46 protein-coding genes (1 of these 46 running past the window's edge) are annotated in these 57,671 nt (G+C 70.6%); 24 read left to right on the top strand and 22 right to left on the bottom strand.

What is annotated here, in order from left to right; all coding sequences use genetic code 11:
* From ACWEIJ_RS20080 to ACWEIJ_RS20090, 3 genes are all read right to left on the bottom strand, one after another.
* On the bottom strand, nucleotides 1-151 hold the 5' portion of the coding sequence (locus ACWEIJ_RS20080; protein WP_449838686.1) for an alpha/beta fold hydrolase. The gene continues 731 nt to the left of window position 1, outside the view; only the first 151 of its 882 coding nucleotides appear in the window; its start codon is at nucleotides 149-151; the stop codon falls past the left edge of the window.
* Nucleotides 152-279: 128 nt separating this feature from the next.
* The gene (locus ACWEIJ_RS20085) at nucleotides 280-894 is read right to left on the bottom strand and encodes a response regulator (RefSeq protein WP_449838929.1); all 615 of its coding nucleotides are present in this window, start codon (nucleotides 892-894) and stop codon (nucleotides 280-282) included.
* Nucleotides 895-917: 23 nt separating this feature from the next.
* On the bottom strand, nucleotides 918-2,102 hold the full coding sequence (locus tag ACWEIJ_RS20090) for a sensor histidine kinase (protein WP_449838687.1): 1,185 nt from the start codon (nucleotides 2,100-2,102) through the stop codon (nucleotides 918-920).
* Between the two features lie 212 nt (nucleotides 2,103-2,314).
* On the opposite strand from ACWEIJ_RS20090, the gene ACWEIJ_RS20095 reads away from it, so the two are divergent.
* Nucleotides 2,315-3,445: an ABC transporter substrate-binding protein gene (locus tag ACWEIJ_RS20095; protein WP_449838688.1), complete on the top strand. Its 1,131-nt coding sequence runs from the start codon at nucleotides 2,315-2,317 to the stop codon at nucleotides 3,443-3,445.
* 90 nt (nucleotides 3,446-3,535) lie between these two features.
* On the opposite strand, the gene ACWEIJ_RS20100 is transcribed toward ACWEIJ_RS20095, so the two are convergent.
* From ACWEIJ_RS20100 to ACWEIJ_RS20125, 6 genes are all read right to left on the bottom strand, one after another.
* Nucleotides 3,536-6,277, bottom strand: coding sequence for a beta-L-arabinofuranosidase domain-containing protein (locus ACWEIJ_RS20100; protein ID WP_449838689.1), 2,742 nt, complete (start codon nucleotides 6,275-6,277; stop codon nucleotides 3,536-3,538).
* Between the two features lie 75 nt (nucleotides 6,278-6,352).
* A complete protein-coding gene (locus tag ACWEIJ_RS20105) occupies nucleotides 6,353-6,577 on the bottom strand; it encodes a hypothetical protein (protein ID WP_449838690.1) in 225 nt (74 codons plus the stop codon).
* An 83-nt stretch (nucleotides 6,578-6,660) separates the two neighbouring features.
* Nucleotides 6,661-7,473 (bottom strand): carbohydrate ABC transporter permease, encoded by an 813-nt coding sequence (locus tag ACWEIJ_RS20110; protein ID WP_449838691.1) that lies wholly within the window; start codon nucleotides 7,471-7,473, stop codon nucleotides 6,661-6,663.
* On the bottom strand, nucleotides 7,470-8,366 hold the full coding sequence (locus tag ACWEIJ_RS20115; protein ID WP_449838692.1) for a carbohydrate ABC transporter permease: 897 nt from the start codon (nucleotides 8,364-8,366) through the stop codon (nucleotides 7,470-7,472). The genes ACWEIJ_RS20110 and ACWEIJ_RS20115 overlap by 4 nt, the downstream gene beginning before the upstream one ends.
* On the bottom strand, nucleotides 8,363-9,658 hold the full coding sequence (locus ACWEIJ_RS20120) for an ABC transporter substrate-binding protein (protein WP_449838693.1): 1,296 nt from the start codon (nucleotides 9,656-9,658) through the stop codon (nucleotides 8,363-8,365). Before ACWEIJ_RS20120 ends, ACWEIJ_RS20115 begins: the two co-directional genes overlap by 4 nt.
* Nucleotides 9,659-9,816: 158 nt before the next feature.
* Entirely contained in the window at nucleotides 9,817-10,713 is an 897-nt protein-coding gene (locus ACWEIJ_RS20125; RefSeq protein WP_449838694.1) for an SMP-30/gluconolactonase/LRE family protein, read from the bottom strand.
* 321 nt (nucleotides 10,714-11,034) lie between these two features.
* Here ACWEIJ_RS20125 and ACWEIJ_RS20130 point away from each other — a divergent pair, with 321 nt between their 5' ends.
* From ACWEIJ_RS20130 to ACWEIJ_RS20160, 7 genes are all read left to right on the top strand, one after another.
* Complete coding sequence (locus tag ACWEIJ_RS20130; RefSeq protein ID WP_449838695.1) at nucleotides 11,035-12,093, top strand: helix-turn-helix domain-containing protein; 1,059 nt, start codon at nucleotides 11,035-11,037, stop codon at nucleotides 12,091-12,093.
* Between the two features lie 298 nt (nucleotides 12,094-12,391).
* Entirely contained in the window at nucleotides 12,392-14,107 is a 1,716-nt protein-coding gene (locus tag ACWEIJ_RS20135) for a hypothetical protein (protein ID WP_449838696.1), read from the top strand.
* A gap of 100 nt (nucleotides 14,108-14,207) precedes the next feature.
* Nucleotides 14,208-16,838 (top strand): LuxR C-terminal-related transcriptional regulator, encoded by a 2,631-nt coding sequence (locus ACWEIJ_RS20140; RefSeq protein WP_449838697.1) that lies wholly within the window; start codon nucleotides 14,208-14,210, stop codon nucleotides 16,836-16,838.
* Nucleotides 16,839-16,909: 71 nt separating this feature from the next.
* Entirely contained in the window at nucleotides 16,910-17,428 is a 519-nt protein-coding gene (locus ACWEIJ_RS20145) for an AbfB domain-containing protein (protein ID WP_449838698.1), read from the top strand.
* A gap of 113 nt (nucleotides 17,429-17,541) precedes the next feature.
* A complete protein-coding gene (locus ACWEIJ_RS20150) occupies nucleotides 17,542-17,814 on the top strand; it encodes a hypothetical protein (protein WP_449838699.1) in 273 nt (90 codons plus the stop codon).
* A gap of 27 nt (nucleotides 17,815-17,841) precedes the next feature.
* Nucleotides 17,842-18,369, top strand: a complete 528-nt coding sequence (locus tag ACWEIJ_RS20155) for a RipA family octameric membrane protein (protein WP_449838700.1) — start codon at nucleotides 17,842-17,844, stop codon at nucleotides 18,367-18,369.
* A gap of 40 nt (nucleotides 18,370-18,409) precedes the next feature.
* Complete coding sequence (locus tag ACWEIJ_RS20160) at nucleotides 18,410-19,525, top strand: hypothetical protein (protein WP_449838701.1); 1,116 nt, start codon at nucleotides 18,410-18,412, stop codon at nucleotides 19,523-19,525.
* A 172-nt stretch (nucleotides 19,526-19,697) separates the two neighbouring features.
* Here ACWEIJ_RS20160 and ACWEIJ_RS20165 read toward each other — a convergent pair whose 3' ends face one another.
* Nucleotides 19,698-20,321, bottom strand: a complete 624-nt coding sequence (locus ACWEIJ_RS20165; protein WP_449838702.1) for a TetR/AcrR family transcriptional regulator — start codon at nucleotides 20,319-20,321, stop codon at nucleotides 19,698-19,700.
* Nucleotides 20,322-20,400: 79 nt separating this feature from the next.
* On the opposite strand from ACWEIJ_RS20165, the gene ACWEIJ_RS20170 reads away from it, so the two are divergent.
* Nucleotides 20,401-21,030: an NAD(P)-dependent oxidoreductase gene (locus ACWEIJ_RS20170; RefSeq protein WP_449838703.1), complete on the top strand. Its 630-nt coding sequence runs from the start codon at nucleotides 20,401-20,403 to the stop codon at nucleotides 21,028-21,030.
* A 34-nt stretch (nucleotides 21,031-21,064) separates the two neighbouring features.
* On the opposite strand, the gene ACWEIJ_RS20175 is transcribed toward ACWEIJ_RS20170, so the two are convergent.
* A complete protein-coding gene (locus tag ACWEIJ_RS20175) occupies nucleotides 21,065-21,859 on the bottom strand; it encodes an SDR family NAD(P)-dependent oxidoreductase (protein ID WP_449838704.1) in 795 nt (264 codons plus the stop codon).
* Nucleotides 21,860-21,869: 10 nt separating this feature from the next.
* Nucleotides 21,870-22,670: an alpha/beta hydrolase gene (locus tag ACWEIJ_RS20180; RefSeq protein WP_449838705.1), complete on the bottom strand. Its 801-nt coding sequence runs from the start codon at nucleotides 22,668-22,670 to the stop codon at nucleotides 21,870-21,872.
* Between the two features lie 142 nt (nucleotides 22,671-22,812).
* Here ACWEIJ_RS20180 and ACWEIJ_RS20185 point away from each other — a divergent pair, with 142 nt between their 5' ends.
* Together ACWEIJ_RS20185 and ACWEIJ_RS20190 are read left to right on the top strand one after the other, a co-directional pair.
* Nucleotides 22,813-23,784 (top strand): LysR family transcriptional regulator, encoded by a 972-nt coding sequence (locus ACWEIJ_RS20185; RefSeq protein ID WP_449838706.1) that lies wholly within the window; start codon nucleotides 22,813-22,815, stop codon nucleotides 23,782-23,784.
* A 179-nt stretch (nucleotides 23,785-23,963) separates the two neighbouring features.
* Complete coding sequence (locus tag ACWEIJ_RS20190) at nucleotides 23,964-24,206, top strand: hypothetical protein (protein ID WP_449838707.1); 243 nt, start codon at nucleotides 23,964-23,966, stop codon at nucleotides 24,204-24,206.
* A gap of 49 nt (nucleotides 24,207-24,255) precedes the next feature.
* Here the strand turns inward: ACWEIJ_RS20190 and ACWEIJ_RS20195 are convergent, their stop codons facing one another.
* Both ACWEIJ_RS20195 and ACWEIJ_RS20200 read right to left on the bottom strand, forming a co-directional pair.
* Nucleotides 24,256-24,873: a DUF4360 domain-containing protein gene (locus ACWEIJ_RS20195; protein WP_449838708.1), complete on the bottom strand. Its 618-nt coding sequence runs from the start codon at nucleotides 24,871-24,873 to the stop codon at nucleotides 24,256-24,258.
* A 128-nt stretch (nucleotides 24,874-25,001) separates the two neighbouring features.
* Nucleotides 25,002-25,628: a TetR/AcrR family transcriptional regulator gene (locus tag ACWEIJ_RS20200; protein ID WP_449838709.1), complete on the bottom strand. Its 627-nt coding sequence runs from the start codon at nucleotides 25,626-25,628 to the stop codon at nucleotides 25,002-25,004.
* Between the two features lie 80 nt (nucleotides 25,629-25,708).
* On the opposite strand from ACWEIJ_RS20200, the gene ACWEIJ_RS20205 reads away from it, so the two are divergent.
* Nucleotides 25,709-26,998 (top strand): glycosyltransferase, encoded by a 1,290-nt coding sequence (locus tag ACWEIJ_RS20205; protein WP_449838710.1) that lies wholly within the window; start codon nucleotides 25,709-25,711, stop codon nucleotides 26,996-26,998.
* Between the two features lie 323 nt (nucleotides 26,999-27,321).
* A complete protein-coding gene (locus ACWEIJ_RS20210) occupies nucleotides 27,322-28,797 on the top strand; it encodes an RICIN domain-containing protein (protein WP_449838711.1) in 1,476 nt (491 codons plus the stop codon).
* Between the two features lie 97 nt (nucleotides 28,798-28,894).
* On the opposite strand, the gene ACWEIJ_RS20215 is transcribed toward ACWEIJ_RS20210, so the two are convergent.
* Nucleotides 28,895-29,464 (bottom strand): TetR/AcrR family transcriptional regulator, encoded by a 570-nt coding sequence (locus ACWEIJ_RS20215; protein WP_449838712.1) that lies wholly within the window; start codon nucleotides 29,462-29,464, stop codon nucleotides 28,895-28,897.
* A 114-nt stretch (nucleotides 29,465-29,578) separates the two neighbouring features.
* On the opposite strand from ACWEIJ_RS20215, the gene ACWEIJ_RS20220 reads away from it, so the two are divergent.
* Both ACWEIJ_RS20220 and ACWEIJ_RS20225 read left to right on the top strand, forming a co-directional pair.
* Nucleotides 29,579-30,004 (top strand): DUF6069 family protein, encoded by a 426-nt coding sequence (locus ACWEIJ_RS20220; RefSeq protein WP_449838713.1) that lies wholly within the window; start codon nucleotides 29,579-29,581, stop codon nucleotides 30,002-30,004.
* A gap of 124 nt (nucleotides 30,005-30,128) precedes the next feature.
* Nucleotides 30,129-30,392 carry a hypothetical protein gene (locus tag ACWEIJ_RS20225; RefSeq protein WP_449838714.1) on the top strand — a complete coding sequence of 88 codons (264 nt, stop codon included), beginning with the start codon at nucleotides 30,129-30,131 and terminating at the stop codon, nucleotides 30,390-30,392.
* On the opposite strand, the gene ACWEIJ_RS20230 is transcribed toward ACWEIJ_RS20225, so the two are convergent.
* The 7 genes from ACWEIJ_RS20230 to ACWEIJ_RS20260 form a co-directional block, all read right to left on the bottom strand.
* Entirely contained in the window at nucleotides 30,353-30,628 is a 276-nt protein-coding gene (locus tag ACWEIJ_RS20230; RefSeq protein WP_449838715.1) for a hypothetical protein, read from the bottom strand. The genes ACWEIJ_RS20225 and ACWEIJ_RS20230 overlap by 40 nt on opposite strands.
* Before the next feature lie 423 nt (nucleotides 30,629-31,051).
* Nucleotides 31,052-32,230 carry a threonine synthase gene (locus ACWEIJ_RS20235; protein ID WP_449838716.1) on the bottom strand — a complete coding sequence of 393 codons (1,179 nt, stop codon included), beginning with the start codon at nucleotides 32,228-32,230 and terminating at the stop codon, nucleotides 31,052-31,054.
* Nucleotides 32,231-32,324: 94 nt separating this feature from the next.
* Nucleotides 32,325-33,632 carry an L-lysine 6-transaminase gene (gene lat, locus ACWEIJ_RS20240; RefSeq protein WP_449838717.1) on the bottom strand — a complete coding sequence of 436 codons (1,308 nt, stop codon included), beginning with the start codon at nucleotides 33,630-33,632 and terminating at the stop codon, nucleotides 32,325-32,327.
* A 167-nt stretch (nucleotides 33,633-33,799) separates the two neighbouring features.
* Nucleotides 33,800-34,801: a hypothetical protein gene (locus tag ACWEIJ_RS20245; protein WP_449838718.1), complete on the bottom strand. Its 1,002-nt coding sequence runs from the start codon at nucleotides 34,799-34,801 to the stop codon at nucleotides 33,800-33,802.
* A gap of 196 nt (nucleotides 34,802-34,997) precedes the next feature.
* The gene (locus ACWEIJ_RS20250; RefSeq protein WP_449838719.1) at nucleotides 34,998-36,314 is read right to left on the bottom strand and encodes a hypothetical protein; all 1,317 of its coding nucleotides are present in this window, start codon (nucleotides 36,312-36,314) and stop codon (nucleotides 34,998-35,000) included.
* Nucleotides 36,315-36,376: 62 nt separating this feature from the next.
* Complete coding sequence (locus tag ACWEIJ_RS20255) at nucleotides 36,377-37,528, bottom strand: hypothetical protein (protein ID WP_449838720.1); 1,152 nt, start codon at nucleotides 37,526-37,528, stop codon at nucleotides 36,377-36,379.
* Nucleotides 37,529-37,581: 53 nt separating this feature from the next.
* Complete coding sequence (locus ACWEIJ_RS20260; protein WP_449838721.1) at nucleotides 37,582-38,862, bottom strand: MFS transporter; 1,281 nt, start codon at nucleotides 38,860-38,862, stop codon at nucleotides 37,582-37,584.
* Nucleotides 38,863-39,536: 674 nt separating this feature from the next.
* Here ACWEIJ_RS20260 and ACWEIJ_RS20265 point away from each other — a divergent pair.
* Genes ACWEIJ_RS20265 through ACWEIJ_RS20305 form a run of 9 tightly spaced genes read left to right on the top strand, consistent with a single transcriptional unit; the run spans nucleotide 39,537 to nucleotide 57,619 of the window.
* Nucleotides 39,537-40,559, top strand: coding sequence for a TauD/TfdA family dioxygenase (locus tag ACWEIJ_RS20265; protein ID WP_449838722.1), 1,023 nt, complete (start codon nucleotides 39,537-39,539; stop codon nucleotides 40,557-40,559).
* Complete coding sequence (locus ACWEIJ_RS20270) at nucleotides 40,556-43,510, top strand: AMP-binding protein (protein ID WP_449838723.1); 2,955 nt, start codon at nucleotides 40,556-40,558, stop codon at nucleotides 43,508-43,510. The genes ACWEIJ_RS20265 and ACWEIJ_RS20270 overlap by 4 nt, the downstream gene beginning before the upstream one ends.
* Nucleotides 43,511-43,513: 3 nt before the next feature.
* Nucleotides 43,514-44,482: a hypothetical protein gene (locus ACWEIJ_RS20275; protein ID WP_449838724.1), complete on the top strand. Its 969-nt coding sequence runs from the start codon at nucleotides 43,514-43,516 to the stop codon at nucleotides 44,480-44,482.
* Nucleotides 44,483-44,528: 46 nt separating this feature from the next.
* Nucleotides 44,529-45,353, top strand: a complete 825-nt coding sequence (locus ACWEIJ_RS20280; protein WP_449838725.1) for a thioesterase domain-containing protein — start codon at nucleotides 44,529-44,531, stop codon at nucleotides 45,351-45,353.
* On the top strand, nucleotides 45,350-50,764 hold the full coding sequence (locus ACWEIJ_RS20285; protein WP_449838726.1) for a beta-ketoacyl synthase N-terminal-like domain-containing protein: 5,415 nt from the start codon (nucleotides 45,350-45,352) through the stop codon (nucleotides 50,762-50,764). The genes ACWEIJ_RS20280 and ACWEIJ_RS20285 overlap by 4 nt, the downstream gene beginning before the upstream one ends.
* Before the next feature lie 21 nt (nucleotides 50,765-50,785).
* Complete coding sequence (locus ACWEIJ_RS20290) at nucleotides 50,786-51,040, top strand: hypothetical protein (RefSeq protein ID WP_449838727.1); 255 nt, start codon at nucleotides 50,786-50,788, stop codon at nucleotides 51,038-51,040.
* A 17-nt stretch (nucleotides 51,041-51,057) separates the two neighbouring features.
* Nucleotides 51,058-55,974 carry an amino acid adenylation domain-containing protein gene (locus ACWEIJ_RS20295; RefSeq protein WP_449838728.1) on the top strand — a complete coding sequence of 1,639 codons (4,917 nt, stop codon included), beginning with the start codon at nucleotides 51,058-51,060 and terminating at the stop codon, nucleotides 55,972-55,974.
* A gap of 35 nt (nucleotides 55,975-56,009) precedes the next feature.
* Nucleotides 56,010-56,219, top strand: a complete 210-nt coding sequence (locus ACWEIJ_RS20300; protein WP_449838729.1) for a hypothetical protein — start codon at nucleotides 56,010-56,012, stop codon at nucleotides 56,217-56,219.
* A gap of 29 nt (nucleotides 56,220-56,248) precedes the next feature.
* Nucleotides 56,249-57,619, top strand: coding sequence for a hypothetical protein (locus ACWEIJ_RS20305; RefSeq protein WP_449838730.1), 1,371 nt, complete (start codon nucleotides 56,249-56,251; stop codon nucleotides 57,617-57,619).
* Nucleotides 57,620-57,671: the final 52 nt, after the last annotated feature.

Below are 57,671 nucleotides of genomic sequence, written 5' to 3' on the forward strand. Positions count from 1 at the left end.
GGAAGATCACGGGAACGCCGTCGCCGGTCCCGAACTCGCGATAGGCGAACGACACCCCCTCGACCTCGATCGTGCGAGTCGGCACGTCGGCCCATCTCATCGTCTTCAACATCTGCCCTCGTCCCGGTCCGATGCTCCACTGTTCCGCCACGCGGAGCCATTGTATTACGATCGTTAGGCATACGATCGTAATACAATGGTCCCGCGTTGTAAAAGGCGTGGCGGCCACAACCGGTCAGCCCTGAGCGCTCGTGCCGGTCGCCGAGATGCCCGGTCTTCTCACGGGTCGACGAGACCGCGCCGGACGGCTTCGGACACCGCTGCGGCCCGGTTGTCCGCCCCGAGCTTGCGGTACAGCCGAACCAGGTGCGTTTTCACCGTCGCCTCGGTCAGGAAGAGCGACGACGCGATGCCGCGGTTGCTCAGCCCCCGCGCCACCAGCCTGATCACCTCGACCTCGCGCCCGGACAACGCCGGTTGCGGTGCGGTGAGCTGGTTGACCACCTGAGCGGCCACCTGCGCCCCGAGTCCGACGCCACCCGAGGCGGCGGTGCGGACGGCGTGGAACAGTTCGTCCGGCTCACCGGCTTTGAGCACGTAGCCGCGCGCCCCTGCCGTCATCGCCCTCGCCACGTCGGCCTGCGTGCTGTAGCTCGTGAGCACGACGACCGCGGTTTCGGGGACGTCGGCGACGACGCGCCGGGTGGCCTCCACGCCGTCGATGCCGCCGGCGCCGCCCAGCCGCAGGTCCATCAGGACCACGTCGGGGCGCAGGCTCACGGCGAGGCGGTGCGCGTCGGCGCCGTCGCCGGTCTCGGCGACGACCTCCACGTCCGGCTCGCTTTCGAACAACGCTCGCACACCCGCCCGGAACATCGCGTGGTCGTCGACCATCAGCACGCGGATCGGCTGCGGGTTCACCCGGCCATCACCGGTTCGGTGTGCGTCACGGGAACGCGCGCGTGGACGACGGTGCCACGTCTGGGGGCGCTGGTGACGTCCAACTCTCCGCCGTGTGCCCGCACCCGGTCCCGCATCGCGTTGAGCCCGAAGCCTCGCCGGGTGCTCGTCACCGTGGCACCGGGGGTGAAACCCGCGCCGTCGTCGCGGACCTCGACCGCCACCTCGCGATCGCCGTACCGCAGTGCGACCGTGACGTGATGCGCCTTCGCGTGGTCGCGCACGTTCGCCAGCGCGCCCTGCACCACGCGCAGCAGATCCGACGTCGTGTTCGACGGCAACGGCTTCGGGTCGCCGACCGTGACGAAGCCGATCTCGGTGGCCGTGTCGTACGAGCGGGCGCGGGCGCAGAGCTCGGCCAGCGCCGCGCTCAGGTCGTCCGCGTCCAGAGCGGACGGGGTGAGGTCGGCGATCATCCGCCGGGCTTCGACCAGGTTGTCCCCCAGGTACCGCGCCACGGTCCTCACCCGCTCGCGGGCTCGGCCGGGGAAGCGCTCCCATTCGCGGTCCGCCGCCTGCAGCAGGGTGCGGCTCGCCGCCAGTTCCTGGGTGAGGGTGTCGTGCAGGTCACGCGCGATCCGCGACCGTTCGGACAGCGCGCCCGCCTCGCGCTGCCGTGCGGCGAGCTCCGTGCGCGTGCACTGAAGTTCCACGAGAAGTCGTTGCTGGCGGCGGCACATCGCCGCAGCCGCCCCCACGGCGCCGATGGGCAGCAACACCGCCATGGGGTCGAACGGCGGCCCCTTCAACGCGAACACGAGCACCGCGGAGATCCCGGTCAGCGTCAGCCGGGCCGCGACGGGCTTCAACGCCTGGAGCACCAGGCACGCCAGTGGCACCGCGCACCACGCGACGGCGGAGCGCACCACCGGGGCGAGGACCAGGAGCGCGAACCAGGCCACCAGCAGCGCCGAGATCCAGACCGGGCGCCACCGGCCGAGCTGGTCCCACCGGGCGAGGCCCGTGACGTAGGCGGCCGACAACGCGACCATGATCGAGATGAGCTGCGGGCACAGCGGCGCACCGGTGGACAGCAGCTTCACCGCCGCGACGGTGATCACGACGAGGAACAGGCCGTGCAACAGGACGGTGCCGCTGAGATGTCGCCATCGGCTCGCGGCACCGTTGGTCGTGACGCTCACCAAGATCACCCTCCACAACGGCCGGAGCACCGCTCCAGCCTAGTGGCGGTCTGAGGCCGGCGATCCTGTCGGTTTTCCGGATTTGTCCATCGTTCGGTTGAACTTCGGTTCAACCCCTCGCAGCGGCGGTTCAACCCCATTGGCGACGCGGGCCCACGCCATCACCGGGCACATTCACCGGCGGATCTTCAGCGAGCCGGACAGGAGCGGCGATGAGTGATGTGAGCAGGCGGCGACTTCTCGGTGCCGGAGGCGCGGTGCTCGGGGCGGCCACGCTGGGCCTGGCGCTACCGGGTGCGGGCGGCGCCGCGAGCGGCGGACACGTGCAGGAGGAACGCAAGTCGCTCGACGAGCTGCACGCCGACGCGGTGCGGGAGGGCGGGCAGCTGGTGGTGTACGCCGGCGGTGACACGGCCACCCAGCAGGACCGCACGAAGCAGGCGTTCCTGTCCCGGTTCCCCGACATGCGACTCACGATGGTGGTGGACTACAGCAAGTTCCACGACGTCCGCGTCGACCACCAGCTGGCGACCCGCTCTCTCGTACCGGACGTCGTTCAGCTGCAGACGCTGCACGACTTCACCCGGTGGAAGAAGGAGGGTGTGCTGCAGCCGTACAAGCCGGCCGGGTTCTCCAAGCTGCACAAGGGGTTCGCCGACCCGGACGGCGCCTGGACCTCGATCGCCGTGCTCGCGTTCAGCTACATGTACAACGTGGCGGCGGTCGGCGGCAACGCCCCGCGCAGCCCGCTGGACCTCCTCGACCCGCGCTGGAAGAGCGCCATCGCGTCCTCGTACCCGCACGACGACGACGCCGTGTTGTACCTGTATTACCTCTACGCCAAGGCCTACGGCCGCGAGTTCATGGTCGCGCTCGCCGAGCAGAACCCCCAGTTCGCCAGGGGCAGCCACACTCCCGGCGTGGCGGTCGGCGCCGGCCAGAAGGCCATCGGCGTCGGTGGTGCCGGCTCGCTGACCGCCCCGGCGACCGCGCCTGTCCGCTGGGCCGCCCCGGACGGCCACCCGTTCATGGCCTGGGGCCAGCGCGCCGCGATCCTCGCGGGTGCCGCCCACCCGGCAGCCGCGAAGCTCTACCTCAACTGGCAGCTCTCCCAGGAGGTTCAGCAGGCTTCGTTCAACGGCTGGACGGTCCGCACCGACGTCACGCCCGCGGGCGGTCTCAAGCCGATCTGGCAGTACGCCAACGCCAACCTCGACGGGTTCCCGCGCTTCATGGCCGACCGCGCGGAGGTCGAGCGGTGGAAGCAGACCTTCGCCCTCTACTTCGGCGACGTCCAGGGTGCCCCGAGCCCCGGCCTCCTCGGTCTGCACCCCGGCCGTTGAGCGTTCGCGCGGTCCAGGGCGTGGGATGACGCATCGCCCGGCCGGTCGGACGCCGAGGGTCGACCGGCTCGACGCGATCTTCGGTCCGGCCTACCTCATCGGCGCGTTGCGGGCGGTGCGGATCACGCGGTCGTGGTCGGCGACGGACATCAGGCCTTCGCCGACCCACCGCCGCGCCACGGCGGTCACCCGGTCCAGGAACGCGCTCCTGGACGAGAACGGCGACGCCACCCACACCTCGTCGAGGAACGTCGACCCGTCCGCGCGCACCGGGTTCGCGACGCCGGAGTCCACGCCCGCGAACACGATCTTCGGCTCAGCGCGGCGGAAGTAGGAGTGGCAGGCGTCTTCGGTGCCCTCGAAGAACGGTGCCAGCGTCACCTCACCGAGCCGGAAGTGCAGCGGGCTGCCCGCGACCGGCTGGAGGTTGCCGGCGAGGTCGCCGGAGAGCGCCGCGCGCCCGTACAGGCCCAGTTCCAGCAACTCGCGCCGCGCATCGCGCGCCACGAGGTTGATCGGGCCGTACATCAGCGACTGCACGAGAGGCTGGTCCGGCGTGCGCTCGGCCCGCAAGCCGAACGGCATCCGCACGCGCACGACATCCCCGTTGCGCCACGACCGGGACAACGTCACGTAGGTGCCGGGCAGGGCGTTGAGATGTTGCGGGACACCGTTGACCGTCACGGTGAACTCCCCCGCCCACGCGGGAACTCGCAGGCTCAGGTCGAACCGGGCCCTGCCGGTGATCCGCAGCGTCGTGCCCTGCTCGACCGGGAAACCGGTGGTCTGGGTGACGGTGACACCCTTCCACTTCAGCACCGACGGGCTGTAGAGGTTCACGTACAGCCGCGAGTCGTCCGCCGCGCGGAAGTACACCGAGTCCTGGTACTTCGTCGCGCTCTCCATGCCGGTGCCCTCGCAGCACGTCGTGCCCTGCTTGGGGGTGAAGTCGCGAACGCCGCCCGGCGTGAGGTCGACGAAGTACGTCATCAGCGGCAGCTCGGAATCGGCGCGGTCCTGCTTGGACCCCAGAATCTGGTTGTAGAGCGTGCGTTCGTAGTAGTCGAAGTACTTGGGCGACTGTTCGTGCAGGAACAGCCGGCGGCTGAGCTTGAGCAGGTTGTGCGCGCAGCAGGTCTCCGCCGAGGTGTCGCTCAACCCGCCGGCGACGACGTTGCGGGCCCGCCAGAACTCGCCCGTGCTGGTGCCGCCGATGCTGAACATCCGCGGCGGCACGACCATGCCCCAGAAGTTCCTGGCCGCGAGCCAGTACCGCTGCTCACCGGTCGCCTCGTAGAGCCGGAGCAGGCCGGTGAAGATCGGGATGTGCTGGTTGGCGTGCAGACCTTCGAGCACGTCGCGGTTCTCGGCGCACGCGGTGATCAGCGAGTCGAGGTCGAAGAGCCGAGCCAGTTCCAGGTGTTTGCCGGTGATCGTGTGCAGGTCGACGATCGCCTCGACGATGCCGCCGTACTCGCCGCTGGAGAAGATGCCCCACATCCGCTGACGCACTTCGGCGGACAGCTTGCTCAGGCGCGAGAACATCCAGTCGCACAAGCCGTCCGCGAGGTCCAGGGCCCGTGCGTCCTGGGTGTTGTGGTAGGCGTCGACCAGGCCCTTGAGGATCTTGTGCGCGGTGTAGTACGGCGCCCACACCACCTGGTAGTCCGGGCGCGTCATCGTCTCCAGCGTGATGAACTGCGTTTCCGGATACGCGGCCAGGAAACCGGGGTGGCTCGGACCGCCCCACGTGCGGCGCAACGTCGCCTGCCGTCCACGCCCGGACGCGTCGGCGAACGTCCCGCCGGTCGTCTCGTCGAACGCGTAGGAGCTCAGATCTCCCTTGAGAGACGCGGTGACCTCGTCCGCGCTCAACGCGCGGGAGAAGAGGTTCACGTCGTCGAGAGCTCCGGCGAACACCGGGTCACCGCCGAAGTGGGACCGGCCCAGCCAGTGGTGCGCGAGCGAGCCGAGTGCCGCCGGGTTCAACGACATCGCGGTGTTCGTGCCGACCTGGACGCCGTTGACGTACAAGGTGCCGGTGGTGCCCGCGATCGTCACCGCGACGTGGCTCCACTCGTGCAACGGCAGCGGCGCGGTGCCGTTGATCCCCTGTTCGCCGCCCGGACCGTTGGTGGTGATCGCGAACCGCGGCACGCCGCTGCCGTTGCGGGCCGCCAGGTAGAGGTAACGGGTGTTGTCGTTGCCGAAGTCGAAGATCCGCACCCAGTTCGCGTCGTGCGACGGCCGCACCCAGGCTGTGAACGTGAACATCGCTGGCAGCGGCTCGGGCGGCAGCTCGACGTACTGGTACGAGCCGCGCACCTGCTCGACCGCCCGCCCGGACTTCCCCGGCACGCTCAGCACCTGCGGATCGCGGCGCAGCGCGGCCCGGCACTCGACGAACGCCCCCAGCATCGTGCGGATCTTCTCCAGGTACACCGGCTCGCCGGTGCTGCCGTACGCCTGGGCCAGCATCGACAGGAAGTGCCCGGTGAAGTGGCCGCGGAGGTTGCCGTTCGCCTCGCCGTCGAGACCTTCCCAGCCACCAGGTGCGATGGCGCCCAACGTGTCCAGGCCCGCGTTGGCGCGAAACACCTGGAGCAACCGGTTCACGTCGTAGCCACGCGCGTAGGCGAGGACGAGGTCGCGCTTCCTCGAGAAAACGCCCTCGGTCAGCGCCACTTCGGACAACCCGAACGGAAGGAGACCGCTCGGCGCGACGTCTTGCGGCGCCGCCATCGCCTCTCCCGCCGTCACGCTGAGCAGTGGCGTAGCGGCGGTCAAGGAAGCCGCCTTCAGGAAGTCGCGCCGCGCGAACCCGTCCGCCATCCGCCTGCTCCTCGTCATTGAGAAATGTGAGCGCTAACATAGGCGGGGAGCCGACCGGCGTCAACGGTCGGGTGATCACCGGTCCAGCGAGAAGTGGCCAGAGTCGCCGAGGTACGACACCGGGTGGCTCTGCCCGACAGCGGGTCGTCCGCCCCACTGCTCGACGGGAAGGTGGACCGCGACGTCCAGTCCGCCGGCCGCCCGTGCCGAGATGACGAGTTCCCCGCGATGGGCCGCCACCACGGCGTCCACAATAGACAGACCCAGTCCAATGCCGCGGTCGGTGTGGATACGCTGCACCCCAACCATCCGCATCGTCCACCCAGGCGATGACGACGGACCGACCGTCACCGCCACGCTCCCGGCTGCCGCGCAACAGGACCTCACTTGACCGCTCCCGCGGTGACGCCTCGCGTGAGGGTGCGTTGGAAGATCAGGAAGAACACGATGGCGGGGATCACCCCGAGCAGAGCAGAGGCGCTGGTCATCGTGGCGTCCATCAGCCGCTGCCCCTGCAGCACGCCCAGCGCGACCGGAACGGTCTGGGTGTCGTTGGAGATCAGCAGGACCAGCGGCAGGAAGAACTCGTTCCACGTCCAGATGAACGAGAAGACGAACAGCACCCCCAACGCAGGCCTGCTGACCGGCACCACGATCCGGACCAGGACCTGCCACTTGTTCGCACCGTCGATCCTGGCCGCTTCAAGCAGCTCGGGCGGGAACCCGGCGTAGGTGGAGGTCAGCAGGTAGGTGCCGAACGCGGCCTGGATGATCGTGAAGATGATGATCACGCTGAGCTGCGTGTCGTACAGCCCGGTCTCCTTGGCCAGGAAGTACAACGGGTACACCATCGCCTCCTGCGGCAACGTGTTCGCCACCAGGAACGCGATCAGGACCCACAGCCTGCCGCGGATCCGGCCGATGCCCAGCGCGTACGCGTTCAGCACCGACACGACGACCGCCAGCACCGCGACGGATCCGCTGATGACGAGGCTGTTGAGCAGTTTCTGGCCGAAGTCGACCCGGTCCCAGAAGTCGGCGACGCCCTGGAGGGTGATGTCGGTGGGCAACGCCAGCGGGCCGTCGGACGCGTACTGCGCCGGCGTCTTCAGCGCGTTCAACGCCACGATCACGAACGGCGCCAGCATCACGAGCGCGAGCACGATCAGCGACCAGAGCACGGCATGGCGTCTCACCTGCTTTCACCCCGGTTCTGCACCTTCAGGAACACCGCGGTGAGGACGAGGATCAGCAACGTCAGGACGGTCGCGATGGCCGCGCCGTAGCCGACCTGGGTCTTCTCGAAGAAGTTCTGGAACGAGAAGTAGGACGGGACGTTCGTCGCCCCGCCGGGGCCACCCCTGGTCAGGACGTAGATCGGCCCGAACACCTTCAGCGCGGCGATCATGCACGTCAGCAGCACCACGAAGACCTCAGGACGGATCTGCGGCACGGTCACGTGCCAGAACCGGCCCCACCACGACGCTCCGTCCAGCTCGGCGGCCTCGTGCAGCGACGGGTCGGCCCGCTGCAGGCCCGCCATGAAGATCACCACCGGATAGCCGAGCTGGATCCACAGCAGCACCCCCATCACGCTCCACAGCGCGAGGTCCGGGTCGCCCAGCCAGTTCTGCCCCAGCGCGCCCAGTCCGATCACGCCCAGCAACTCGTTCAACGCGCCGTGCGGAGCCAGGATCCAGCTCCACACGATTCCCGCCACCGCCACCGGCAGCACCTGCGGCAGGTAGATGCACGCCCTCAGCACACTTGCCGCCCGCGGTCCGAACCTCTTGCCGATCACGTCGAACAACGCGGCCGCGATCACCAGTCCGGCGGCGGTGGGAAGAATCGCCATCGCCACCACGAGCGCGAGGTTGTGCTGGAACGACGACCAGAACGTGCTGTCGCCGAAGAGCCGCGTGTAGTTGTCGAGTCCGGTCCACTTCGGATCGCCGACGCCCTGCCACCGGGTGAAGCTGATGCCGACGTTCATGACGAACGGCACCAGGACCACCGCGACCAGCAACAGCGCGCCGGGGAGCAGGAACAGCAGGTACGACCCGCGCTCCCGGATTGTCCTCGCGATCATTTGCCGACGTTCGCCAGGTTCTCCTGGTACGGCTTGGCCAGCTCGTCCAGGACCTGCCGCGGCGTGGCCGTGCCGGTGATCAACTTCTGCACCGCGGAGACCTGCACGTCGTAGTAGCCGGGTGCGGGCCAGTCCGGGTAGAAGGCCAGGCGGTCCTGTCCGCTCAAGGTCCGGAAGTTCTCGGCGAGCTCCCTGATCTGCGGTGAGGCCGCCGGTGAGCCGCTGTCCGCGAGGGGCACGCCGCCCGCGTCCCTCAGCTTGTCCTGGATCTGCGGCGACATCGTGATCGCGATGAAGTCGTAGGCCAGGTCCTTGTTCTTGGAACCCTGCGGCACCACCCACATGTTGCCCGCGGATCCGGCGGTCAGCCCCGGCCAGAGGAACGATCCCCACTGGAAGTTCTTGATGCCGGCCGCGAGCCTGCCGTACCACCACGTGCCCGTGATCATGATCGGGTGCTTGCCCTGCATGAACGAAACACCCATGTCCTCGGCCTTCACGCCGGCCGAGTCCTTGCTGACGTAGCCCTTCTTCACCCAGTCGGCGAACGTGGTGGCGCCGTACGTCCACGCCTGGTCGTGGAAGTCCACCGCGCCGGTGTACCGCTGGTACCGGTCCACCCAGTCCTTGTTCGCCTTGGACAGCGCGAGCTGGTACATGATCTGGTGCGCCGGGTATTCGGCGCCGCCGACGGCGAGCGGCGTGATGCCGGCCGCGACGAACTTGTCCATCGCCGCGGTGAGCTCGTCGAGCGTGGTCGGCACCGCGATGCCCTGCTGCGCGAACATGTCCTTGTTGTAGAAGGCCATCACGTACTCGGCGTAGTTCGGCACGCCGAACCACTTGCCCGATCCCATCACGCCGCGCTCGTCATAACGGGCGGTGGTCTGGACGCCCTGGCTCAGCTGCTTGTCCCAGCCGCGCTTCACCGCCTCCTCGGAGAGGTCGGTCAGCAGTCCCTGCCTCGACAGCAGGCCGGCGGTGGCGTTGCCCTTGTTGTACTCCAGGACATCCGGCGCGTCCTTGGAGTTCAGCACCATCGGTGCCGTCTTCTGGATCTGCTCGAAGCCCTTCTCCTCGAACGCCACCTTCACCCCGGGGTGGGCCGATTCGAACTGCTTGATCGCCTCGGCCCACGCGACCCCCATCGCGCTGTCCGGGCCTTCGTAGTGCCAGAGCTTCAACGTCCTCGGCCCGTCGCCGCCCGAGCCCGACCCGCAGCCCGTGATGGCCAGCGCGGCAGCCAGCGTGATCGCCAGAGCGCGCCTGGACCGCCCCCACACCCCTGTCATCGACCCCTCCCCCGGCGACGCGGAACAAAACCCGGTCGAATTCGAATCGAAACGCTTCGATTCATCCCCCTCGGAACGGTATCGAGAAAACCGCTCCAATGGAATGCCGCCGGGATCGACAGGACTGAATCGCGCCACCGAGGGCCGGGTCGCGGGGATCAGCTGTTCACGACCACCACCTCGTACTGGTCGGCCGTGGGCGGGAAGCCGGTGTCGAACTTGGCGTTGACGACCGCCAGCCGGCCACCGAACTTGGCCACGGTGCTGGGCGACTGGAACACCGGGCTGGTGATGACCTTCTCCACGACACCCGCCGTGGTGTCGCGGTTCAGGCAGATGCGGCTGACCTGGTTGTTGTGCACGACCCACATCGTGCGGCCGTCACGAACGATTCCGTCCGCACCGGGAACGCTGACACCCGCGATCGTCTCGCTCGCGCCGGTGCGCGGATCGACCTTGTTGAGCTCGCCGCGGGTGGTGTGGGCCACGATCAACGACCGGGAGTCCGGCGCGGTCGTGATGCCGTTGTTGTTGAACGACCCGCTGGTGTCCCCGGCCGGACCGGTCAACGCCAGCGCCCTGAACTGGCCGAGCCGGCCGGAGTGGCTGATCGGCACGAAGTAGAGCTGTGCTTTCAGCGAGTCGGTGAACCAGGCGCCGTCGGCGGTCAGCGTGACATCGTTGATCATGCCGGCGTTGGCCTCGGCGAACTGGTACACCGCAACGGTTCCGCCGGTCCGCAGGTCGTAGACGTACGCCTGGCCGGTGAATCCGCCCGCGACGAAGAGCAGGTCGTGCCGGAGGTCGGCGGTCATGCCGACCGCCGCGCGGCCTGCCGGTGCGTCGATGAACAACTCGGCGGTGCCACGCCGTACGTCGCCGCGGTAGATGTCGCCGGCGAAGAGGTCTCCGGCGTAGAAAGTCGTTCCCCTGCCTTCGGTGATGCCCTCGGCCGACTTCGCACCGGGTAACACGATGACCTTCTCGGGCGGGGCCGCCACGGCGGGCGCGGCCAGCCCGAGGATCAGCATCAGTGCCAGAACCAATGGACGCATCAGATGAACTCCCGTTCGTCGAAGATCCTCCCGGACATCCAACCGCGCTCACGGGGCCTCGCGGTGAGGAAACAAGAATCCTGCAATGGGTCCAAAATGGACTTTGACCGCACTTGCCTCCTGGTGCGGAATTTCAGGTCCGCGAGCGGGGTTGACCTCGCACGCTAGCCTGTGACCGCTGTAGGTTCTCTTTCGCGGCGAACACCCGAGGCGCTCGAACGTTCCGCGTCCGCATTCGTGCGCTCTCAGTCAAGCCGGGACGGGCCGAACCGGCCGACAATTGGCCGGGTTCCCAGCGGTTTCGAGGTCAGTGGGGCGGCCATGCAGATGCAGGTGCTGTACGACACCAGAAGCGTTCATCCGCTCGACCGGTACGACTACTACCAGGCGGCCTCCGGCACAGAGCTGGCCCCGGTGGCCGTCGACGGGCGGGCACCCGGCCGCCTGCTCGCCGTGATGTCGACGGCCAGGATCGGCGACCTCGAACTCGAACACGTCACCTGGTCAGCCGACGCCCAGCTCGTGACCAGGCGGACCCAGCGCCTCATCCAGGCCCGCGACCCGGAGTGCTACCGGGTGTTCCTGAACGCCGGCGGCGTGATGATCGGCGAGCAGGAAGGCAGGCCGGTGCCGCTCAGAGCAGGCGACATGGCCGTGTTCGACCTGTCCAGCCCCTGCGACAGCACGCACGGCACAGAACCCACGCGGATGCGGGCGGTCATGCTTTCCGTCCCCCGATCCCGGGTGCCCGTTCCTCGCGGCGCAGTCCGTTCCCTGACCAGCGTCCTCGTCCCGAGGGCACTGCCGGGACGAAGCCTGATCGCGCAGTTCCTCCTGGGGCTCGACCCCGCCCTGCCGGCGCCCGATCCCGCACTCGAGGACGTCCTGTGCGAGAGCGTCACCGGTCTGATCCGGGCCTGGCTGGGCCTGCCGAGCGGAATCAGCCCCCGCACGCGCCAGACCCTGTGGATCGCCCACCTCAGCAACCTCATCCGCCGCCGCCTCGGCGATCCCGGCCTGAACGTCGAACAGCTCGCCAGGGCCGCGAACCTGTCACCGAGGGCCCTTCACCTGCTGTTCCGCGACAGCGGCCGCACGCCCATGCGCCTGGTCAAACAACTGCGGCTGAGCGAATGCCACCGCAGCCTCCTCGACCCGGCCACGGCCGGCACCCCCATCAAGGACCTCATCGCCGCACACGGCTATCTGCGACAGGACCAGTTCGCCCGTGACTTCAGGCAGCAGTTCGGCATCTCCGCGAGCAAGTCCGTGCTCGGCACACCCGGTGAGCAGCCATGTGGTCCGTTCTGTTCGGCGGCACCGTCCCCTGGGCGGCCGCCATGGCGACCCTGCTCCTGGTTCTCGCCGCCACGCTGCTGATCATCCACCAGGTCCGCACCAGCGACGGCGACATGTCCGTCCGGCTGCGCTGGCTGGGTCTGCACGTGCAGCGCAGCGCGCCGTCCCGGACACCACAGGCGTCGCCGCGTGCTGCTAATTCCGGCCGTGGCCCACGCGATCACCTTTGCGGCGGTGCTCACCCGCCACCGGGGAGAGGAACGCCAGGAAAACCTCGCGGAGGAACTGGCCGAGCAGAGCCGGCGACACGCGAAGAAGCCTGATGTGTCGCGCTCGATCGAACGCGACGAACCGCACTCGACGGTGCAGGGGGTTTGTGATGTCCCGATTGTTCAGATCAGCGGCAGCAGCGGTGCTGACCGCGGTGCTGTGCCTCGGCACGTCCACCGGGCCCGTGCGGGCCGACGACCAGACGCCGGCCGTCACCACCACGGCGGCGCCCAGCGCGACGCAGGCCTCGCCCACCGAGACCGCGCCCGCCGACACCGCTCCTTCCGAGAGAACCCCGCCGGAAAGCACTCCGGCGAGCCCGGCCGCCACCTCCGCGCCGGCGGCGGACCTGGCGGACCTGCAACTGCGGGTCTGGTTCGAGAAACCTTCGTACCGGTCCGATGAGGTCATCCACGTCCACGCCGCCGTGACGAACGCGGGCACTGCGACCGCGAACCACGTCGTGGTCACTTCAACAGGGAACATGGACAACTACTGGTGGCCTCCGTTCGACATCTCCGGAGTGACCATCGAGCCGGGACGAACCGTCGAAGGAACCTCGTACGGCACGCTGTCCACGGACGAGGAGAACGTGCACCTCGTCGTGACCGTCCGGCAGACCGGCGGTGAACCCGACGCCAACCCCGACGACAACACGGTGACCGCGTCGGTACCGGTCGTCATCCCGCGCGGCGGCTTCCGCGCCACCATCTACGGTGATCGCGACGGCGATCACGTGATGGATCCCGGCGAGGCACTGGCCGGCGTCAGCGTGCACATCTCAGGCGGATCGCCCCACACCGAGCGCACCGCGGCCACGGACGCGAACGGCGTGGTCGACTTCGGAAATCTTCCCGTCGGCATTTACCACACCTTCGTGACCTGGTACGGCTCCGGGTGGTACGTGCCGAGCTCGGACGGAACGGTGAGCGGCGTGGACGACCCCGACGTCCTCCTGCGGGCAACACCGGAGCTGTCGAACGACAGGCTCAAGACGTCGTTGGCCTTCACACAGGCGTCGTATCGGAAAGGCGACACGCCTCGCGCGACCCTCAGTTTGCACAACACGGGCACCGTGCTGCTCACCGATCTGACCGCCGACTGCGGCAGTGCGGACGTCGGAGAGCTGACACCGGGCGGTCCAGGCGCCGTTCTGCGCCCTGGCGAGAAACGCGACTTCACCGTGACGATGGCACCGATCACCGATGAGTTGGCCTCGACGGGCTACGTTCGTCTGCACTGCACGGTCAGTGCCGCGGGCAGCGGTCTCACTCCTGGGCTCACCGCGCTGGCACGCGTGCCGGGCGGCGTGGCCCCCAGAGTGACCGGCACCCTCATCCGGGTGAGGGTCCACAGCCCCATCAGACCACCGTCGGGAGACCCGGTACCCAACGTGAAGGTGTACCTGCGCGACGCGATCAGCGACGCGATCGTCGTCCGGGCCGTCACCGACACCGCCGGGCGCTTCACGTTCTACGACGTGCCGGCAGGCCTCTACAACTCCGGTGTGGTCGGACCATGGCAGGCCTTCGGGGGCACGGAATTCGTCGTACAGGCCGGCGAAGACGGCTCGCCTCTGCACCGGATCTACGTCGAGCCTGGGACCGAGCAGCCAGATCCGGATGCGGTTCCGCCAGGCGGCACACCACCGGGCGGTGGCGCGCCTCCGGACGCCGCCCCACCCAGCGGTACGCCGCACCTGGCCGCGACCGGGACCGATGCCGCACGGCTCGCGCTGGGCGGCCTGCTCACCCTGCTCACCGGCACCGGGCTGGTGCTGCTCGTTCGCCGGCGTCCCAACGGTGCCGGCTCGCGCAGGACCTAGTTCCCTGGCGACGTGCGCAACGTCGGCGGCACCAGATCACCCGATCGGTCCAGAGTCGACCACCCGTTCGGGGGGGAGGTGGCCGCCTACGATTTTCACCATGGGGCGAACCTGGCCGTTGACCGGTCGCGCGGCCGAGTTGCGACTCGTGGAAACCGCCATGCGACGTCGCAGCGGGCCTCGGGGCCTGGTGCTGGCCGGCGCCGCCGGAGTCGGCAAGACCCGGCTGGCACAGGAAGCCCTGCTCGCCGCCGGACACCGGGGTGCGCTCACCCGCTGGGCCGTCGCCACCACCTCCGCCCGTGCCCTGCCGCTCGGCGCGTTCGCCGGACTGCTCGGCGGCGTTGCCGGCGACCCCAGCCGCGCGCTCCGGGACGCGGTGACCGCCCTGGGCACCGGCGGCGGCCGGGCCGGCGTGGTGGTCGGCGTCGACGACGCCCACCTGCTCGACGAGCTGTCCGCGCTGCTGCTGCACCAGCTGGTGCTGACCGGTGCGGCGACCGTGATCGTCACCATTCGCACTGACGAACCCGCGCCGGACGCGGTCACCGCGCTGTGGAAGGACGGGCACCTCGACCGGCTGGAAGTGCGGTCTCTGACCGAAGCCGAGACCGCGGTGCTGCTGGAGGCGGTGCTGGGCGGACCGGTCGCCCCCGGCAGCGCCACCCGTGCCTGGGCGCTCACCAGGGGCAACGCCCTCTACCTGCGGCAGCTGGTGGACAGCGAACTGGAGGCCGGCCGGCTGACGCGCGTCGACGGGATGTGGAGCTGGTCCGGTCAACCCGAGATGTCACCTGGGCTGGTCGCACTGGTCGGCACCCGGATGGGCGAGCTGTCCGACCAGCTCGGCGACGTGGTCGACCTGCTCGCCCTCGGCGAACCCCTCGGCGTGGCCCTGCTCGCCGCGCTGACCAGCCCGGACGCCGTCGAACAGGCCGAGGCACGCGACCTGGTGCAGGTGACGGCGGACGGCCGGCGCTGGAACGCCCGGCTGGCGCACCCGCTGTACGGCGAGGTGCGCCGAGCCAGGATCGGGCAGCTGCGGGCCCGCCGGCTGCGCGGCCGAATCGCCACCGCCCTGGCCGGCACCGGCGCCCGGCGCGCCGAGGACACCCTGCGGCGCGCGGTGCTCGCCGTGGACTCCGACCTCACTCCCGATCCCGAGTCGCTGACCGCCGCGGCCGGGGCCGCGATCCAGCTGCTGGACCTGCCGCTGGCCGAACGGCTGGCGCGGGCCGCGGTGGAGGCCGGCGGCGGGTTCGACGCGCGGCTCACGCTGGGCAACGCGTTGTCGTGGCTGAGCCGGGGCGCCGAGTCGGACCGCGAACTGGCCGCCGTCGTGGACCTCGCCGGCACCGACGTGGAACGCGTCCGGGTCGCGGTGCCCCGAGCCGCGAACAGCTTCTACACCCTGGGCGACCCGGCCGCCGCGCTCGCCGTGCTGGACCAGGCCGAAGCGGCGGTGACCGACCACGCCAGCAGGATGGTGCTGCTCGCCCTGCGCGCCGCGTTCGACCTCCAGCTCGGCCACCCCGAGCCCGCGGTGATCGCCGCGACCGAGGCGCTCGCCGAGCCGGCCCTGCCCGACCTGCTGATCGTGATGGGCTCGTTCGGGCTGGTCGGCGGGCTCGGGCTGCTCGGCCGGGTGGACGACATCGGCGCGGCGGCCACCCGCGCCTACGACGCCGGGGCGCGCTCGTTCGAGGCGGCCGTGCCCAGCTTCGGCCTGGGCTACCTGCACACCGTCGGGCTGCGGCTGGCCGGGTACCTCACCGAGATGAGCGAGGTCGCCGCCCAACTGCGTCGGCGCGGCGCGGACATCCTCGGGCCGCCGCAGTTCTACGGGCTGGCGCTGGCCGGGCACGCCGCGCTGGCGGGCGGACGGCTGCACACCGCCGCGCGCCGGCTGCGGGAGGCCCGCGCGCAGCTCTCGCCGGCCGACACCTCCGGGTTCGAGAGCCACTGCCTGGTCAGCCTGGCGCAGGCGCTGGCGCTGGCCGGCGACGCCGAGGGCAGTGACGCGGCACTCCGCGACGCCGCCGCCACCTGGCACCCCGGCAACGCGTTCATCGCACCCGACCTGGAGGTGGCGCGCGCCTGGGCGACCGCAGCACGCGGAGCGGTGAGCGAGGCGGTGGCGCAGGCGCACCGGGCCGCCGCGCTGGCCGCCGAACGAGGGCAGGTCGCGCACCAGGCGTACGCGCTGCACACCGCGGTGCGGCTGGGTGACCGGACCGTGGCGGACCAGCTCACCGACCTCGCCGCGCGGGTCGCCGGACCGCGCGCCCCGGCGGCGGCTCAACACGCCACCGCGGTGGCCGCCGACGACGGCGAGGCACTGCTGACCGCGTCCCACGCGCTGGAGCGGATCGGCGACCTGACGGCGGCGGCCGACGCGGCCGGGCAGGCCGCAGTCGCGTTCTCCCGGCGCGGGCAGCGGGCTGCCACGCACGCCGCCGCCGCTCGCACCGCACAGCTGGCCGACACCTGCGAAGGCGCGCGCACTCCGGCCGTGGTCGCCGGCGCCACCCCACTGCCGCTGACCGCGCGGGAGCGGGAGATCGCGACGCTGGCGGCGCGCGGACGGTCCAACCGGGAGATCGCCGAGTCTCTGACGGTGTCGGTGCGCACCGTCGAGGGGCACCTCTACCGGGTGAACGCGAAGCTCGGCACGACCACCCGCGCCGAACTCGCGGCCCTCGTGCTCGGGCCGCCGCCGAAATTCGAGTAGCCGACTACTCGCAGCCCCCGCTCGCCCCGCCACCACGCTGATCACAGCCGTTCGAACCAGGGGGCGATCAGATGACCGGACAACGCCTGCCGTCGCTGTCGATCCAGTCCTACAACTTTCCGACGCACTACGTCCGGCACCGCGACTTCGTCGCCGTGCTGACCACGATCACCACCGACCTGGACCGCGCCGACGCCACGTTCGGCTCCGGGCGCGGCGACCGCAACCCCGGCGTCGGCGAGGGCATCGTGTTCCGGGCGTCGAACATCCCGGGATTCCGGTTGCGCCACCAGGACTTCGCGGTGTGGCTGCAACCGGACCTGCTCGTCGTCGACCCGAACCGGCCGCCCAGCTATCTCACCCCCGAGTCCGAGTTGTTCTACGCCGACGCCGCGTTCCGCGTGGTGCCGGGGTTGGCCGACGCCTCGTGGGTGTCGTTCCAGTCGGTGAACTTCCCGGACCGGCACCTGCGGCACCGCGACTTCCGGCTGCACCTGGAACCGGCCGCCGACGACCAGGGGCGCCAGGACGCCACGTTCCGAATCGTCGACGGGTTCAACCCCGGGCCGGTCCACCCGCCCATCAAGTGAAGGAGCCCACGACCCGCCGGGCGCTCCGCAACCCGACCGGCGCGGTGTGGCGACTCACGTTCAACGTCCAGCTGATCGGCCACCGAGCCGGACCACCACGAGGGAGGGTCACGATGACCAATCCGGGATCCATGGGACAGCGTGCCGCGCAGCAGGCGGCCCGATCCTTCAGCACCGCCTCGCAGCAGCACGCCTCCGCCAGCCACCAGCACCTGGTGCGCGGAGCCTCCGACGCCGCCCGCCGCGGCGGCCACCACCCGCGCCGCCGATCCGGCCCGCTCGGCCTGATCGGCCGCCTGATCAGGTTCGTGGTGACGCTGGTGGTGCTCGTGGTGGCGGCGGGAATCGCCCTGCTGGTCCTGCACCAGGCCGCCGTCATCCACTGACCCGTCGCCCGCTCGTGGAGTGATCTCGTGGCTGTGCCGTTCTCGGAGTACTTCCGGACCAGGCCGATCGACGTGCCCGGCGTCCGGGCCGGCCTGTGGACCGCCGGCGTGGCCGCCGACCAGGCCGTCGTCCTGGAGCAGTACAAGATGTGCGTCGAGATGGCGGACCGGGTCAGCGCGCGCCGGGCGCTGGCCAACGGGTTCTTCCTCAGTCTCACCACGGCGACGCTGACGGCGGCCGGGGCGCTGTGGCAGGCGAAGCTGCTGACGTCCTGGCTGCTCGCGCTGGCGCTGCTCCTGCTGCTGGTGCAGAACGGCGCCTGGTTCTGGCTGGTCCGCTCCTACCGCCAGCTCAACGCCGCCAAGTACGTGGTGATCGGGATGCTGGAGGAGAAGCTGCCGGCCTCGCCGTACTGGCAGGCCGAGTGGCGGGCGCTCGGCGAGGGCCTCGATCGGGGCCGGTACTGGCCCCTGACTCGCCTGGAGCAGTGGTTGCCGGTGACCTTCGCCGTGCTGGACGTCGTCGGGTTCGTGCTCGCCGTCGTGCCGCGCTGACCGGTCGTTGAAGGGCCGCCGGGGAGGAAGAGGAGGGGACATGGGGGTGCGAATCGTGCTGGACGGGCCGCGTCCAGCCCCTGGGCGGCTGGGCCGGGCGCTCGCGGTGGCGGTCTCGCTGCCGCTGATCCTGGTCGGCGTGCTCGGGCTGATCATGCTGGCCTACCTGCTCACCTTCGAGGTCACCGGATCGGTCGACGCGGCCGACCGGACCAGTGCCGTGCTGTACACGGCGGGGTGCGCGGTGGCCGCCGTGCTCGGGCTGTGGCTCGGGCTGCGGCTGCTGCGCGGTCGCCGCCGGGTGGTGCTCTTCCTGCGCCGTTTCGGGTACGTCGACGCCACCCGAGCGGTCAGCGCCGCCGCGACCACCGCGCTGGGCGGGGTGTGGCGGCTGGTCACCTTCGACGACGACATGGCGCGTGGCATCGGCGGCTCCACCACCCCGCGCCGCGCCTCGGGCGCCACCCTGGTGCTGCTGGTGGTGGCCGTCGCCGCGCTGGTGTGGTGGTTCGCGGGGATCGGCGGGCAGCAGCTGTTCGAGCACTTCGCGACGACCGGGCGGGTGACGCACTCCAGCGGCGACCAGTACCTGGACCAGATCGGCGGCGCGCTCGGCGCGGGCCTCGGCGTCGCGATGGTCGTGATGTTCGGAGGGGTGTTGCTGCTGGCGCTGCTCGGGGTGTCCGTGCCGCTGCTGCTGATCAGCTATGTCCGGGCACGGCGGTCCGAACGCGCGCTGACCGACCGGATCCGCTCGGGCCGGGAGATCACCGGCCGGGTGTCCGCGATCGCGCGCCGCGCCGGCAAGGTCCTCGCGCCCCGGCTGATCGTGGTGACCGTCGCGCACGCGGTGTGGCGGCAGGCCGTGCTCGCGTTCGCGCACTCGGCGGGCGCGGTGATCATCGATGTCACCGTCCCGTCGGACAGCCTGCGCTGGGAGGTGACCACGCTGCTGCCGGTGCTCGGGCACCGCTGCGTCCTGGTCGGCCGGCTGGACGCGCTGACCCGGACCCTGCCCGACGGCCGCGTGGTGCTCAGCTCCCCGCTGGCCCGGGACGTCGACGGCCTGGAGATCCTCGCCTACCGCACCGACCCGCACGGCCTGCGCCGGTTCGCCCGCGCCCTGCGCGACACCATCGACACCCGCGTCGGGTGATCCGGTGTGCGGCGGCGGCGGAGGAAGCCCCAGAACTGCTCGCCCCTTCTACGAGTGCCACTCCCCACCGACGTCCTGCGCCACACGATCGGCCTTCCCGATCAGTGGTGGGCCGAACTCCGCGCGACGCACCGCTGAGGAAGCTCATCGAGACCTCGTGACGCGAGTCCGGTCAATCGGCTGGTCCGCGGTCGATGGCCTGACGAGGCAGCAAACCGCCGACGAGAGTGGCGACCAGCGACACCGCGAAGCGCCGGTCGGAATCCTCGTCGTCGCGCCGGTCGGTGAAGTAGCTCAGAAACGCGTGCTGGAAACACGCGCCGAGCAGGAGCGCGGCGGCGGCTTGCGGGTCGGCGGCGGGCTCGACCCGGCCGAGGTCCTGTTCCGCGGCGAGGTAGCCGGCCACGGCGTCGACCACGCGAGCGGGTCCGGCGCCGCGCTCGCGCAGCGCCTGGCTGTGCGCGGCCAGCAGCTGGGGTTCGGCGAACAGCGACGCGGCCATGGGGAAGTTGTGGCGGTAGAACGTGATCGCCGCTTGCGCGATGTCCTCCAGGGTCGCCTGCACCGCCACGTGCCCCACTCGTTGGTCCAGCCCGCCGAGCAGGGTGGCGAGGGTGTTGGGCGCGCGTTCGCTCAACACGGCCAGGAACAGGTCCGTCTTGTCCCGGAAGTGCTTGTACAGGGCGGCCTCGGAGTAGCCGGCTTCCTTCGCGATCTGCTTGGTGGTCGCACGGGCGAGCCCGTGGGTGCGCATCACGTGTGCGGCCGCGTCGAGCATCCGGTCGCGAGTGCTCATCGTCGCCTTTCCGGTTGACAGGTAAGTGAGTACTCACCCACCATACCGGTTAGTGAGTACTCACCAACTGGAGGACGTCATGAAGATCGCCTTGTTCGGCGCGAGCGGGCGCACCGGCCGGCAGTTCCTGGAGCAGGCCGGTGCGGCCGGTCACGAGGTCACCGCGATCGTCCGGGGCGCGGCGGACCTGCCCGGACACCCGCGTCTTTCGGTGGTCGCCGCGGACGTCATGGACCCGGACGCGATCGGCCCGCTCCTCGCCGGACAGGACGCCGTCGTCACGGCGATCGGCCCGCGCCAGGCGAGCAAGCCCACCACCGTGCAGACCGACAGCACGGCCAGCATCCTCAGCGCGATGCGGCACCACGGCACGCGGCGACTGGTCGCGGTGAGCAACAGCGGCATGGTCACCACCGGCGACGGACCGATGACCCGGTTCGCCGCCAAGCCGATCCTGCGCAGGCTGCTCCGCCACACCTGGGCCGACATGCGGCGCATGGAAGACCTCGTGCGCGCGAGCGAGCTCGACTGGACGATCCTGCGTCCGCCGATGCTGACCGACGGCAGGCGGACCGGCGCCTACCGCATCGCCCTCGACCGCAACGTCCGAGGCGGCCTGCGACTGTCCCGCGCCGATCTCGCCGACGGCATCCTGCGCTGCCTGGCCGATCCGGAGCTCGTCCACGTCGCGGTCTCCATCGCGAACTGACCCGCCGTAGTCCACAAAGGACCGCTATCGGCAGTCAGTGGGTTTCGGTGGTGAAGCCGCCGTCGATGACGATGTTCGCGCCCGTGACGTTGCCGGCGACGCGATCGCTGGCCAGGAACAGCGCGAGGTCGGCGACCTCCTCCGGCCTGGTGAAACGACCGGTCACCGCCTGGGCCGCGGCTTGGTCGGCGACGGCACCCGGTGTCGCGCCCGCGGTGGCGGCGAGGGTCTCGGCCACGCCGCCGGTGCCCAGCCAGAGGTCGGTCGCGACAGGGCCGGGGCTGATGGAGTTGACCCGGATGCCGTGCGGGCCGAATTCCTTGGACAGCGCCTTGGTGAGGTTGACCAGTGCGGCCTTCGCCGTGCCGTAGTCGATCACGGTGGGGTCCGGCAGGGTGGCGTTGACCGAGGCCGTGTTGACGATGCTGCCCCGGCCGGCGGTCAGCATCGCGGGCAGGGCGGCCCTGGTGGTGCGGACCGCGGCCAGGAAGTTCAGCGTGATCGAGTGCGCCCACTGGTCGTCGGTGACGAGCAGGAACCCGGTGGTCCTCGGCGTGACGAAGCCGACGTTGTTGACCAGGACGTCGAGGCGGCCGCGGGCGGCCAGCGCCGCGTCCACGAGCCGGCCTGGGCCGTCGGGGGTGCCGAGGTCGACGGCGACGGCGACGGCCTTGCCGTTCTCGGTGAGCGCGTCGAGTTCCGGGCTGCTGGACCGGGCGCCGGCGATGACGTGGGCGCCCTCGGCTACGAGGGCCTTGGCGATGGCCAGACCGATGCCCTTGCTGGCACCGGTGACGACGGCGACCTGGCCGTCGAGTCCGAGATCCACGTGTGTCTCCCTAGATGCCGTGGGTGTGCAGCCAGCCGAGGACGGTGTCGGCGACGTCGCGCCAGCCGCTGTCGACCGTGAGGGAGTGGCCGCGGCCTTCGAACTGCTTGAACTCGGTGACCGCGGTGGAGTCCCGGTACTGCTTGAGCGTCGAGCGGGTCACGACGTCGGGCACGGTGTGGTCGGCGGTTCCCGAGATCAGCAGCAGCGGTCCGCGATCGGCGCGGTGGGTGTCGACCTGCGCCTGCGAGTGCAGCACGAAGTTCGCGGCCGCCACCTGGAACAGCGGACGGGCCGGTGCCGGGACCACCCACCGCCGGTAGATGTCCGCCGACTCCTGCTCGGTCAGCGCGTTGCCGAAGCCGAAGCGGAACTCCTTCTCGCTCAACATGACGGCGCGGTGCAGGTTGGCCGGGTTGCCCAGCGCGGGCAGTCCGGAGCGCAACTGGGCGAGCGGGAGCGGGAGGACGCCCTTGATCTGCGCCGGGTCGATCGCGACGCCGGCACGTCCGATGCCCCGGCCGAGCAGCTTCTCCGTGATCAGGCCTCCGAAGGAGTGGCCGATGACGACCGGGGCCTCTCCGAGGCCGGCGATGATCGAGGCGAAGTGCTCGGTGGCCTGGTCGATGGTCGTGTCCGCGACCGCCTCCGGGTGCTCCCTCGCCGCTTCGACGGTGTCGGGCTCGTTGGGCCAGCCGGGCGCGATGGCGGAGTGTCCGGCCGCCTCGAAGTGGTCGATCCAGGGCTGCCAACTGGTCGCGTGCAGCCACAGGCCGTGGATGAACACGACCGGCGGTCTTTGGTCCGGCATGATGATGATCCTCCGTCCGCGTGGGTTTCCGGTGTCAGACAACTCCGGCGACCGGGCGGCGTCCAAGATCCGTTGCACCGCGATCGATAACCGCACCGGCATCGTTGCCGGTCCCGCCCCACGGCCAAGCCGGGAGGACCGGATGGATCTCGACCTCAGGCTGGTGCGCTACTTCGTCACGGTCGCCGAGGAGCTGCACTTCGGCCGGGCGGCGGCCAGGCTGTTCATCAGCCAGCCGGCGTTGTCCAAGCAGATTCGCAAGCTGGAGGACGACCTGGGCGGCCTGCTGCTGGTGCGCGACAGCCGCCACGTCGCACTCACGCCGCGCGGTGAGCACTTCCTGGAGCAGGCGAGGCAGCTGCTGGCCCTCGCGGAGGGCATGCAGCGCGAGCCGGAACCCGATCGCGTCCGCATCGCGCACATCTTCAGCCTGGACAGCGGACGCGTCCTCGCCGACGCCTTTCACGAGCGGTTCCCCGAGGTGCAGGTCGTGGAGAGCTCGATGGACAGCACCCGGCAGCTGGCCGCGCTGCTGGCCCACCAGCTCGACGTCGCGATCATCCGGGTCACCGCGACGATGAGGACCAACCACCCGGCGGGATGGCGGCACGCGTTGCTGCGGCTCGAACCGTTCTGGCTCGTCGGCCGGCCAGGAGATTCGCCTCGCCCCTCCGCGTCACTGCACGAACGCCCCATGGAGGTCTTCGGGGATCCACCGGGCTCCGCCCTCTACAACACGCACGGGCGCTACCTCAGCTCCCTGGAGCAGCACACCGGCCTGGCGTTGCGGTGGCTCGGCAACCCCGGCACCTTCGACCACTGCCACGCGGCACTCGTCCGTGCCCGCACCCTGGCCTATGTGCTCGAATTCGACAGCTATGCCCGCCGGTACCTGGACAAGGGCATACCGATCCATCGACCGGAAGAGCTCCGGCCCGTGTACCCGTGGTCCCTGGCGTGGCGCGACGGCGAACCGTCGGAAGCCGTTCGGCAGTTCCTCCGCCTTGCCCGGGAAACAGCCGAACGCCGCCGCTGGCTGCAGCCCGAGCGGGACGGCGGCCCGCTCTGGGTGCCACCGGAAGACCTCCTCGACGCGGCAGCGCTGACGATCTAGGTGCTCGGGGACCCGGCTCCGATCGCCGTACTGGTCAACGCGTCGGATTGGCCCCGCGGGCACCAACGCCCTGAGATCCGGTCGGTGGTGTTCGCGTGATGATCGCGGTGGGATTCTGCTGGGGAGAATGACGTGATCACCGGACCACGTCAGCGAACCCTGCCGGAAAGGACGCGGTCGTGATCCGTCGCCTGCTGCTCGTTGCCGCCACCGTGTGCGGTGCCGTGGTCATGCCCGTCGGTGAGGCACAAGCGATTCCAGCGTGCAAGAGCGGGTACGCATGCCTGTACCAGTGGTGGGCGGACCGCGATCACACGGTTTTCAACGGGTTCCGGTCCATCGACTGCCAGGGCGGTGTGGTCAGTTCCGGCCGCCTCTCCGGCTTCCTGGAGTTCAACCAGGCGCGCTGCAACAGCTTCTGAGAAGTGGTGGTGGGAAGGCACACGTCCAGGCGTTCCCACCACCACGGGCTCATGGGCAACGCTTCCAGGCGAAGTGGTAGTCCGTGGCGATGTAGGCGTCGGTCGAGTCCATCGCCATGAAGCTCGTCGTCGTCTTCGGGTCCGACGTGCCCGCGTTGACCCGCAACTCGGTGTTGAGGTTGATGTTCCTGCTTCCGCCGCACGGCCGGTAGACGATCATCCAGTCCACGTCGGTGGCCTGCCATTCGTCGCTCACCGGGCCTTGCCATTTGTGGCTCTTGTACTCCGTTTGTGGCGAGCCCTGGAAGTAGTAGGTGGATCTCAAGGAGCTGTTGGCACCGGGTGCGAGCTGGACGAAGCCGCGGTAGTCGACCTCGGAGATGCCGTAGGTGAAGCCCTCCGGCACGTTCACGCGGAGGTTCAGCTGGCAGTTCTTGCGGAAGTCGGTCGGCCCGGCGCCGACGCCGACCAGGGCGATGTAGCTGCTGTAGATCACGTGGAAGGTGGTGTTGTCCGGTGACACCTCCACGCCTGCGGTGCCGTTGGGGCAGCCGGTTCCGTTGACGGTGGCCACGTCGATGGTGACCCTGCCGGGCGGCGGGACGTCGGTCTGCGGGAGGACGGCGGTGGACATCGCCAGGGCGGCGGCGACAATTGCGTTGATCATTGAGCACCTTCCGGCTCGTGCGCTGAGCAGCGGCGGCGACGCGATCAGCGGCTTCCAGAGGTACCCAACCCGATGGCCGGGGCGTGAGCGTTTCCGATCGCCTTGCGATTGCCTGACGATCAGTGCCGTCAGCGGTCGAGCAGTTCCAGGAACCGCTCGAGCAACATGTCCCGGTACGCCTCGTGAGTCCACCCGCAGTCCCGCACCAGCAACGTGTAGGCGCCGTGTTGCGCGGTGACCCAGCACAGGTCGACGGTGCGGTCGACGTCGTCGGGAAGCCGGCAGAGCCCCCACCCCGCCAGCCGGTGGATCAGGCGGCGGCCTTCCTCCCGCATGTCCTCGATCCTCTTGCGGTACGCGACCGCGAGCACCGGGTCGGTGTTCGCGCCCTCCACGAAGGCCGACCACATGCCGGCGCTGCGCCGGTTGGCGTCCGTCAGCGTCGTGGCGACGAGCGCGAGAGCGTCGCGGAGCGTTCCGCCCGGTGGTGGTGCCGCCAGTTCCGGGCGCGCGTAGAGGGCCGTTCCGTCGGTCGTTCCGCTCAGCGCGATCTCCAGCGCCCGGAGGAACACGTCGGCCTTGCCGCCCAACGCGTAGATCGTGTCCATGGAGACACCGGCGACGGTGGCGAGCTGGCGCATCGACGTGGCCGCGTAGCCCTGTTCGGAGAAGAGGGGCTCGGCGGCCAGGCAGATCTGGACTTTCGTCTGCTCAGCCCGTTTCTCTCGCGACGGCGAGCGATAGGTGCGGGCCACGTCTCTCCTTTCGCCCCTTACGAGATAGTCTAGGCGGACATTGACCGGAACACTGTTATGCCCAATTCAGGAGAGCACCCGTGAGTCGTGTTGTCGTGGCCGCCAGTCCGCTGGCGGGCCACACGTTCCCGATGATCCAGATCGCCGGCGAGCTCGTCACCGCCGGACATGACGTCACCTTCGTCGGCGGTGAGCGGTTCGCCGGCCACGTCGCACAGGCAGGCGCCACCCTGCGGCCTCTCACCGGCAAGGCCGCTTACGACGACCGCCGGATGGCCGAGTTCTTCCCGGAGCGGTCCACGCTCTCCCCCGGCCCGGAGATGCTCACCTGGGACGTCTCGCACGTCTTCGGCGACGCCGTTCCCGACCAGCACGCGCTGATCCAGGAGTTACTGGCCGAAGATCCGGACGCGGTGGTCGTCGCCGAGCTGATGTTCCTCGGCGGTCTGCCGTCGCTGCACGGCGCCGGCATCCGGCCGCGTCGGTGGATCGGCGTCGGCATCTCGCCGCTCTACTACCCCAGCGACGACACCACGCCGTTCGGCCCGGCGCCGGTCGCGCCGGGTGCCGACCAGGTGGAGGCGAACCGCGCGATGAACGCCGGGCTCGCCGCCGCGCTGTCCGGTGCGGCCGAGTACCTGCAACGCGTGGTCGAAGGTCTGGGCGCCACCGGGTTCACGATGCCGAACTACTTCGCCACGATGTACACCGAGCCGGACGACGTGCTGCAGCTGACCGTGCCGGAGTTCGAGTTCCCCCGCTCCGACCTGCCGGAGAACCTGGTGCGGTTCGTCGGGCCGCTGCCGCCGGTCGCCCCCGCGGGCTGGACCGAACCCGCCTGGTGGTCCGAATTGGACACCGGCCGCCCGGTCGTCGTGGTGACGCAGGGGACGCTGGCCAACGACGACCTCTCCGAACTCGTCGAGCCGACGCTGGCCGCGTTCGACGGCGAGGACGTCCTGGTGGTGGCAGCGCTGGGACGCCCGGCCACCGCACTGACCGGTCCCGTGCCGGCGAACGCCGTCATCGAGGAGTTCGTGCCGTTCGACCGGCTGCTCCCCCACGCGGACGTGTTCGTCACCAACGGCGGCTACGGCGCCACGCAGCAGGCGCTCGCGGCCGGCGTCCCGGTCGTGGTGGCCGGGCAGACCGAGGACAAACCCGCGATCGCCGCACGGGTCGGGCTGCTCGGCCTCGGCATCGACCTGCGGACCCAGCGTCCGACGCCGGAAGAGGTGGCCGGTGCGGTCCGGCAGGTCCTGGCCGCACCGTCCTTTCGGGACAAGGCGGCCGAGCTTTCCCTGGCGTACGAGAAGGTCGACGGTCCGCGGCTGATCGTGGACGTCGTCGCGGAGGCGTTCCGGAAGTGAGACACCGGCGGGCGAGGCCGCACGGTCTCGCCCGCCGACGGACATGACCCTGTTCTGGTTCACGAAGTTCAGTCCACACTGAAGCGACTGTGGGAACAGTCGCTTTGACGGTGCACCGTGCCTGCCGCCGGGGACCTCTTCGAGTGGCCACAGCGGCTTTCCGTTCGGAAAGCGAAAGCTCGGCCGCCCTTGTGAGCGCTAACAACCCAGTGCCAGACTGCGGTGACCCAGGGTGGGCACGCCGAATGAGAGCGTTCTCAGCCCACCCCGCGATGACATCGAGCCGCCGCCGCAGCACCAGCACTGCACAGGAAAGGATCCCGATGTCGAGCAAGTCGCCTCACCTCGTAGCCGGGCGCTCGCGCACGACTCTCGCGGTACTCGTAGTCCTCATCGCCGGTCTCGCCGGGTTCGTGGCGCCGGCGGGCCGGGCGCAGGCCGCGTCGAACACCTTCACTCTCGGTGCCGTGCGCACGGACACCAGCGGCCGCTCCCTGCAGTTGCACGGACTGGGGATCGTCAAGGTGGGTGCCACCTGGTACGGCTTCGGCGAGGGCAAGATCGGCCAGAACAGCTCCAACACCGCGTTCCAGGAGATCCCCTGCTACTCGTCGACCGACCTGGCGAGCTGGACGCGGCAGGGTGTCGCACTGGCCAGGCAGGGCAGCGGTGACCTCGGCCCCAACCGGATCGTCGAACGGCCCAAGGTCATCTACAACGCGACCACGCGGACGTACGTGATGTACCTCCACATCGACAGCACGAGCTACTCCGACCAGCGGGTCGGCGTGGCCACCAGCACCACCCCGTGCGGTCCTTACAGCTACCGCGGCAGCTTCCAGCCGCTGGGCAACCAGAGCCGCGACATCGGCCTGTTCCAGGACACCGACGGCAGTGCGTACCTGCTCAGCGAGAACGCCGGACGCAGCCTGCGCATCTACCGCCTCTCCGCCGACTACCTCTCGGTGGCGAGCCAGGTGACGTCGCTGCCCAACTACGAGTCACCCGCCGTGATCAAGGCCAACGGTCTGTACTACCTGCTCGTCTCGCACCTGACCGGCTGGAACACCAACGACAACGTCTACGCCACCGCACCGTCGCTCGCCGGGCCGTGGTCGGAGTTCCGGAACTTCGCGGCTCCCGGCACGAACACCTACAACAGCCAGACCGCGAACATCATCACGGTCCAGGGCAGTGCCGCGACCACCTACGTCTACGCGGGTGACCGGTGGAACCTGGGCAACATGGGCGACTCGCCGTTGATCTGGCTGCCGCTCACCATTCGCGGCACCACGGTCAACCTGGGCCAGTACCCGAGCTGGAACCTCGACGCGGAAACCGGTCTGTGGTCACCGAACTCCGGACTGCCCAGCAACGCCGTCCACACCCTGGCCAACCGCAACAGCTCGATGGTGATGGACGCCTCCGGCGCCTCCACCGCCAACGGCGGCAAGATCATCCAGTGGCAGGCCACCGGAGGCACCAACCAGCAGTGGAAGCTCACGAAGGTCGCCGACAACGTCTTCACCGTCGTCAACGTCAACAGCGGCCTGTGCCTGGACGTGCCCGGTCAGTCGACCGCGGCCGGCGTGCAGCTGCAGCAGTGGACGTGTGACGGCCGCCCCGGCCAGCAATGGGCGGCCGACCTGGTCGGCAGCCTCAACGGCAACGACTACGTGCTGGTGAACGTCAACAGCGGCCTGCAGGTCGGCGTGGCGGGCTCGTCCACCGGCGGTGGCGCCCAGGTTCAGCAACTCGCCGGGACGAACGCGAGCAGCCAGGTCTGGCGCGTGTCCTGATCTCTCGGGCGGTGCCGGGTCCCGGACCGTCGAGATGATCAGGAGGGTCCAGGTGGCGGCGCCGCACCGCCTCCTGGACCTCGCCCGGCATCGAGCGTCACGTGGCCTCCGGCCGGTGTCCGCGGAGGAAACGCCGCACGACGACCTCGGGGTCGGCGGGCGGCTGAGTCGCCCGCCGGTCGACCCTCCTCGCGATGGCCCGCATCATCACCGGGCCCACCAGGGCGAAGAACGTCTGCCGAGGCGGTTCCGCGACCAGCGCCCCGCGCCGCTGGTGGTGCAGGACGACCTCGTCCACCCGTTCCAGCAGTGCCTCCGGCTCACCGAGCGCCGCCGCCACCTCCGGGCTGAACTCGGCCTCCCGCATCAGGGTGAGCACCAGCCCTCCGCGCGTCTCGTAGAGCCGCGAGTAGTAGTTCACGATCGTGAGCAGGTCGGCGGCCACGTCGTCGCCCGGTGAGCCGAGGTCGAGCGCGAACTCCGCGAAGCTGCCGCGCACGGCCTGACGCAACAGGTTCCCCTTGGAACCGAACCGGCGGAACAACGTCGCCTCGTTGATCCCGGCGGCATCGGCGATCGCGCGGGTGGTGGCCCGTTCGTAACCCTGTTCGGCGACCACGGTCAGCACCGCGTCGAACACCGTCTCGTCGGACACCCGGCCGGCCAAGCACGCCTCCTCGATCGCCAAATCATGCAAGTGGTCACTTGCATACGTGCGAGCTCCGCCCTACGGTAACTGCAAGTGCCCACTTGCAAATCACTCTACCTAAGGACAGGGCTCATGGCCGACACCAGCGTCCCCGCTCACCCCGCAGGTCTCGCGCCCAGTGCGGGAGAGATCGTCTTCGGCCTGCTCGGCGCCGCGGCCGTCTCGATCGTGGTCAACTTCCTGATCGCGCTCCTCGCGGGCCGGTTCATCCCCGCCGGTGCCCCGCGCACGGGCCTGGCCCTGGCCGAGCACGCGCCCGCCGCGGTGATCGGCATCCTTCTCGGCACGCTGGGCTGGTACCTCGTGCGACGCTCCGCCCGCAGCCCTCGGCGCGTCCTGCGCGTCCTGGTGCCCACCGTCGTCGTGCTCTCGTGGATTCCCGACCTGGGCATCCTCGCGGCAGGCGCCACCGCGGTGAACTCGATCGCGCTGATGGCGATGCACACCGTCGTCGCCGCTGCCGCGGTGCCGGTGCTGACACGGGTGATGCCGATCTGAACCTGCTGACGCCGCACCGGTCCGGCCGCGAGAGTCCCCGTCACGACGTGACTTTGTGCTCTGGGAGGACTGCTCCACACGACGGAGAGTGTGGGCGTTCACCTGGCCCCACAGGAGGCACCCAGTGCAGCAGACCGGCGCGATCCGCACCCCGGTCGCCGTCGCACGATACTTCGACGAGGTGGTCGACCGGCTCACCCGCGAAGGAATCGACGTCGCGCAGATCGTCCTGGAACTCACACCTGCCCGGCCGATGCGCGGCCAGCTGGTCATCGATCGTGGCCGTGTGCTGCGCTGGGGTGAGGACCTCGGCTGGAGCAACGGCTGCCGGACCACCGGCCCGTCCGCTCACCCCCGCGAGGTCGCCGGACTGCTCGAGAACCTGTGAGTCGCGCCGACTGCGATCGACCGCCGTCCCGAACCGCCTCCCCCGCACGGGATCTCCACGGCCAACGCCGCCAGGCGGGCGCCGATCACCGGTGCGAGGATCACGCCGCTGTGCGCCACCGCGTGCAGATAGCCGGGAATCCCCGGCACGGCCCCGATCGACGGCAGCCCGCCGCGCGGCACGACCCGTGACCCGATCCGCACGTCGCTGATCGCCGCCGCCGCCAACGCCGGCACCACCTTCCGCCTCGACGGCACTGGGACGCAGCCCGGTGACCCGGTGCTTCAGCACGAGAGCACCCGAAGCCATCGACCGGGCGAACGGCGGCGCGTCGACCCAGCCCTCCTCGGGCGGCAGCACGGTGTCCTGATCGACCTGAGTCACGGCGTAGCCGAGACGGACGGCCTGTTCGCGATCGGCCGCGGACCCGGTCGGCCGCGTGCCGCACGGGTGGTACCAGGCGCCGGCCAGTCCGGCGTGCGCGCGCATGCCCTCGTGGTTGAGCCTGAAGTACCAGTCCGGGCGTTTTCCCCAAGCGCTGAGCCGCGAGAAACTGCACCCGGTCGTGCCCTCGCCGACGCCCCGTTCGTCGATCAGCACGACCTCGGCCCGTCCCGCCAGGTGATGTGCCGTGGCGGCACCGATGATCGCGACCCGCCTCAGCGCCGCGCCAGTTCGCCGTACCGGTGCACCGTGCGCGGCGCGGTCCACAGAGGACGGTCCGCGCCGGTGAGGTTAACCAGGACCGGTTCGCCGGGAGCGATTAGACCGTCGCGCAGCATCCTCGCCGCACCGGCCAGCGACGCGGCGCTGGCCGCGCACACGGACAGTCCCTCGTCGTCCAGCAAAGCCCGGCGCACAGCCCGAATCTCCTCCTCGGTGACCGCGACGACCCGGCCGCCGCTGTCCCGGCACAGCTGGGCGACGTAGGGGTAGCTGGCAGTCGGATCGCCGCGCAGGATGGCCTCCGCGATGCCCCGCGGTTCGCACACGACGTCGTCCGGCACGATCTCGGCGCGACCCGCGGCCCAAGCGGACGCCATCGGCGCGCACGTGCTCTGTTGCACCGCGACGAAGGACGGCACGCGCGGCAGCAGACCCAGCCGGTGGAACTCGTGTGCGCCCTTGTGACCACCGACGAGCCCCATCCCGCTGCTCACCGCCTGGAAGACGAACCGCGGCGCCACCGGCATCTGTTCGAACGCCTCCAGGTACGCGAGCTTGAGCCCGTCCCGGCGGGCCGGGTTGAAGAACCCGCCCTCGGCCGGCACACCGCTGTCCCGCGCGAACTCGAGCGCCGCCCGCTCGGCGGCACCGAACCCGCCGGACACGACCCAGGTGCGCACCCGCGGATGGTCGGGGTAACTGAGCCGGGACAGGAACTCCTCTCCCACGAAGACATGCACGGTGACGCGGTCGACCATCTGGGCCGCGAGTGCGTACGCGGTGGAACTGTTGCCGGTGGAGGAGACGACGGTCTCGGTGATGCCGAGCTCGATCATCCTGGCCAGTCCCACCGCGGCGATCCGGTCCTTGGTGCTGCGGGACGGGTTCTGGCCCTCCACCTTGAGGAAGAGCGCCTCCGCACCCAGCCTGCGGCCGAGCGCCTCGGCATGCACACAGGGCGTGTCGCCCTCACCGAGCCACGCGGCGTTCTCCGGCTCCTGCAACGGAAGCAGGTCGCCGTAGCGGTGCAGCGAACGCACACCGCGCCGCAGGACGACCCGGTCGAGGTCGTACACGGCGTCGATTCCGCCGGCACAGTGGCGGCAGCGCAGGCAGGTGAGATCGGGCTCGGTCCGGCCGCATCTCAGGCAGGACCACCGGAAGCGCGTCATCGGCACACCATGACGGAGAGGCGGATGGACTTTCGGCTTGTCTCACCACGTGTCTCACGTCGCCTGCGAGTCGGCGCGGCAACGCCGGCCGGGCTCAGCCACGTGCCAGGTCCCCGAGCACGCGGTCCAGGGCGGCGAGGGCGACCCCCAGCTCCTCGCGAGTGATCGTCAGGGCCGGACGCATCCTCACCGAACGCTCGCCCGACGGCAGCATCAGCACGCGCTCACGCTCATGCAGCAACGCGATGATCTCGTCGCGGAGCGCCGCGGACAGCGCGTCGAACGCGCACATCAGTCCACGTCCTCGCACGTTGTCGCCCAAGCCGGGGTGACGTGCCAGCACCGCGCGCAGGCCGTCCAGGAACCAGTGGCCCAGTTCGCCGGCCCGGGCGATGAGGCCTTCCGCCTCCACGGTCTCCAGAAGCCGCCGCGACCGGACCATGTCCACCAGGCCGCCGCCCCAGGTGGAGCTGATGCGCCCGCTGACCGCGAACACGTGGTCGGGGATCGTCAGCACCCGACGTCCGGCCATCACACCACCGACCTGGAACTTCTTGCCGAACGCCACGACGTCCGGGGCCAGGCCGAGGCCCTGGTAGGCCCACGGCGTGCCGGTCACGCCACCGCCGGTCTGCACTTCGTCGAGCACGAACAACGCGTCGTTCGCCGCGCACAACTCCTGGAGGGCATGCAGGAACTCGGCACGCATGTGGTTGTCGCCGCCCTCGCCCTGGACGGGTTCGGCGATGAAGCAGGCGATGTCGTGCTCGTGGCGTTCGAACGCCGCCTCCGCCTGCCGCAGGGCGAGGCGCTCGGCCGCCTCCACCTCGGCCAGGTGTTCTTCGAGCGGAAACCGCACCGCCGGCACCTCGATGCGCGGCCAGTCGAACACGGGGAACCGCTCCGTCTTGTTCGGGTCGGTGTTGGTCAGGGACAGGGTGTATCCGCTGCGCCCGTGGAAGGCCTTGGTCAGGTGCATTGCTTTCGTGCCCAGCGACGCGGGCCTGCCGCGCCACTCGTTGTGCCGGCTCTTCCAGTCGAACGCACATTTCAAAGCGTTCTCGACGGCCATGGCGCCGCCCTCGACGAAGAACAGGTGAGGCAGCTCGGGATCACCGACGACCCTGGTGAACACCGTGACGAAGTCCGCGAGATGGGTGGTGTAGAAGTCGGGGTTGGCCGGTTTGTTCGCGGCCACGCCGACGAGCAGTTCGCGAAACTCCGGATCCGCCACGACGGACGGCGGGTTGAGACCGAGCGGAGCGGAGGCGAAGAAGGAGTACAGGTCCAGATAGCGCTCGCCGGTGTCCGCGGCGACGAGCCAGGAACCGGCGCTGTTCTCCAGGTCGAGCACGAACGGATAGCCGTCCAGCAGCAGGTGCGGCTCCAGCGTCTTTCGCACGTTTTCCGGCGAAGTGCGGGTGAACACCTCTTCCACGACGGTCCCCCTGACAAATCGGTTCGTTTCACCTTGTTCGAGCCGGGAAGTGGTCGTTGTTCAGACGCGGCTGATCCGCGTCGCGGAACCGGGTTCGGCCGGGAAGCGGTACCGGCCGAACCCGGTCGCGTTCAGCTCAGGACGCGCTCGACGTCGCGAACCCAGCCCTTGCCGAGATCCGCCACCCTGGAGAACTCCGTGCTCGCCAGGTGCTCGTACAGCCGCGCGACGTCGTCCAGAACGGACGTACCCGGCAGCTCGATCTCGTCGAGCGTCTTCGTGAAGCGCAGCGTCGCCTCCATGCCTTCGAGCTCCACGGAGAGATCGCGGACCAGCGAGTGCGGGCTGCGCTGCTGCCAGACGTAGGGCTTTCCGTAGTGAACCACCCACCCGTGGTTGCGCATGACGCGTTCGGCCAGGTACGAGCACCAGATGTCGTCGAAGCGGCCGTACGGCGTGAGCATCAGCATCACGGGGAGCAGGTCGCGGACGAAGGCCGTGTTCTGCGAGTTGAACGGGCTGTAGCACTTCGGATCGAGCACGAACCCCGCGTCGGCGACCGGAGAGGACGTCATGGCCGTGGGCTGGTTGACGATCCTCGTCACCGCGTCGATGTCCGGGTCACCGAGCCAGAGCCCGGCCGCCACGCCGATGCGGGCGCCCGTCGTGGAGCGCAGTGCCGGCGGCTCGAACGGGTGCCACAGCTGGTGCGGGAACCCGCGGTGGTGCACCGACGGCTGGAGGAAGTACGCCGCGTCCACCCAGCCGTTCTCGGCGGTGGCCTCAAGGCCGCTGAAGGTGGACCCCACCAGTCGCTCGAAGTGCTGGAAGTAGTTCTCGTCCAACGCGATGTTGTCGTCATCGGCCGTCACGACGACGTCCGCACCGGACCGCACGGCTTCGAGGAAACCGATCGAGCGTCGCCCGGGGTGCCGCCAGTTCAGCAGTTCCGTCGTCTCGTAGCCGAGCCTGCGCTGGTCCTCCGCCGAGTAGTACTCGGCAGAGCCGACGGATCGCAGCATCTGCCGAATTTCGTCATCGGGCGTGTTCTCGTCGCCCACGACGAAGAACGCCATGTCCTGCTCGACTTCCCGGTACAGCCTCAGCACGTGCGGAACATAAATCGTCGGCATCACAAGTGCTAGCACGTTCGCCCCCAACTCACGGACACATTGATCACTCGACACGAACAAACGCTCGCCCAATGGAAGTTACCGCGCACCATCCGGCTCGTCAATGAACGAGAATTTTCTGCTAAAAGACGAAAAACTGCAGCTTGAGGCACCGGCGGCACACCATCGCGCCACCGCCACAATTTTTGAACCGATGTCAGAAAACGACGTTGAACGACGCGCCGTGACCGTAGTTCACCACGCGATCCCCTGCTTTCGGAGCATGTCTTATGCTGCATCCCGAGTTGATTCCGTCCACCACGTACGGGCCGAGGACGTAAGACACGGCCGTGCGCCGCGCCTCGCCCGTCGTCGTGTCGAAGAAGTCCATCTGCAAGGGATCCGCTTCGACGTGTGCTTGCACGACGTGGTCGCGCAGTTCCGCCGCCCGTTCCACTCGTTGCCGCCACGCACCCGGATCGGTGTCGCGGCCGATCAGCACGCCCTGCCCGCCGGCGGAGTTCAGCGGCTTGAGGACGAACTCGTCCGGCCGGCCGGTGATCAGCTCGGTGAGCTCGGACGACCGTCCCCGGTACTCGACCTCCCCGCGCTCGACGCGTCTGGTCCAGGGCACGTGCTCCCGGACGAACTCCCGGTCCCGCTCCGGGAGCGCGACCTCGCCCGAGCTCAGCCAGGCGAGCACCAGCTTGCTGGACAACGACTGGCCCGAGTCGGAGACCATGAACACCGTCTCCGCGTGCGCACGGGCCAGCTCGTCGAGCGAGAAGCCCGACCTGGCCAAGCTGTCGGACTGGAAGTGCTTGAGAGCGATGGAGAATCGTCGTCCGGCCGCCCCGAAGCGGTCGGGTTCGACGAAGACGCTCTCGAACCCGTGCGCCCGCAGGTACTCCGCCTCGCCCTCGAAGTACTCGACGCCGACGAGCGTCTCGTTGCGCGTCGTCCCCACGACGGCCACGGACTGCGGCACGTCTCTTTCGGCGCAGATCTTCCGGTAGAGGGCCAGCCTGCCGGCGAACGGTTCCGGCAGCTCTCCCGGCACGGGGTCCGGCAGCGGCCCGTACAGCTCCCGATAGGCGACCGACAGCGGGTGCAGCGAGATCGGGTCGCCGTTGGCCGCCCCGAAGTTGCACTCCAGGAACACCGGCCTCCCACCGGACAGCACCACGTCCGGCCGCACGTTGCGGCCGGAGTACTCGATCTCGTGCTCGACGCCCCCGGCGCAGAGCAGGGGAAGCCGGCCGGGGGCCAGGCCGACCCGCGACGCCAGCTCCGCCGGATCACCGGTCAGCGACCAGCAGACCCGGTGGATCAGCGCCACGAGGTGCCGAGTCGCCGCGTTGAGGACGGATCTGCGCTCCGGCGCCAGCACGACCGGCCGGACGGGCACCGCCGAGGGATCGGCGGCGAACATCTTTCCCCGCAGCGCCTTGAGGAGGTGGTTCGCGGCACGACGTGGATGCCCGGCGTCCGACATCGCTTCGGCAGCAGCGGGCAGTTCACCCCAGAAGTCCATCGCTCCCCCGTCGTGCGAGTCCGTGATCCGGCCCAGCGGGCGTCACCCCGCCTTGAGCTACGTCAGAACAGGAAGTCGAGCCGTGCGTCGTCCCGCAACGGCGCCAGGTCGACGCCGTGGTCCTCCAGCATCGCGCGGGCCGCCGCCTTGATCTCGTCGGGAGGGATGCCCGCCTCGTCGTTCAGCCGCTTCGTCTGCACGGCGCTCAGCTCCGCGTACGACTCTCCCAGGCCGCGCCGCACCGCGTCGTCGGCCAGCAGGACCTCGAACAGGTCGGTGAGCCGGAAGCGCGCCAGGTAGACCGTGTCGGCGCCCTCCTGCCTCATCCGCTCGCGATAGCTGCTGGCGCCGACGTGGATGATGTCGGTGGAGATCTGGACGTTGTCCGCGACGACGGCCTTGTTCGTCAGGCCGTGCGCCCGCAGGACCACTCCGGCCACCATCGGCGTGTCCACGAGCCACCCGGTGCGCTGCACGTCCGGGCCGAACCAGCCCAGCGCGTCGGCACGACGTGTGCTCGGCACCGTCCGGCCGTTCTCGTAGATGTCGAGGAGCCCGAAGTGCGGACTCAGCTCGCCGTTCTCGTCGACACCGAGCACCTGCTCCAGGTAGCGCTGGTGGCGCTCGGTCACGAGACGCGAGATCGAGTACGGCGACGCCCTGCCCACGTTGGTCGGCAGCGGTGCGTAGCTGTTGAGGGTGGTGCCTTCGGCGACCAGCACGTCCCTCGCCTTCCGGTCCCACACGACGAGCGGTGTCTTCGCGAACCCGAGAGGTTCGTAGGTGAACGCCGCGTGCGACGCCACGTCGTCCGCCATGGGTGCGAGCAGGTCCCGCCAGATCCGGGGGTTGAGCACGAAGCAGTCCGCGTCGACCCAGCCGAACGACCCGGAGGTGCCGTCCATGATCATTTCGTACACCAGCTCGTTGTCGAACCGCTGGTCGAAGTTGAAGACGGGGTGCCCGGTGGCCTCCAGGAACTCGACTTCGTCACGCGTGAGGCTGGTACCGGCGAGGAGCACCGGCTGCCCCGGTGGCACGAACTCCAGCGACTTCGCCGCGAAGTGCACGCCGCCGGTGCGAAAGGTCATCCCGATGACCGTCTGGTCGGTGCCGAGCAGACCGGCGTCGGACAGGAAGGCGGTGAACGCCTCCCGCACCGGTTTCTCGACGACGTCGAGTTCTTCTTCGGACGAGACCCTGGCGATGGGCATGTTCCACTCCCCCGGACGTGCTCGTGTGTGTCTCTGGAAGGTCGGTGTGACTGTCAGTTCTGCCGCACCGGCAGGTCGCGCATCTTGACGACCGGTGAGAACAGCAGGAAAACGGCGGGCAGCATGGTCGCGGCCATGGCCACCCACAAGGCGCCTCGAGGACCGAGCTCGGCACCGAGCACGCCGCCCAGCAGCGCACCGAGGGGTACCGCGCCGTACAGGAGGAACTTCGACGTGGCGGTGACGCGGCCAAGGACCTCCGGAGGGCAGTAGCCCTGACGGAAGGCGCCGGACACGGTGTTGTAGATGGTGACGCCGGTGAGCGGCACGACCGCACCGACGGCGAACAGGACGAGCCCTGGTCCAGGTGTGGTCAGGGGCACCAGCAGGCCGAACGGCGCGGCCACGAGCGACGTCGTGAACAGGGTGCGCGCGGTGCCGAGCCGCTCCGCGACCTGCCGCGCGATCAGCGCTCCGATCAGGCCGCCGACACCCCACAGCGCGATCAGCAGACCCGCCGTCCCCGCGCTCAGGCCGACGGTGCGCACGAGGAAGACGATCACCAGGGCCTCCCCCGCGCTCATGGCGAGGTTCGCGATCGTCGCGTTCAGCGCCAGGACGCGGAGCAGCGCGTCCTTCGCGACGAGCCGGATTCCGTCCCCGATCTCCGTGAGCAGGCTCGTCCGCCGCCCGGCGGCGGGATGACCCGGCCGGCGCCGGACACCGAGCAGGCACAGCGCCGAACAGGCGAAGCCCGCCGTCCCGGCCAGCAGGCCGTTGCCCGGTCCCACCGTGGTCGCGAGCAGTCCGCCGAGACTCGGCCCCAGCACCAGGGCGGCCGCCTCACTCGCCTGCAGCTTGGCGTTGCCCTCGATCAGGTCGGACTTCGACACCAGCGACGGCCAGTACACGGGGCTCGCGGTGCTGGCGAACACCCCCGCGGCACCGACGACCAGCGCGACCGCCAGGAGCAGCGGGACGGAGAGCACGCCTGCCCACACGCTCACGGTCATCAACGCGAGAGCGACCGCGGACACGCAGCTCGCCGCCACGAGCACCGGCCGGGGAGGGAGCCGGTCGACCCAGGCGCCCGCGGGCAGGCCGATGACCAGCCAGGGCGTCCACGTCGCGGCCATCAGCACTCCGACGACAACCGGGCCCGCGTGCAGCGATTCAAGTGCGAACAGCGGCATGAGAACGCCGACCACGGCGGTGCAAAGACGGCTGAACGATTCTCCGGCCCAGAAAAGGGCGTAATCACGCTCGCGCAGAAGCCCGCCGACGGGCCGTCGGCGAAACTCTCTCCCATCGGCTTGGCCAACTATTTCGATCACGCGTCCCCCCTGGGTTCATCCCCGTGGATTGCGGCACCATTGCCGCAGGGTCGCACAAACACCACGCGGACGGCAAAGGAATACGTGGAACGACAGGCCGGACGAACCGGAAACCGGCCTCACGGCCGAACGCCGACCTCACGCCACCGATTCATCTTCCCATGATCGCGAAGGAAGTCCGCGTCGTCCCCGCACCAGGAGACACGTCAGGGCCGATCCACCGGCGTGCCGGCACGGCGTTCGTCACCACGTCGAGACAAACGCTCGTGAGCTGCGAAAACTTGGTCTTCGCCGGACAGCGGCTCCGTCAGGGCCGCACAGGCCGGCGGAGCGATCAGGCCGCACCACGGCGACGCGCACCGCTCGACCACGAAACGTGCAACGAAAAAAAGATCATGGAACCAGACATTTCGACGCCCCCAGTGTCCCATCTTGCGTCTTGCGCCGAAGCTACGCCCGACCCCAGTCAATGTCAACACGAGCCGAGCCCACTGCAATATACGAGCCGCCGCCGACGCACTTATGCGCGTACTCGGGACCATGATCGCGATACACCGATCGGGTGAAATGGACAGCGGCGCGGTTGTGATGATTCCCGCACCACTGCTAGGACGGAACTGCTGCCGGTGACCCGTGGTCAAATCCGGCTAAAATCTGGGGGAAAGGACTGCCTGATGGCGACAGGTAAGTTCGCCAAGCTCGGCTCAAACGAATCCGAGATTCCTTCGGCCGACCTGGTGACACGTACGAGCTACAACTCGGAAAGCATTCCACTGGTGTACGAGCTCGACCCGGACCTCGACGTCGCGGCATGGGTCGAGGACAACCGGGCCGGGCTGTACGAGGCCCTGTACGGCCACGGCGCCCTGCTGCTGAGGTCCGCCCGGAGGCCGGACTTCGACCAGGTCGCGACGACGTTCAACGGCAAGCCGGTGGACTACAAGGGCGGTGCGGCCATCCGCAGCCGGGTCGACAAGACGACCTACACCGCCAGCGAGTACCCCGCGGAGCTCGACATCCGGCAGCACAGCGAGTTCTGCTACGCCCACGACTGGCCCATGCTGCTGTTCTTCCACTGCGACGTCGCTCCCCGCGACCGGGGCCAGACACCTCTGACGGACAACCGGCGCCTCCTGCGCGAGATCCCGGCCGAGATCCGTGCGGAGTTCACCCGGCGAGGGCTCCTCTACGTCCGGGGATACGGCTACAACCGCACCTGGCAACGGTCGTACGAGACCGAGAGCAGGGCCGAGGTCGAAGCCATCTGCGCGGCCGAGGACAGGCGCGTGGAGTGGGTCGGCGACGACCAGCTGCGCACCTACGAGACCCGGCCGGCGATCGCACGACACCCCGTCACCGGCGACGAGGTGTGGTTCAACTACGCGCACGGCTTCCACATCTCGCGGATGGACAGCGGCATCCGCGACGTGTTGTCGACCTCCGACGAGGACACCGACGACCAGCTGTGGCCGAACAACGTCTTCTGGGGTGACGGTGGGGAGATCGACCCGGAGATCATCACCGCGGTCAACGAGGTGGTCGAGCGGTGCACCGTCCAGTTCGACTGGCAGGAAGGCGACACCTTGATCGTCGACAACATGCTGTGCGCACACGGCCGTCGTCCGTACACCGGCCCCCGCCGGATCCTCCTCAAGATCGCGGAGTCGTACGCGGACCTCGTGCGGGAGCGGGTATGACGTCCGAGGCTCAGACGGACGGCACGCGCGAGCTCGGTCCGTTCCAGCGGTCGGCGCTCGGCGCCGGCACCAGGCTTCTCGAAGCGGCCGTCGAGGTCCCCGGCGTCGCACCGGCGGAGCTCGGCCGGGCCGTGGCCGAGAGCCTGTCCGCCGCACCCGTGCTGACGGCTCGGACGGTGCACGTGCCGGGCCTGCTGGTGCCGAGGCAGGAGGCCCGGCACGTGCGGACGACCGAGACCTCCGGGCACGTGAGCCTCACCGCCGGTTCGCTGCGGGCGGCCATCACGGCGACCCCCGGTGGCTCGCACCTCGCGGTCACCTGTGACGTGATGTTCGCCGACACGGCGTCGATCGGTCTGCTGTTCACCGCGGTCGCGGACCGGTTGGCCGGCCGTGCCCGGTCCGGGAACGGGCCGGGCTTCTTCGACGTCGCCGCGGGCCACAGCGCCATGGCCAGGACGGGTGAGCTGGCCGAGGAGACCGCGTTCTGGGCCGACAGCCGGCTGCGGGTGCCCGACGGCGCGTTGTCGCTCGCCGACGCGATCCCGGCCCCTGGTGAGGTGCCCGGCGTCGGCGAGGTGGAGCTGGACGGGACCGGTGCCGGCGCCGTGGCCGCGGAGGCCAGGAGCTCGGTCGAGGACATCGCCCACCTCGCACTGGCCGTGGTCGTGCAACGGATCGGCATGCCCCACCAGGCCGTCGGCATCACCGCGGACGCCCGTGGGCTGATGGGACTGCCGGAGGTGATCGGGCCGCTGACACAGGTGGTTCCCGCGCCGTGGCGCCTCGACCTGGCACAGGACGCGGTGACCGCGTTGCGCGCCGCAGCCGAGGACCGCACCCGCAGGGAGTCCATGGTCGGAGGGCCGGCACTGGCTCAGATCGGAGAACGCCCGAGCATCGTGTTCGACGGCGCCGGCCGTCCCGCTCTGCCGCCCGGCTGGGTCGTGACCCGGTGGTCGTACCCGGTCGACGGCGTGGCCACCCTCGGTCTGCGGCGCAACGGTGACCGGCTGGTCCTGGACGCGGTCTCGGCCGGCGGCGACACGGCCCGCGCGGCGGCTCTGCTGTCCATGTGGGGTGCGGTGCTGGGCGGGCTGCTCCGGTCCCCCGGCACGCCGCTCGCGGACCTGCCCTTGGTGCCGCCGGAGCCCGCGGCCGAACTGGCCGCCCGGCTCGTGCCCCCGGCGTCCCCCGCACCACGCCTGATCGACCGGTTTCGCGAGCACGTCGCCGCGACCCCGGACGCGTCCGCGGTCCGGCACGGCGACGTCACGTGGGACTACGCGCGACTGGCGGCCAGGGTGGGCGACATCGCCGCGGCGGTCGGCGAGATGCCGGTCGGCACGGTCGTCGGGGTGCTCGGCGAACACGAACCCGATGTGCTCGCGGCGACGCTCGCGATGCTGTGGAAGGGCTGCGCGTTCCTCCCGTTGTCCCCCTCCGAGCCGTCCGGCCGGATCCACGACGCGCTGAGCCGCTCCGGTGCCGGCGCCGTGCTCCTCGGACGTGGCGCCGAGGTCTCCGCTCCGCCGGGGTGCAGGGCGGTGGTGCTGAGCGAGGTGCCCGAGTCCGGCACCCCGCTGCCCGATGCCGTCCCCGCGGGTCCGGAGTCGCTCGCCTACGTGTTGCGCACGTCCGGGTCCACCGGGGTGCCGAAGCTGGTCGGCATCCGCCGGTCCAGCCTGGACAACTACCTGTCGTGGACGGCGGAGGACCTGCTGGGCGACGGCGCCGAGATGCCCGTGCTGTCGAGCACGATCTTCGACGCCTCGTTCAAGCAGACCCTCGGCGTGCTCCACGCGGGGCGCTGTGTGTGGATCCCGCGAGCCGATCGCCTCGACACCGCGGCGATCCACGCGGAGCTGTCCGCAGCCGGGGTACCGCTCGTGCTCAACTGCGTGCCGAGCTACCTGTCGGTGTTGATCGCCGAGCAGGAGGCTCGGGGAGCGGGCATGTCCGTTCGCCGGTTCCTCTGCGGTGGGGAGCCGCTCAAGCCGGCCCTGGTGAGCAGGCTGCGGGAGGGCTGGCCGGAGGCGGAGGTGTGGAACCTCTACGGACCGACCGAGGCCACCGCCACCGCGACGGCCGGGCGGGTCGTCGACGGCGAACCGGTCACGGTCGGCGTGCCCGTCGCCGGAGCCGGTGTGGTGGCCGTCGACGCGGGCGGTCAGGTGCTCCCGCACGGAGTCCGCGGCGAACTGGCGATCACCGGTCCCGGACTGGCCACCGGCTACCTGTCCGGGCACGAGGGCCGTTCCCCGTTCATCCGGCTGAGGCTCGGCGACCACGAGATCGCCGCGTACCGGACGGGCGACCTCGGGGTGGTGTCCGGATCGGGCGCCGTGGTCGTCCTCGGGCGGATCGACGACCAGGTCAAGATCAACGGCTGGCGGATCGAACCCGCGGAGGTCGAGGCCGTGGCCCAGGGGGTGTCCGGGGTGAAGGACGCCGTCGTGGTGCTGGACGACCGGGCCGACGAGCGCAGGCTGCGGCTGTTCGTGACCGGTGCCGCCGAGGTGCCCGCGGTCGCCGAAGCGCTCGCGGCGCTGTTGCCCGCGCCCATGGTTCCGGCGTCGATCACCGTCGTGGACCGGTTCGACACCGGCGTGACCGGAAAGGTCGACCGGCGCGCGCTGCTGCGCCGCGTGGACCAGTCCGACCACCCGGCGCCGTCCGACTACGACCCCGTCGAACTGGAGGTCGCCACGGTCTGGCGTGACGTGGTGCGGCAGGGCTGGCCGCGCCCCGACGACGACTTCTTCGGCGCCGGCGGGCATTCCCTGCACCTGGCGCGCCTGGTCAACGTGCTGCGCGCCAACGGCCACGAGCAGCTGTCCCTGAGGAAGGTGGTCCGCCGGCCGACGGTGTCGTCCATCGCCTCGGCCATCCGCGGTGAAGGGTCCGGCCAGGACGGCAGTGCCGAGTTCCGCTCCGACCGAGAGGAGTAGGTGATGTCCCGCGACACCGAGCCGAACCAGGCCACCCTCGCGCAGGAGTTCCTCGCCGCCACCGCCGCGCACCTCGGTGTGGACGACCTGCGGGATCTCCCCCTCGTCTCGGAGCTGCCTCCCGCCGAGGCGCGGAGGGTGCGCGTCGAGGACCCTCGCAACCCCACCCCGGACGAGCTCGACGCCCTCGCCGCCGGCTTCCACAGCCGCTTCGGCATGGTGGCCTTCGAGTGCGCCACCTACGACGTGGGGGACGTGCACCCGCTCATCCACCTGGGCGACCGGCTGCGCGACCGCATGCCGTGCCGGTGGCCCATCGACAACTTCGAGGACGTCGCCGACCGGACGACGAAGATCCGGGACACGGGCCCGGACGAAGGCAAGCCGCGGGCCCTGTCGAACCAGGCGCTGGCCGCCCACCAGGACGGCTGGTTGTCACTGCGCGGCGTCATCGCGGTGACGGGGCTGTGCGCCGACAGCGCACCGCCGTCCGCGGCCGTGACCTACTCGCAGAACGTCGTGCGCCTGGGGCTGGACCTGTGGCGCCGGGACGAACCCGCGTTCACCCGGCTGTTCGCACCCGGCGCCGTGGTGGTGGTACGCCGCTCCGACGGCCTGCGGCACAGCTCGCCGGTGCTGGAAGTGCACGACGGACAGCCCCGCGGGTTCTTCCGGGGCGTGAACGACGAGTTCGACGTCCTGCCCGGTGACGACGATCCCGCCACCGGCCGGGCGGTGGCGTTCATGATCGAACACACCGGCGAGGACGCGCCGGGGTCGTGCTTCACCCGCCTCGACCGGCCAGGACGCGGGTTCCTGCTGGACAACCGCCAGTGCGTGCACGGACGCACCGCGTTCGTCGACGGGGACGAGCAGCACGAGAAGCGCGTCATCGCCTCGAAGTGGTGGGCGGCTGAAGATCGCTACAAGGACGTCCACTGGGGAGCACCGGAGGTCGCGGCGGCCCCGTGACGGGGCTGCCAGAACCAGACCAGCACCACCACACTGGGGGAAGAGCATGCCGGACAACCTCGTGACGATGCGCGGGGGCCCTGGACCAGTCATCGCCTTCGTGCACTCGGCGAGCGGCCTGGTCACGGGCTTCCGCAGACTCGTGCCGCACCTCCGCCGCGGCGGCGCCGTGTACGCGTTCGCCAGCGTGGAGCCGGGATCGGAACAAAGCACGATCGCGACCGTGGCCGCGAGCTACTGGGACCAGCTCCGCGAAGCCGTGAACGGACCGCTGGTCCTGGCGGGCTGGTCCTTCGGCGGCGCCGTGGCGCTGCGGATGGCGTCGCTCGCCGAGGCGGCCGGGTGCGATGTCCGGTGCGTGGTCCTGATCGACTCGGGCACCCCCGAGCTGCTGTCGACCAGGACCGACTCGGTGGTGGAGCAACTGGCCGGCCTGTTCGAGCTCGACCCGGCCGACCTCGCGCACGGCACCGACGTGGCCGACCTCGACGCGGCTCTGGAGCTGATCGCCGCACGGCTGGGCGTCCTGCACGGCGACGAGCACATCGACGTCGCCGACCTGCGGCCGTTCGTCGAAGTCCACGACTGGCACATCCGCGTCGCCCGGCGCGCATGGCGGCCGCAACCGGTGACGGCGCCGGTGGTGCTGGTGCGCGCACGCGACGAGAAGGGCTGGGGCGACGTGCCCACCGATCTCGGCTGGTCGTCCGCACTGGGCCACGCACCGGAAATCGTGTGGACGCCGGGCAACCACCACGACCTGATGTCGGCGCGGCACGCACCGCACCTGGCTGGCGTGCTGAACCTCGTCACCGCGGAGCACCCCGGCCCGGCCGGGACTCCGGGCCCGGCGATGGAGCAGCTCGCATGACCGGCGACAGCTACGACGACGACCGGCTCTTCTCGGACGTGGCCGTGATCGGCATGGCCGGGAGGTTTCCCGGGGCAGCCGACGTCGGCGAGTTCTGGCGAGCGTGTGTGGAGGGGGCTCAGTGCACGTCGCACTGGGACGGTCCCCGGGCTGCCGCCGGACAGGTGCTCGCCGGTGGCCTGCTCGCCGATCAGGACATGTTCGACGCGGCGGCGTTCGGCGTCACCCCGGCGGAGGCGGAGCTGCTCGACCCGCAGCACCGCGTGTTCCTCGAACTGTGCTGGCGAGCGCTGGACGACGCCGCGGTCCCGGCAGGAGGCGACGAGCTGGTGTCGGTCTACGCGGCCGCCGCCCCCAGTCGCTACCGGCCCGCGCGGAGCGCGCGCGACGACCCGCGCGCGACCTATCAGCAGATGATCGCCAACGGCCCGGACTACCTCGCCACCAGGGTCAGCTATCTGCTGGACCTGCGGGGCGAGGCGGTCAACGTGCAGACGGCCTGCTCGTCCTCCCTGGTCGCCGTGCACCTGGCGTGCCAGAGCCTGCGGACGGGTGCGAGCGACGTGGCGCTCGCGGGCGGCGTGTCCATCGACCCCGACCAGCACGAGGGCTACTTCCACCAGGAGGGCATGATCGGTTCGCCGGACGGGCGCTGCCTGCCGTTCGACGCCGAGGCGCGTGGCGCGGTGCCGGGCAACGGCGCCGCGGTCGTCGTTCTCCAGCGGCTGGGCGACGCCCTGGACGAGGGTCGCCGGGTGCACGCGGTCATCCGGGCGACCGCGGTCAACAACGACGGCCGGGACAAGTCGGGGTTCATGGCGCCCACCGTGCGCGGCCAGGTCGAGGTGATCGCGTCCGCCCTGAGCACCGGTGACGTGGCGGCGGAGTCCGTCGGCTACCTGGAGGCGCACGGCACCGGGACCCGGCTCGGCGACCCGATCGAGTTCGCGGCGGCGAGCCGCGCGTTCCGGATGTTCACCGCCGAGGAGGCCTTCTGCGCCCTGGGGTCGCTGAAAGCGAACTTCGGGCACCTCGACCGGGCCGCCGGGGTGACGGGACTGATCAAGGTGGTGCACGCGGTGCGCGAGGGCGTCGTGCCACCGCTGACCGGCTTCCGCGCACCGAACCCCGAACTGCGCCTGGACGGCTCCCCGTTCCGGGTACCGCTCGTTGCGGACGAGCGGTGGCCGTCGGACGGACCTCGACGCGCGGCGGTCAGTTCGTTCGGCGTGGGTGGCACGAACGCCCACGCCGTCGTCGAGGAGTACCGGCCCGCACCGGTCTTCGAGGACCGCGCCGGGGACGGCGCGAGTGCTGTCGTGGCACTGCCCCTGTCCGCGCACGACGACGACGCGCTCGGCCAGGTCGCCGCCGAGCTGGCGGACCGGCTCGACCGGTCCGGGCTCCCCTTGGCCGGGGTGGCACGCACGCTGGCCGCCGGGCGCCGCGCGTTCGGCACGAGGACGGTCGTCGTGGCAGCCGATGCGACGCAGGCGGCGCGACTGCTGCGCGAGCCGCCGGCGCCCGCGATCGCCGTGGACGAACCGCTCGCCTTCGTGTTCCCGGGACAAGGCGCCGAAGTCGTCTACGCCGCCTCGCCGCTGATGGCCAGGTTCCCCGTGTTCCGGTCGGAGGTCGAGGCGTTCGCCGACGCGGCGGGCATGTCCGCCGACGCGCTGCTGGACGGGGTGAGCGGCCGGACGGGGAAGTACCGGGAGTTCGCCTACCAACCGTCGCTGGTCGCCGTGCAGGTGTGCCTCGCGCGACTCGCCGAGCACCTGGGTGCCGAGCCTGCGGTGCTGTGCGGCAGCAGCATCGGCGAGTACGCCGCGGCCCACCTCGCCGGGGTGTTCGACCGGAAGAGCCTGATGGACGTCCTGGCCGCACGCGATCGGCTGATGCGCGCGACCGCGGAAGGCCGCATGATGGCGGCTCTGTGCTCGGCGGAGCAGGTGGCGGGCCTGCTGGTGCCCGGTGTCGGGCTCGCCGGCGACAACGCAGCGGACCGCGTCCTGCTCAGCGGAGCCGCGGATGTCATCGAACGCCAGCGCGAGGTGCTGGCCGAGCACGGCGTGGAGACCCGCGTGCTGCCGGGCCGCATCGCCCCGCACGGGCCGATGATGACCGAAGCGGCCGAAGGTCTGCTGGACGTGCTGGCCGGCTGCCGGCTGCGCCCCGCGCAACTGCCCGTGGTCTCCACGCTGACCGGTCGCCAGGCCGAACCCGATGAGCTCGCCGACCCGCGGCACTGGGCGCGGCACCTGACCGAGCCGTTCCTGGTGCGGCAGGCGCTCGGCACCCTGATGGGCTCGGGGTGCCGTCGATTCGTGGAGGCGTCACCGGGCGACACGCTCACCAGGCTGGCGGCCCGCGCCTCCGGCTCGTCCGGGCAGGCCGTGACGCTGGGCGGACCCGCCGGCGGTGACCCCGTGCGGGTTCTCCTCGACGCGCTCGGCGGCCTGTGGTGCAAAGGCACGCCGGTCAGGTGGGACCTCGCCAACGGCACCGCGGACGTTCCGTTCGCAGACCTGCCGCCGTATCCGTTCCAGCGCAAGAGGTACTGGAGCCACGCGCCGGAGACCGCCGTCACCCTGTCCGAAGAGCTGCCCGCGGGCAGGATGCTCGCCGTTCCCGTGTGGCGCCCCGCGCCCCTGCCCGCCCTCCAGAAGGACGCGCTGCCCAGCCGGGTCGTGGTGCGCGCACCCGCGGGCGGGCTCGGATCCGCGCTGGCCGCGCGGCTCGTCGAGCTCGGTGTCACCGTCGAATCGGTGCGCCCCGGCGAACCGGTCCCCGAGCTCACCGCCGGCCCGCCACCGGTGCTGGTGGATCTGGCATCGGCTGGTGCGACACCAGCCGGCGACGTGGGCACTTCCGCCGGCCCGCCACCGGTCCCGGTGGATCTGACACCGACCGCCACCACACCAGGCGACGACGTGGGCACCTCCGGCGAGCTGGAGTCCTGGCTGGAAGCAGGGCTGCTCGCCCCGGCGAGGGCCGTCCACGCGCTGCGGCCTTCGCGGCTCATCACCGTCACCCGTGGCCTGTGCCCCGTGCTGCCCGGTGAGCACGCCGAGCACCGCCAGGCGGCCGCGGTCGGCCTGGTGCGGTGCGCGCCGCACGAATGGCCTGGTCTGGTGACCACGCTCGTCGACCTCTCCCCCGGCGACGGCACTTCACCGGCGGACGAGGTGACCGCGCTCGTCCACGAGCTCGCCGCACCCGGCGACCGCGACGTCGCGCACCGCGGAGGCGTCCGCTACCGGCGGTTCCACGAACCGGTCCGGGCGTCTGGGCGCAGTCCGCTGCGAGCCGGCGGCACCTACCTCGTCATCGGCGGTACCGGCCGGCTGGGGCCGGTCGTGGCCGAGGCCGTCTCGTCCGAAGTCAGCGCGACGATCGTGCTCGCGGGCCGCACTCCTGGCCGCGCACGCCCGGCGCACGAGCAGACCTTGGTGGACGAGGCTCGCGCCCGTGGTTGCACGGTCGTGGAGTGCAGGCTCGATTCTGCCGACGAGCAGGCGCTCAACCAGCTGCTCGACGACCTGACCGACCGGCACGGACGAGTCGACGGCGTCTTCCACCTGGCGGCCGACACCTCCGTCGAACGCTTTCCGCTCCTGAGCGAGGTGGACACCGCGGGCGCGAGCGCCATCGCCGACGCGAAACTGCGCACCGCGGCACACCTGGCCGCCGCCGTGCGCGGTCGGGACCTCGGCTTCGTCGTGCTCTTCTCGTCGATCTCCACGGTGATCGGTGCGTTGCGCTTCGGTCCCTACGTCAGCGCCAACGCCCATCTCGACGCGCTCGCGTCCCGGATGCGGGTGGCCGAGGGGCTTCCCTGGACCTCGGTGGTGTGGGACAGCTGGACGCCCACGGGCGAGGCGACCCCGGGCACCCTCGGCGCGCTCGACGGCGGCCGGCTGCTCCGGGCGGCGCTGAGCTCCGACGTTCCGGTGGTGCTGGCGCTCGCCGAGGACATCGAGCGACGCCGTGATCAAGTGCTGGCCGATCTGGCCGTGGTCGCTGACGCGAGTCGTGCCGCGAGCGCGCCGGAAGACCGCTCGCAGGCCGTGAGTTTCGTCCTCGACACGATCGAGCAGGTCACCGGGCACCGGATCGGAGACCGGTCGCGGAGCCTGACCGGCCTGGGCATCGACTCACTGCAGATGATGCAGATAGCGGCGCGGCTGCGCTCGCTGTTCGGGCCGTCCGTGTCGCTGGGGTCGGTGCTGGCGGCGAAGTCGGTGTCCGACATCGTGGATCTCGCCGAACAGGACGAGCCGCCCTCGCCCGCGCCCGCTGCCGAGGTGACCTCGGAGCCGGGGGCGGACGCGCTGTCGACCGTCCAGCAGCGCCTGTGGTACCTGGCCCAGCTGGAACCGGACGCGGCGAACTACAACGTGCCGTTCGGCTGGTGCCTGCCGGACGACGTGGACGTGGCGGCCGCGGCCGCGGCGGTCCGGGTCGTGCTGGAGCGTCACGAGCTGCTGCGGTCGGCCTATCAGTCCACCGCGGACGGTCTGCCGTGCCGGGTCGTGCTGGACGTCGACGACGTTCCCGTGGAGCAGGTGCCGCTGACCGGGCACGACCACGACCAGGAGTTCGCCGCCCTGGCGCGGCGCCACGTGGACCACGCGTTCGACCTGAGGAAGGGCACCGTGCGAGTGCTGCTCGCCCACGTCGCGGGGACGGCGGTTCGCGTGCTGTTCGTCTGTCACCACATCTGCGTGGACGCGTGGTCCGTGCGGATCGTCCACGACGACCTGCGCAAGGCGTTGTCCGCGGGCGCGACCGGCCTTGCCGCGCCGCCGGCGAACTACCACGGCTTCGTGCGGTGGGAGCACGAGGTGCGCGCCTCGCCCGACTACCCGCGGCACCTGGACTACTGGCGGTCGGTCGTGCACGGCACCCAGCCGACCGTGCCGCCCGCCGACAGCGACGTGCCACCGGTGACGACGCCGGGGATCGAGCGTCCGACCGGCGTTCTGCACCGGATCATGCCGATGGACGCGCTGCGCCGGTTGCGCGAGGTGCTCCAGGCCCAGGGCGTCACCCTCTACACGGCGGGACTGACCGGGCTGGCGCTCGCGCTGAGCCGGGCGTCGGGAGATCGGGACGTGGTCATCGGCACGAACCTGGCCAATCGGTGGAGGCCCGAGTTCGAGCACGTGGTGGGCATGTTCGTCGATCCGGTCGTGCTCCGGCTGCGCCCCGCGGAAGGACCGGGCGGAGCACCGGCCGCCACCCTGGGCGACGCGCTGGCCGGGGTGCAGGCCGGTTTCGCCGAAGCCCTGTCCCACTCCGAGGTGTCCTACCTCGACGTGGCCCAGCAAGCCGCCCGCGGCAACGGCGACAACTCGTTGTTCTCGGTGATAGCCACGATGTTCGACACCGGGCAGGGCGACGACTAGTTCGCCACGCTCGACGTGCCCATGCCGTCGGCCTCGAAGTTCCCGCTGGCGGTGGAGTTCCTCCCTCGTGCCGACGGGCTGCTGCTGCACGTCCTCTACGCGGCGGACCGCTACCTGGAGTCCACTGTGGAGCGAATCGTGTCGTGGATCGTCGATTTCCTGGTGGCGATCGGCAGGCACGGACCGGGCGCGCCGCTGAGCGAGTTCACGTCCTGGGCGCGGCCGGCCGCGGAGCGGTTCGCGCGCTTCCAGGACCCGACCGTCACCCCCGGCTGATCGCGGAGAGGAAGCCGATGCGAGGCAACACCACCGAGCCCGTCCTCGGCAGCCTGTGCGACGCGCTCACGTTCCACGCCGGCCACCACCCCGGCCGCGAGGCGCTCACGGACGGGGACACCCGCACCTGGACGTACGGGCAGCTGCGCGACCACGTCGTCGCCGTGGCGAACGCCTTGGCGCGCAACGGGGTGCGCCGCGGCAGCCGGGTGGCGGTGATGGGAGGGCGCACCGCGGACACGGTCGCCGCACTGCTGGCCGTGCTGCACGCGGGTGGCGCCTACTGCGTGCTCGACCCCGATCTGCCCCGCGCGCGTCAGGAGCTCGTCCTCGCCGACCTGGCTCCCGACGCCGTGCTCGTCACGGCGGGCGGCTGGGACGGGGGCGGCGCGGCTCCCGTGGTGAGCTCGGCAGAGCCGGGGCCGGCGGGCGACGTCGAGGCGACGCCGGACGCGACCGGTGACGACCTCGCGTACGTCATGTACACCTCCGGTTCCACCGGTAGACCCAAGGGCGTTCTCGTCGAGCACGGCAGCGTGCTCAACATGCTCCGCTCCTACGACGTCCTCGCGCCGCCGCGGGAACGGCTCGTGGGATCCCTGGTCGCCCCGTGCGGGTTCGACGTCTCCGTCTGGGAGATCTTCTCGGTGCTCGCACGAGGCGGGACCCTGTGCGTCCCGGCGACCGCCCACCTGCGCGACGGCGCCGCGCTGTGGCGTTTCCTGGCGGACTCCGGGGTCACCAGCGCCTACGTCCCTCCGGGTCTCCTCCCCTCGCTGGTCGACGCCGCCGAACGCGACAGGGCCGGCCGCAGCGCACTGGACCGCGTGCTCGTCGGCGTCGAACCGATTCCTCTCGGGCTGCTGGACAGGTTCCGGGCAGCGGTGCCGGGGCTGCGGGTGGTCAACGGATACGGTCCGACGGAGGCGACGATCACCGCCACGCTCCACCTCCTCGGCCCCGTGCACGACCCTGCGCGGCGCACGCCGATCGGGCGTCCGGTGCTCGGTTCGGCGGTCGTGCTCGTCGACGAGCGGCTGGAACCGGTGCCCGAGGGCGAACCCGGCGAGGTCGTCGTCCTCGGATCGTGCCTCGCCCGCGGGTACCACCGCGCCCAGAACGGCGGATTCGGTGAGTTTCGCGGGCGGCGCGCCTATTTCACCGGCGACCACGCCCGCCTGCTGCCCGACGGTTCCCTGGAGTTCGTCGGCAGGCGCGATGGCCAGGTCAAGGTCAACGGGTTCCGGGTGGAGACCGGTGAGGTCGAGGCGGCGCTCGCCGAGCTGCCCGGCGTGCGCCGATCACTGGTGCTGACGACCGGTGCCGCCGGCGCGGTCCGGCTGATCGCCGCGGTCGAAGGGGACGCGCGTCCCGAAGCGGTGCGTGAGCACCTGACGAACGTGTTGCCACCGCACATGATCCCGTCGCGCGTGCTCGTCGTGCCCGGCTTCCCGCTGACGGCGAACGGAAAGGTCGACAACGCCGCGCTGCTCGCCCTCGACCGGCAGCGGCCCGCGGACGCCCCTGCTCCCGCCCCGGCCTCCACCGCCGGGCAGCAACGGGTCGCGGACGTGTGGGCCGAGGTCCTCGGCGTGGCCGAGGTGGGACTGGACGACGATTTCCACTGGCTGGGCGGGACCTCGCTCGACGCCGTGCGGATCGCGACCCGGCTGACCTCCGCCGACCGGGCCGTGTCCGCGGCCGCGGTGTTGTCCGCGCGGACCGTGCGGGCCCTTCTCGCCACCGATCACGGTCTCGCGGCCTCCGCCTCCGCACCGGCCCGGCCCGGGACACATCCAGCCTCACGTGCCCACGAGGGGCTGTGGGCGTGGCGGGAGCTGATGCCGGAGGACGCGTCGACCACGGTCGTGCACGCCTTCCGGCTGCCGGGCGATGTCGACCCTGATCGGCTGCGGCGCGCGATGGCGGCCGTGATCGCACGGCACGAAGCCATGCGCACGACCTTCCACGGCACGGACACCGGTGTCGTGCAACGGGTTTCCGCACCCGGCCGGTTCGACCTGCCGGTGTCGCGCATCTCCGGCGAGTCCGAAGTGGACGCCAGGCTGCGGGAACTGGTCGGCCGCCGCCTCGACGTGTCCGTGCGGCCGTGGACCGCGGAGCTGCTGCTGGGCGGCCATTTCGGCGCGCTGGTCCTCGCGGCCGACCACCTGGTGTTCGACGGTGAGTCGGCGGTGATCCTCGAACACGACCTCGCGCTCGCCTACGAGGGACGGCTGACCGGGCCGCCGGTCGCGGGTCCCGCCTCCGAAGGCGCGCTGGCGACCCCGGAGCCGCGACGCGCGGCCGAGCTCGGTGCGTACTGGCGCAACGCCCTGGACGGTCTCGTGGACGCGCCGGCGCTGCCCGAACCGATCGAGCGGACGCCACCCGCCGCCGGCCGCGGGCGCCTCGGACGGAACCTGCCGGAGCCGACGTGGACCGCGGTCAAGGCGCTGGCCCGGCAGGCGCGCACCACGCCTTTCGTGGTGATGCTGGCGGCGCTGAAGGCGTTCCGGCGCCGGCGGGGCGCACCGGCGCACGACGTCGTCTCGATCGCGGTGTCTCGCAGGCAGGCCGTCGCCTGTCCGGACGCCATCGGCCATTTCGTCAACCTGGTTCCGGTGGCCGACCACCTCACCCCGGCCGACGAGGAGCAACCGTTCCGGCGGTACCTGACCAAGATCGCGGAGCTCGTGCGGGACTGCGTGGCACACGGCGATCTGCCGTTCGAGGATCTCGTCGGGATGCCGCGGCCCACCGCGGTCACCTCGTACGCCAGGGTGGTGCTCGCCCAGCGCGCCGCACCACCTGAACCGGCCGGCCCTTCCGCCGTGGTCCGGGAATGGCCGAGGATTCCCTTCAACGCGCTGCACGACCTGACCGTCTTCCTGACGGAGGACAGCGATGCCCGCCGCGCCAGGCTGGACTGGGTGTGGGACGTCGCGAAAGCGTTGCCGGGAACGGCTGAACGCACCGCCGAGGCGTTCGACGCCTTCCTCGCCGCGGTCGTGCTCCACCCCGATGACGCACCGGCGCAAGCGCCCGCGCTCACCACCGACGAGGTCGATCTGACCGCCGCGAACACGGCTGCGGTGGCCCGCTCGGCCCGCCCGACTCTCGTCGAGCTCTTCGAACGTCAGGTCCTCGCCCGTCCCGACGCCGTCGCCGTGCAACGGGGCGCACGCCTGGTCACCTACGCCGAGCTGGCCGAACGCGCGGCCGAGATCCAGGCGCGGCTGCCGGTCTCCCTCGGCCGCGACGACCCGGTCGCCGTGGTCCTGGACAAGTCGGTGGACCTGCTGGCGGCACTGCTCGCCGTGGTGCGAGCCGGTGCCGCCTACCTGCCGGTGGCGCCCGAGCACGCCGCCACGCGCCTGTCCGGCCTGATCCGGCGCGCCGGGGTCGCCGTCTGCGTGACGACATCAGGTCTGGTCTCGCCGGAGGCTCTCGGCGGCGCATCAGCCGTGCTGATCGACACACCTCCTGACGAGACAGGTCGAACGGGGACGCCGGCGGCCGTCTCGGCGGACGACCTGGCGTACGTCATGCCGACGTCGGGGTCCACCGGAGTGCCCAAACTGGTGGGCGTGCCGCACCGCGCGGTGTCCCGGCTGGTGCACGACAACCGAGATCTGCCGCTCGGCCGCGAAGATCGCACGATGCTCGTCGCCAACTCGTCGTTCGACGCCGCGACGTTCGAGATCTGGGGCGCGCTCGCCAACGGCGGCCGGGTCGTGGTGCCCGCTCCGGAAGAGCTCCGCCAGCCGGAGCTCCTCTGCGCGGCCGTGGAACGGTACGGCGTCACCGCCGGGTTCTTCACCGTCACGCTCTTCGAACGACTCGTCGAAGCGGCACCCGCTCGCCTCGCCGGGATGAAGCACCTCGTCGTGGGTGGCGAGGCGGTGCCACCGAGGCTCTTCCTGGAAGCGTCCCGGCACGTGCGGCGGGACGCCCTGGTGAACGGCTACGGCCCCACCGAGAACACGACCTTCTCCTGCTGCTACCGGCTGGACCGCGACCCGGCGGGGCTGCGCTCGGTGCCGATCGGACGGCCGATCAGCGGGTCGGGAGCGCTGGTCGTGAACGACTCGCTGCGGCCCGCTCCGCCCGGTGTGCCGGGCGAGATCCTGGTGTGCGGTGACGGCCTCGCGCGGGGCTACCTGAACGACCCGGACCTCACCGCGGAGCGCTTCGTGGCGGTGGAGGCGCTCAACGGGCGGATCGCGTACCGGACCGGCGACCGAGGACGAGTGCTGCCCGACGGCAACCTGGAGTACCTGGGCAGGTCGGACCGCCAGCTGAAGGTGCGCGGATTCCGCGTCGAGCTCGGTGAGGTCGAGGCCGCGCTCGACGCCCATCCCGCGGTTCGGCGCGCGGCCGCGTACGCCCGGCGGGTCTCCGGACTGCTCTCGTTGCGGGCGGCGGTGGAGGCCGCCGGCGTCGACGGTGCGGCGTTGCGCTCCTGGCTCGCCGGCCGCGTGCCGGACTACCTCGTGCCCGACCGCGTCACCGTGGTGGACGAGTTCCCCATGACGGCCAACGGAAAGCTGGACGAGGCGGCACTGGACGCCGGCCCCGACGCCGACGACGTCCCGTCGGCCGAGCCTCGCACGGCGATCGAGAGAACGCTGACCGGGCTGTGGGCGGAGCTGCTGGGGTTGCGGCGCGTCGGACCCGATGACGACGTGTTCGCGCTGGGTGCCAACTCCATGACGGTGCTCGCCATGGCCGCCCGGCTCCGGCGGGATCTCAGCTTGGACGTGCCGGTCCACGTCCTGTACTCGGTGCGCACCGCACGCGGCCTGGCGCAGCAGGCGCGCACGACCGACGCGGGCGTGGATCCCGAGCTGCGGCAACGGCTCCAGCGCCGCGCGGGCCTGATGAGGAAGGCCGCGAGAGCTCCCCGGCGCTCTCCTCACGACCAGAGCTGATGCAGTCGGTGAACCGTTTCCGATGAGGAGCAGCCGTGCAGTTCGGACACTCCGACGACCCGTACCGCCTGCACGAGGTCATCGCGGAGGTGGTGAACCCGCTGGCGGGGTTCACCCGGCCCACGACGTTCGAGCGAGCGGCGGCACAACTCACGCCGCGCGCCGTCCTGTTGAACCGAATCGACACGCGGGGAAGGATCGCCGTGAAACCTCCGTCAGCGGATGACAAGGTCCAAGGCGCATGAGCCCGCTTCAGAGGGGAATTCGCGAAACGATGCCAAGCGATGTCGCAGGCCCGCCGTTGGAACTGTCGTCGGCCCACGGGGAGTGGATGCGCCGCCTCGGCGAGTTGCCGGGCGAACGGCTGCGCGAACAGGTGAACCACATCGTGCGGTCGGCGAGCGAACTGGGGATCTGGGAAAGGGGCGGCTATGTGCCGCTGCACCCGTTCATCGTGAGCAACGCGGCGGAAGAACGTTTCCACGACGTCGGCCAACGCCTGAAGCAACTCCAGATCGACCACGCGCTGAGCAGCGCGGACGGCGACCTGCACCGCCTGGCCGACGCGGCCGAATGGCCGGAGGACGAACGCTGGTTCCTGGGAACGGGCAGGCCGCTCGCCGACGCACTCGGCGCCGCCCGTTCGGACGTCTTCGTCTCAGGTGGCCGCCCGTACTTCCTGGAAATCAACATCGGCACCTGCCTCAACGGCGCGGTGTCGTCCTCGGCGCTGTCGGACGCTCTGGTCGGGAGCCCGGTCGGTGTCGAGATGGCCGGGACGCACGACCTCAGGTCGAGCTCCTACCTCGACGAACTGGTCCGCTGGGTCCGGGAGAGGTGTCCTGGCGAATCGCCCGAAGTCGCCCTGCTGGCGTTCGCCGACCAAGGCGACGAAGGCGCACTCACGTGGGCGGACGAACACGCCACCCGATTCGCGGCACACGGCATCCCCTGCGAGTTCGTTCCCGTCGACGAGGCCGAGATCATCGGCAACACGCTGGTCTGGCGGGGCAAGCGGTACGGCGTCGCCATCCGGTACTTCATGGTGCGGCCCGAGGTGGCCGCTCACCTCGACTTCTTCCGCGCCCTCGAACACGCCACGGGCACCGTCCTCCTCGGCTCCTACGTCGCGCAGCTCTTCGCCAGCAAGGGCTTGCTGGCCGACCTGTACCAGAACGACCGGCTGACGACGGCACAGCGCGACCTGCTCACGCACGTCCCGTGGATCGCGCGCCTCAAGAACAGCCACGCCCGCAAGGGTGATGATGTGGTCGACCCGGTGGAATGGGCGGCGAACAACCGCGAGCGCGCCGTGCTCAAGCCGAACAACCTCTCCGGCTCGCGCGGACTGGTGATCGGCGACCTCACGCCCGAGTCCGGCTGGCTCGACGCGGTGCACAAAGCGGTCGGCGACGGCGACTACGTCGTGCAGGAACTCGTGCGCCCGGACAGCTGGGCGGCAGCGTACTGGCACACGGAGTCGGAGACGCTGATGACGGTCGAGTCTCCGGTCCTGCTCGGCCCGTTCGGGATCAACGGGACGGACGGCGGTTGCTACGCACAACAGCCGATCAAAGGTACCGAGGCCGACCTCATCGGCCGGGACCGTCTGGTTTCGGTCGGGTGCATGATGTCCGCGCCCTGACCCGTCCCGGCGACGGCGGACCAGACCGCGAGGCCTGAGTCCACAGAGGACT

It is taken from the genome of Lentzea sp. NPDC004789, assembly GCF_053601075.1.

What these genes read in the sequence shown, in the direction of transcription:
- ACWEIJ_RS20125 (WP_449838694.1), bottom strand. Translation starts at nt 10,713, where the DNA reads ATGCGTCCATTGGTTCTGGCACTGATGCTGATCCTCGGGCTGGCCGCG.
- ACWEIJ_RS20210 (WP_449838711.1), top strand. Translation starts at nt 27,322, where the DNA reads ATGTCGAGCAAGTCGCCTCACCTCGTAGCCGGGCGCTCGCGCACGACT.
- ACWEIJ_RS20165 (WP_449838702.1), bottom strand. Translation starts at nt 20,321, where the DNA reads ATGAGCACTCGCGACCGGATGCTCGACGCGGCCGCACACGTGATGCGC.
- ACWEIJ_RS20270 (WP_449838723.1), top strand. Translation starts at nt 40,556, where the DNA reads ATGACGTCCGAGGCTCAGACGGACGGCACGCGCGAGCTCGGTCCGTTC.
- ACWEIJ_RS20100 (WP_449838689.1), bottom strand. Translation starts at nt 6,277, where the DNA reads ATGGCGGACGGGTTCGCGCGGCGCGACTTCCTGAAGGCGGCTTCCTTG.
- ACWEIJ_RS20305 (WP_449838730.1), top strand. Translation starts at nt 56,249, where the DNA reads ATGCCAAGCGATGTCGCAGGCCCGCCGTTGGAACTGTCGTCGGCCCAC.
- ACWEIJ_RS20285 (WP_449838726.1), top strand. Translation starts at nt 45,350, where the DNA reads ATGACCGGCGACAGCTACGACGACGACCGGCTCTTCTCGGACGTGGCC.
- ACWEIJ_RS20220 (WP_449838713.1), top strand. Translation starts at nt 29,579, where the DNA reads ATGGCCGACACCAGCGTCCCCGCTCACCCCGCAGGTCTCGCGCCCAGT.
- ACWEIJ_RS20250 (WP_449838719.1), bottom strand. Translation starts at nt 36,314, where the DNA reads ATGGACTTCTGGGGTGAACTGCCCGCTGCTGCCGAAGCGATGTCGGAC.
- ACWEIJ_RS20235 (WP_449838716.1), bottom strand. Translation starts at nt 32,230, where the DNA reads ATGACGCGCTTCCGGTGGTCCTGCCTGAGATGCGGCCGGACCGAGCCC.
- ACWEIJ_RS20160 (WP_449838701.1), top strand. Translation starts at nt 18,410, where the DNA reads ATGGGGGTGCGAATCGTGCTGGACGGGCCGCGTCCAGCCCCTGGGCGG.
- ACWEIJ_RS20295 (WP_449838728.1), top strand. Translation starts at nt 51,058, where the DNA reads ATGCGAGGCAACACCACCGAGCCCGTCCTCGGCAGCCTGTGCGACGCG.
- ACWEIJ_RS20145 (WP_449838698.1), top strand. Translation starts at nt 16,910, where the DNA reads ATGACCGGACAACGCCTGCCGTCGCTGTCGATCCAGTCCTACAACTTT.
- ACWEIJ_RS20280 (WP_449838725.1), top strand. Translation starts at nt 44,529, where the DNA reads ATGCCGGACAACCTCGTGACGATGCGCGGGGGCCCTGGACCAGTCATC.
- ACWEIJ_RS20170 (WP_449838703.1), top strand. Translation starts at nt 20,401, where the DNA reads ATGAAGATCGCCTTGTTCGGCGCGAGCGGGCGCACCGGCCGGCAGTTC.
- ACWEIJ_RS20135 (WP_449838696.1), top strand. Translation starts at nt 12,392, where the DNA reads ATGTCCCGATTGTTCAGATCAGCGGCAGCAGCGGTGCTGACCGCGGTG.
- ACWEIJ_RS20255 (WP_449838720.1), bottom strand. Translation starts at nt 37,528, where the DNA reads ATGCCCATCGCCAGGGTCTCGTCCGAAGAAGAACTCGACGTCGTCGAG.
- ACWEIJ_RS20130 (WP_449838695.1), top strand. Translation starts at nt 11,035, where the DNA reads ATGCAGATGCAGGTGCTGTACGACACCAGAAGCGTTCATCCGCTCGAC.
- ACWEIJ_RS20185 (WP_449838706.1), top strand. Translation starts at nt 22,813, where the DNA reads ATGGATCTCGACCTCAGGCTGGTGCGCTACTTCGTCACGGTCGCCGAG.
- ACWEIJ_RS20275 (WP_449838724.1), top strand. Translation starts at nt 43,514, where the DNA reads ATGTCCCGCGACACCGAGCCGAACCAGGCCACCCTCGCGCAGGAGTTC.
- ACWEIJ_RS20115 (WP_449838692.1), bottom strand. Translation starts at nt 8,366, where the DNA reads ATGATCGCGAGGACAATCCGGGAGCGCGGGTCGTACCTGCTGTTCCTG.
- ACWEIJ_RS20180 (WP_449838705.1), bottom strand. Translation starts at nt 22,670, where the DNA reads ATGCCGGACCAAAGACCGCCGGTCGTGTTCATCCACGGCCTGTGGCTG.
- ACWEIJ_RS20085 (WP_449838929.1), bottom strand. Translation starts at nt 894, where the DNA reads ATGGTCGACGACCACGCGATGTTCCGGGCGGGTGTGCGAGCGTTGTTC.
- ACWEIJ_RS20140 (WP_449838697.1), top strand. Translation starts at nt 14,208, where the DNA reads ATGGGGCGAACCTGGCCGTTGACCGGTCGCGCGGCCGAGTTGCGACTC.
- ACWEIJ_RS20120 (WP_449838693.1), bottom strand. Translation starts at nt 9,658, where the DNA reads ATGACAGGGGTGTGGGGGCGGTCCAGGCGCGCTCTGGCGATCACGCTG.
- ACWEIJ_RS20095 (WP_449838688.1), top strand. Translation starts at nt 2,315, where the DNA reads ATGAGTGATGTGAGCAGGCGGCGACTTCTCGGTGCCGGAGGCGCGGTG.
- ACWEIJ_RS20290 (WP_449838727.1), top strand. Translation starts at nt 50,786, where the DNA reads ATGCCGTCGGCCTCGAAGTTCCCGCTGGCGGTGGAGTTCCTCCCTCGT.
- ACWEIJ_RS20265 (WP_449838722.1), top strand. Translation starts at nt 39,537, where the DNA reads ATGGCGACAGGTAAGTTCGCCAAGCTCGGCTCAAACGAATCCGAGATT.
- ACWEIJ_RS20245 (WP_449838718.1), bottom strand. Translation starts at nt 34,801, where the DNA reads ATGCCGACGATTTATGTTCCGCACGTGCTGAGGCTGTACCGGGAAGTC.
- ACWEIJ_RS20195 (WP_449838708.1), bottom strand. Translation starts at nt 24,873, where the DNA reads ATGATCAACGCAATTGTCGCCGCCGCCCTGGCGATGTCCACCGCCGTC.
- ACWEIJ_RS20150 (WP_449838699.1), top strand. Translation starts at nt 17,542, where the DNA reads ATGACCAATCCGGGATCCATGGGACAGCGTGCCGCGCAGCAGGCGGCC.